Consider the following 57,671-nt stretch of genomic DNA (forward strand, 5'->3'; position numbering starts at 1 on the left):
GAGCCATGCAGCTCTGTGCGCTTATGCGGTATTAGCAGTCATTTCTGACTGTTATCCCCCTGTACAAGGCAGGTTACCCACGCGTTACTCACCCGTCCGCCACTAGAAACAATCTAAATCTGCCGAAGCTTCAATAAAAGGTTTCCCGTTCGACTTGCATGTGTTAAGCACGCCGCCAGCGTTCATCCTGAGCCAGGATCAAACTCTCTGATAAAGTGTTTGAATCTTTTACTCAAGACAACCGTTTGGCTATCTCTCGTTTTTACTGCTTTTGGTTTGTTTAAACCGTTCTTTAAATGTAAAGAAATTTTCGAGAATCGTATGTGTTTCACTGTTTAGTTATCAAGGTTTGTTGCGTCTGTCTCTCAGACAGCTCGTTTATTTTATCTCATCTCAAATCGTTTGTCAAGTACTTTTTTCAACTTTTTTCAAACTCTTTTTTTGATGAATCTCTGTCTCGCTGACAGCTTGTTTACTTTATCATGTCTGCAAGCATTTGTCAACAAGTTTTTTCATTTTTTTGAAAAATTTATTTTTTTCAAAAAAATAACGGAGAAGGAGGGATTTGAACCCTCGCGCCGCGTTAGCGACCTATACCCTTAGCAGGGGCACCTCTTCGGCCTCTTGAGTACTTCTCCAGACTCCGAACTTATAATTTCTCATTAAATTGGAACGCATTTCTTCTGTGTTTTCATCCGAAACGCATGGTTAATTATATCTGAAGGTGCTATAATTTGTCAACACCTTTTTTTATTTTTTTTACATTAATTTTATTCTACTATGATAGATATGGAATCGAAAAATGGATATACTGTAGTACTAATGGCTTTACAGCCTTTAGATCCACCCAAAAAGAAGCCGCACATCTATGCGGCCTCTCAGTATTATTGATATATTTTTTTATCAGATCATCCAGAAATTATCTGTGCAGACAATCTTTCTGTAGGTCTCAAACTTGAACCACTTATTATGGAACTCTGACTTATTATCAGTTGATTTAAACTCATCCAGGAACTGCTGGTAATCGGCATTGCTGCGGATTTCGAGGGCAAATCCTCTCTCATCCACAACAGGAAGTCCCATAAAGGCATACTTGTCTAACGGAATAATATCCAGTACCTTCTTATCACGGATCAGAACAGCCGCATTATCCTCCAGAGAAACAATATCAAAATAGCCCGGATATTCAAAGCTGTCACCCTCAACAGGCACAGTATCCCCTACATGATAAGTCTTAACCTCTTTATCCGCTTTGGAAAGCAGTGCATTCTCAAGGTTAAAATAGAACTCTTCAAAAATATAACCGCCAACCTTCACGTCATCCTTCTGGAAATAAGGCTTCTCTCCCTCAGTATCAACCGACTCCACAACACCACATGCAGAAGTCATATGGCTCACACGGTCGATCATGATCAGCTCACCAATAGTCTTATTCTTTTTAAACTCATCCAGCACAACCTTATCAGAAAGACCGATCCTGCACAAAGCGATCTCATTCTTCTCGATTGTATCTGCATGCAGATGCTCACCGGTATTTACATCCGTCTTAAACTCAATACTCTTAACCACACCTGCGATTTTTTTTGTACCAAGCTTCACAAGATACTCCTTGCCCACTTCAAGCCTGGAATCATCCATCCAGAGAAGCGTAGCCTCAAAGCCCTTTGCCACTGGAATCTCATCACTATTGGTAAGAACACAGCCACGGCTTACATCCACCTCTTTATCCAGCTGGATCGTAACAGCCTGGCCTGCAACAGCCTCTTCACGATTGTCACTGCCCACCAGAATCGTCTTAACAGCCGCTGTCTCGTTGCTTGGAAGCGTTGTGATGATATCACCTACACGAACCCGGCCACTCTCGATCTGGCCCTGGAAGCCGCGAAATTCATGATTCGGACGAGAAACACGCTGAACAGGCAGATAAAACTCACTGACATTCTCAGCCTCTGAAACATCCACAGTCTCAAGATGCTCCAGAAGAGCTTTACCCATATACCAGGGCATATTCGGAGACTTCTTCGTTACGTTATCACCCTCTGTAGCACTGACAGGAATGATCACAACATCCTGAAGCCCCAGAGTCTCAGAAAGCTCATTAATATCCTTTACAATCTCATTAAAACGGCTCTCACTGTAATCAACAAGATCCATCTTGTTAACAGCAAAGACGAAATGATGAATACCCATCAGAGCGCAGATACGTGCATGACGCCTTGTCTGCACCAGAACACCCTGCTTCGCATCCACAAGAATAATGGAAAGCTGAGCAAAGGAAGCTCCAACCGCCATGTTTCTTGTATACTCCTCATGCCCTGGAGTATCCGCAACGATAAAGCTTCTCTTATCTGTTGTAAAATAACGATACGCAACATCTATAGTGATTCCCTGCTCACGTTCTGCCATCAGACCATCCAGAAGAAGAGAATAATCAATGGCGCCTCCTCTGGAACCTACCTTGCTGTCCAGAAGAAGGGCTTTTTCCTGATCCGCATATAAAAGCTTGGAATCATAAAGAATATGACCGATTAGTGTAGATTTTCCATCATCTACACTTCCGCAAGTGATAAATTTCAGTAATCCGCTCATCCTAGAAGTACCCCTCTCTCTTTCTTTTTTCCATGCTGGCAGCTCCGCCGTCGGAATCGATAACACGTGTAGTTCTCTCAGATTCCACAGAGCTTAAAGTCTCGTCAATGATCTCGTCCAGTGTCTCCGCGTCAGACTCGATACCACCTGTCAGTGGATAGCATCCGAGTGTACGGAAACGTACCTTTTTCATCTGCGGCTCCTCACCTGGGTTCAGGCGCATTCTGTCGTCATCCACCATGATAATATTTCCGTCTCTGTATACAATCGGACGCTCTTTTGCAAAATAAAGAGGAACGATCGGGATATTTTCTCTCTTAATGTACTGCCAGATATCAGTCTCAGTCCAGTTGGAGATCGGGAAAACACGGATACTTTCACCTTTATTGATCTCAGTATTATAAAGTTTCCACATCTCCGGACGCTGATTCTTCGGGTCCCAGGCCTGCTCTGCATTACGGAAGGAAAAGATACGCTCTTTTGCACGGCTTTTCTCCTCATCACGACGACCACCGCCAAATGCAGCTGTGAAACCATATTTCTTAAGGGCCTGCTTCAGAGCCTGTGTTTTCATAATATCTGTGTATGCGGAACCACTGTCAAAAGGATTGATTCCCTGCTTCACACCATCCTGATTAATGTACTCAAGCATTTCGATTCCCAGGTCCTTCGCGGTTTTGTCACGGAACTCGATCATCTCTTTAAATTTCCATGTTGTGTTTACGTGAAGAAACGGGAATGGCGGTTTCTCCGGGTAAAAAGCTTTCATTGCAAGATGAAGCATTACAGAACTGTCTTTTCCTATAGAATAAAGCATTACCGGCTTCTCGCACTCTGCTGCAACTTCACGGATGATATAAATTGCCTCTGCTTCCAGCTCATCCAAATGTGATAATCCACTCATATCTGATCTCATCCTCCTGTTCCGGCCGCCAAAACCGGCAGCACTTATCTTCTGGTCTAATATTTATTCGAATTCCGTCGATTCACATCGATCACGGAGGTAGAACCGTCCGTTTTTGTAATGATCCAGTGAAGGATATCACCTTCGCTTTTTACATTCATGATACTTCCGTTACCGCCGATATCTGCACCAAGGAAAAAGTCGATGGCACCGGCTTTACATTCCTTTACACAGGAAACGCAGCCCCAGCAGTTTTTCGGATATTTCATCACGGCTTTTTTGTCTTCCATGACGATCAGAGTTCCCGGACATACTTCACTGCATTTTCTGCAACCAACACATTTTTTCTGATCAATTCGTATGCTCATATGTGTCCTCCTTTACAATGTCACGGAAAATCATCCTGATCTCGCCGTTTTCCAGTTTCGAATTTACATATTTATAAAATTTCTCATCTGTTTCCGGATGATCCAGATTTTCGTTGAAAGAATGCCATCTGGTCTCTTTGCGGTTTTTCAGATGAGCGATCAGTGAACGGCACACAATGAGACGCTCACGAAGTTCGTATGCAAACATCAGCTCATGCATATCTGCTGCCGCTGTTTTTTCGGCAAGAGCCTGAAGCTGAAGGATTTTTTCATCTGCAAGAGCAAGCTGCTTCTCATTAAACTGATAATTGGAAGCAATTCCTCCCGCATATTCATCCATGACCTTCTGCATAGCTTCCTCAAGCTCCTCAATGGAAAATGCCGGTGCATCTTCATTACGGAACTTTTCATACCGGGAAAGGATCTTCTCTTCCTGAACCTTGATCGCCGCCTCTGTCTGAATATCAGCCGCTTTCAGAGTTCCTGCACCAAACTGTTTCACCATATCCAATGCTGCAAGCTTTCCTTCTGCAAGAGCTCCTGTCACATATTTCTGCGGACATCCGCCTGCAACATCACCAGCAGCATACAGCCCCTTTACCGTGGTTTCACGGCCTGTATTTACCCAGTAGCCGCTGGCTGTATGACCGCCTACGATATACGGCTCTGTTCCCTGAATCTCAACATCCTGCTCGCTGGGGTCCTTTCCGCTTTCGATCCATTTCAGAGTCTGGCTCGGTGCCATGTTGAGATAAGCCTTCAGAAGATCTTCGTCCTGTTCCTTCGTGATCCCTGTAGTCTTCAGGTAACACGGTCCGTGACCAAGCTGATTTTCCCGGACTGTTCCATAAACTCTCTCGCTTGTGGTCAGTCCATATTTTGTCTCATAGATCTCGCCTGCTGCATTGATCTGTTTTGCGCCAACACCCTGTGCGATGGTTCCCGTAGGAGCAATGGTATCCTTGCAGCGAAGTGCGATAAAACGCATCTCAAAGGACGTCATCTCCGCACCTGCCAGAATTCCCATTGCGTATCCGGCGCCTGTGTTAAACGGCGGATACCACATCTTATGTCTGGAAAATCCCGGATTGTTCGGTTTATAAAGTCCAGCCGCTCCACCTGTTGCAACAAGAACTGCTTTTGCCCGGATAATGTATGCAGTTTCTTCCATAATAGAGAAACCAACTGCTCCGTAAACCTGTCCGTCTTTTACAAGAAGGTCTGTGATATTTACATAATTCAGAACGTCTACGTTCTCAGCTTTATGAACTGCATCCGCAAGAAGTGGTTTGAAATTTTCACCGTTGATCTTGATGTTACGGTTTCCTCTGGCTACATAATCGCCATTTTCATCCTTCAGGATCACAAGCCCAAGCTTTTCCATCTTTGCGGTAACTTCGTTGAAATTCTCCGCTGCTGTAAGAAGAAGGTCCTGCCTTACGATCCCGGCGGCATCCTTTGTGGCATAATCTACATAGTCCTGAGGCTTGCGGCCTTTTACAATGTAGGCATTGATGGCATTAACACCGGCTGCCAGACAACCGCTTCGTTTAATATTTGCTTTTTCTGCGATCAGTACCCTGCCGGCTTTCTGTTCTGAGAGAACCAGCGCCGCATAGCAGCCTGCGGTACCTCCACCTATGATCAGCACATCGGTTGTAATTTCCTTTATGTTTAATCTGTTTTTCATACTCATCACTCTGTTATCTGAATCTCATGTACAGTTACATTTTTTTCTTTATCTACGCCAAAGGCCTTCAACACCGGATTTTCTGCATCCATAAGGGAGAGGATCAGATATTCAATGTTCGGGTCAAATGCAAGTCGTTTATCTTCTTCGGAAGGCCTTGACGGAGACTCCGGATGAGAATGAAAGTTTCCGATCATCTGATATCCGTTCTGACGGATATCTTTGATCGCGCTCAGCTGTTCCTTCGGGTCCATGGAAAAGTGTTCGTTGCTTTCATCAATATTTGTCAGCAGATACACCTTCTCGATGGTTTTTACATCGCCCTCAATGGTCCCGCCCAGAAGGCCGCAGGACTCATTGGGAAGTCCTTTTCTGCAGTGATCTAATATTTTCTCGTAATCTTCTTTTTTTAATTTCAGCATTTCTTCGCAGCCTCCAATGGGTTTCTATACTTAATTTTCAGTGTTTCAATTCACACACAGCCTGCTCATAATCGATCAGCTCTGTGATCGTTGGATCATCGCCGCATACTGGGCAATGATGGTTCTTCGGAAGCTTCACGGTACGGAAAGTCATCTTCAGTGCATCGTAAGTGAGAAGTCTTCCTGTAAGGAGATCGCCCTGTCCGATGATATACTTGATCGCTTCCATTGCCTGAAGGCTTCCGATCACTCCGCCCATAGCTCCGATCACGCCAGCCTGCTTACAGGTCGGTACGGCATCCTTTGGCGGCGGGCTCTGAAATGCACATCTGTAGCATGGGCCCTGTCCCGGAACGTAAGTCATCAGCTGTCCCTGAAAACGGATGATCCCTGCATGTGAAAACGGCTTCTCAGCCATTACACAGGCATCGTTGATCAGGAATTTTGCCGGAAAGTTGTCCGTTCCGTCAAGAATGAAGTCGTAATCTTTGATCAAATCCATGATGTTGCTGGAATCTACAAAGGTATGATATGTATTTACGGTAACATCCGGGTTGATGGCCTTCATTGTTTCAGCCGCGGACTCTACCTTCAACTTGCCTACATCTGCAGTTGTGTGGATGACCTGTCGCTGAAGATTGGAAAGATCCACCTCATCTGCATCCGCGATCCCGATTGTTCCCACACCTGCTGCTGCAAGGTAGAGGGCTGCCGGTGCTCCAAGTCCGCCGGCTCCGATGATCAGAACCTTTGCATTCAGAAGCTTTTTCTGGCCTTTTACTCCGACCTCTTTCAGAATGATGTGGCGGGAGTAACGCTCAAGCTGCTCATTTGTAAAAGCCATTATCTTGCGCCTCCTCCCATGTAGTACAGGAACTCAACAACATCGCCGTCCTTTACCTCTGTCTCCGGAACGTCTGCCTTGCTGATGAATTCATCGTTGATAGTTACGGTTACATACTCAGGACTTTCGATATCCTCTTTCTCAATAAGCTCTGTAAGCTTCAGTCCATCTTCGTACTCTTTTTTATTTCCTGCAACTGTGATTGTCATTTCTCTGTTCTCCTATTCTTCAACTTTTCTTACGATCAGTGTATACGTTCCGTCCTCGTTGTCCTCGAGCTTCAGGATCTGATGTCCTTCTTCCTTCACGCTTCTCGGCACATTCTGTACCGGCTCTCCATCGTTCATTTTGATCGCCAGGATCTGTCCGTCATCCAGCTCCTCAAGTGCTACCTTTGCTTTTACAAAGGTTACCGGGCAGACCACATCGGTAATATCTACTGTATCATCAATCTTAATATCAGCCATTGTATGCTCCTTTCAAAACTTCCTGAAGTTTCTCAGCACCTACCCGGTCGATGGTGAATTTAAAACGTTCTCCCGGATTTGCATGATCATCAAAGAACTGGATCGCTGCGTCTGTCACTCTGAAAAGCTGCTCCTCAGAGGTGATCAGTGGAAGGAATTCCTGTCCCTTGCTGATGTGATTTCCAAACGTTCCGCCAAAGGAAACGATATATGCTTCGTTTACATCCCATGCATCTACAGGACAGGATTTTGCACATCTGCCGCAGTAGTTACATTTCTCTGTGTCGATCACCAGCTTGTCATCCTCAAAGGAGATAGCGTTTTCTCTGCAGGCCTTTTCGCAGACACCACAGTGGATACATGCGTCTTCTTTCCAGCTGACTTGGGCTGCTCCCTTGATTCCTACATCATTCTCCTCTGCCTTCAGACAGTTGTTCTGACATCCGGTAACACCGAATTTGAATTTATGAGGAAGCTCTCTTCCGAAATATCTCTCATTTAATTTCACCGCAATGTCATAGCTGTTGATATTTCCGCTTGGACAGACAGCGTTGCCCTGGCAGGCTGTAACTGTACGAACTCTCGGTCCGCAGACACCGGGCTTGCATCCGCCTTTCGCAAGATCATCCTTTACATCATCAATATCATCTAATTTAATGAACGGGATCTCAACTCCCTGTCTGGAAGTAAGATGTACATATCCGTCACCATATTTCTCAGCTACTTCTGCGATCTTCTTAAGATTCTCTGCTGTAAGCGTACCGCCTACACAGGCAAGACGAAGAGAAAAATTATTTTTCTGCTTCTGTCTCATGAAACCACCTTTTTTTAATGTAGCGTAATCTACTTTTGTCATAACGAATTCTCCATTTCTCTGCCGTGCAGCTATCGATTTTATCTGTTACTCTCTATCGCTTCTTTAAAATCTCTCTTTAAATCTTCAATATCTTCAATTCCCACACTGATACGGATCAGGTCTTCGAATACTCCGGACTGCAGCTTCTCTTCGTCGGAAATGTGTGCCGCGATGGTGGATTCAGGATGAATGACCAGTGTCTTCGTGTCTCCGATGTTGGAGATGATCAGTGGGATCTTCAATGAATTAATAATAGAAAAAGCCTTCTCCTTACTTCCGGTTCTTACGGTTACGATAGCTCCGTAGCCATTCCTGAACTGCTTTTCCGCAATTTCGTGATAAGGGCTTTCTTCCAGTCCCGGATAATTTACTTCAATGTCACCACCCAGGCCCTGTAAAAATCTCGCAAGCTCCAGTGCATTGTCACACTGTCTCTGCATTCGAAGTCCCAGGGTTTCCAGTCCCAGATTATTAAGGAAAGCATTCTGCGGAGCAAGACACGCGCCAGTGTTCCGGAAAAGTCCGTTTCTAAGCTTGGCGATGTATGCAAATGGTCCGAATTTCCGGTATGGAGCAAGTCCCGGATATCGGTCAGGGTCCCATTTCAGACCCTTACCACAGACAAGAATGCCGCTGATGGCATCGCTGCTTCCATTAATATACTTGGAAGAGGAATGAACCACGATGTCAGCTCCAAGCTTCAGTGGCTGGATCAGATACGGTGTTGCCACGGTATTGTCTACGATCAGCGGTACGTCATGCTTATGTGCCACTTCTGCAACCGCCTGGATATCGGTAACGTCCAGCTTGGGGTTTCCGATGGTCTCCGCGAAAACAAGTCTCGTCTTCTCTGTGATCTCTGCCTCAAAAGCTTCCGGCTTATTCTCTTTCACATATTTTACGAAAATCCCGAAAGGCTTCAGATCATCGAACAGCTCCACAGTTCCGCCGTACAGTCCGCAGGCTGCTACGATCTCATCTCCAGCCTGAAGAATGTTCAGAAACGCATTAGTCAGCGCTGCCATTCCGGATGCACAGGCCACACTGCCGATTCCATCCTCCAGCATAGTCACTCTCTTCTCAAAGGACTCCACCGTAGGATTGTTGATCCTTGTATAGGAGAAGCCCATTTTTTTATTGTCAAAAATTTTCTCCAGGTCTTCCGCGCTGTCATGCCGGAATGCGCTGCTCTGATAGATCGGAACCTGTGTGGCTCCCTGTGGATATTTCTCATTGGTGCCGTGGAGCAGCCCTGTATTAAAGCCGTATTCGTTCATAGCCTCTTCCCTTTCTTTTGTTGACACTTATATTAGCCTACTATTCATAGTATGTCAATAGGAAAACTGGATTAAATGTATTTTTTTGTGTACACAACTATACAGCAGCATGGTACAATTATATCAATTACGGGAATTACAGCCCCACCCTTGATTTCCGCGTCCGGCTGTTCAACATTCTCGCCTTGGGAGGCACTGTGATCAGCCTGATCTTTCTCATCGTTTTTCCGGTGATGTTTTTTACCAGCGGCGGATATCATGGCGGTATGCCGGCCTTCTTCGTGTTTGCCATTATCTTTACCGTGCTGATGCTGGAAAAAATACGGGCTCTGATCGTTTCTCTGCTGGAGATTATTTTGTAAAAATTTATGATCCGTAGACAGTAACTGAACAACTGCTGCACAATTTATCAGGAGGTGCCTATGCATAAAAAAATCTTATTTCTTTTAACAGGTGCGATCGCTCTTTCCATATCTGCAGTCCCGGTCCTCGCTTCTGACCCGCCAACCGATGACGGTCAGTACATCTGGCAGGATGAAAACGGAGATTACTGGTACCGCAAAAAATACGATCTTCTGTCCACCATCAGCCAGTACTCCGAGGATGCCTCTGACGAATGGAAGGAAATGTATGACACCTATCTGGATACCATAAACGGAATCCGTATGATGGATGGTTGTTCCCTGACCGAAGGAAGCCATACCTGATCCCCCTGCCCCTTCTGCCGTTATTTTGCAGACCGGAAGATTCATAGCTGTATCTCCGTTGCAAAAGGCACATCATATTTACACAAAAGAAGCTGCAGAACTTGAGTCTTCATTGTTCTGCAGCTCCTTTGTGTTGTTCTATCTGATCATATCTTCTATCGGTTATCCTTCATAAATCTGATCAAAAATCCCTCCATCTGAAAAATGTGTTTCCTGTGCCTTTTTCCATCCGCCGAAATCATCAATGGTGACAAGATTGATGTCCAGGTCAAACACATCTGAGTATTCCTTCAGAATATCCTGATTTGACGGACGGTAATAATTATCACCTGCGATCCGCTGTGCTTCATCGGAATAGAGATAATTCAGATATTCCTCTGCCACATCTCTGGTGCCTCTTTTGTCTACGACTTTATCGACTACTGCTACTGACGGCTGTGCAAGAATGCTGATGCTTGGTGTTACGATTTCGTAGTCGTCCGGATAATCTTTTACGGAAAGATAGGCTTCATTTTCCCAGGCAATCAGCACATCTCCCTGTCCGTTTTCTACAAATGAAGTTGTTGCACCTCTGGCTCCGGTATCAAGGACAAGTACGTTTTTGTAAAGATCTCCGATGAATTCTTTAATCTTATCTTCGTCTCCGTTATATTTATCTTTTGCATAGGCCCAGGCTGCCAGGTAATTCCATCTTGCTCCGCCGGAGGTTTTCGGGTTTGGTGTGATCACACCTACATCTTTCTTTACCAGATCATCCCAGTCCTTGATATTCTTGGGATTTCCTTTTCTCACAAGAAATACAATAGTCGAAGTGTATGGAGAGCTGTCCTCCGGAAATTTGTCCACCCACCCGTCATCGATGAGTCCTGCATCCTGGATCGCATCCACATCATACTCCAGTGCCAGTGTTACCACATCTGCTTCCAGTCCGTTGGCAACCTCAAGTGCCTGCTTGCCGGAACCACCATGGGACTGCGTGATCTCAACATCCTGGCCTGTTTTTTCTTTCCAGTGTTCCTGAAAAATCTTATTGTACTGTTCGTAAAGCTCTCTGGTCGGATCATAAGATACATTTGTAATGCTGACGCTGTCCGCCGCATAGGTTGTCACTCCTGTAAGGCTTCCAAATGCCGCTACTGCTGCAAGAGCTGCTACTGCTGATCTCCATCTTCTTTTCATAATACTTACCTCCTGTGTTTGCCTCGTGTTTTGTTGTTGGGGCTATTATAAACATGAGTAAGTCCATATGAAAACTGTTAGATTGGAAACCGTTTTCAGGAGATTTCAGAAACAGGGATCTTTTTGCTAATTTCACAGGTTTTTATACTGATTTTCAGCTGTTATCCATATATTTCTCACTCTTTTTTACATATATTTATCGCCGTTGAAAGCTTTTGTGAAAACGCAATCAGCCTTGCAAGACAGTTATCCACACCCGTCCTGAAAAATCGCTTTTTCGAGTGGATGGTTTTCCACATATTCCACAAAAATTATCCCCTGACACCTATGTAATCGTTCCAGGTTTATATTAAGCGAATGTTCAAAATCCACTTTGTCGCATACCCAAGAACATAAATTTTTTCTTTACAGATAGATATAATCATTCATCACTGGCTGCAGACCATGATCTTTCAGTGCATTAAAAACTTCATCCACAGATCTTCCGTCTGAAATCTCAAACTGGTCATCACCTTTATCCTCAATATCATCTACATGGCTTCCAATTCCTGTGCTGACACCTGCGGAAATCTTTGTTGCAGCAATATTCACCAGATTGTCACGGACACGCTCGCACTCTCTGGTAGATACGGTAATGCTTGCAAACGGCATAAACAGGCGATATGCACAAACTACCTGCAGAAGCTGCGGTTCGTGGACATCCTTCGGATTGATCCGGTCGTTGTTGATGATCGGACGAAGTCTTGGGCAGGAAAAAGCAATCTCTGCGTGTGGATATTTTCTCTGCAGAAGATATGCGTGATATCCGGTTGCAAAAGCATCCTTCCGGAAATCATCCAGTCCCAGAAGTGCCGCAAAACCAACGCCTCGCATGCCGCCTTTTAACGCACGCTCCTGAGTATTTAATCTATATGGAAAAATCCTCTTATGTCCTGCCAGATGCAGTGTCTCATACTTATCAGAATTATAGGTCTCCTGAAAAACAGTTACATAATCTGCGCCGCATTTGTGAAGATATGCGTACTCATCAGAATTCATCGGATATACCTCAAGGCCGACTACCTTGAAATATTTCCGGGCAATCTCACAGGCCTTTCCGATATATTCTAAATTGGATTTGGATTTGCTCTCACCGGTAAGGATCAGGATCTCCTGAAGTCCGGTTTCTGCAATGGCTGCCATTTCTTTTTCGATCTCATCTGCATTCAGCTGTGCACGGCGGATTTTGTTATGACAGTTAAATCCGCAGTAAATGCAGTAGTTCTCACAGTAGTTTGCAATATAGATCGGTGTAAACATGCAGATACTGTTTCCAAAATGCTTCCTTGTCTCGATCCGTGCAGCCTGTGCGATTTCTTCCAGAAGTGGAAGTGCTGCCGGTGAAAGCAGGGCTTTAAAATCCTCCGGCGTACGGTTGTCATGAGCAAGTGCCCTGCGTACATCTGCTTCTGTGTATTTATCATAATCATATGCGTTCATTGCGGTAATAACCTGATCCATTACATCAGATTCTTCCAGCTGTTCCATATCCGGAAGGTACTTCATATGATCAATACGGTTCTTTTTCATATCTTCCAGAATTTCTTCATTTACGATACTTTCATTAAAATGGCCGTCCTGCTGACTGGCCTGTACTGTTTCTGCCATTACTCTTATGTCGCTCCTCTCATATATTGCAGCAATGTTCTGTTTCTCACTGATGCATATCCATAAACTCAATTTCAATTGAAACCAGACAATACCTGCGATTCACTGCACAGGCAGCTCCTGCCCCGCTTAGTGTTCTGCGTTCAATCATTCATTTATCAATTTTACTCATGCAGAAATCCGGTCAGCGGTGAAGATGCACTTGCACCTCTCTCAAGAGTTCTTCCCATGCCGGAAAGGTATGCACTTCTTCCTGCCTCAATAGCTTTCTTAAAGGCTTCCGCCATAACACGGACATCTCCTGCTGTTGCGATAGCTGTGTTTGCCATAACTGCTGCTGCGCCCATTTCCATTGCTTCACATGCCTGTGACGGACGGCCGATTCCTGCGTCTACGATAATTGGAAGGTCGATCTCATCGATGAGGATCTGGATAAATTCTTTTGTGCAGATTCCTTTGTTGGAACCGATTGGGGAACCAAGCGGCATTACACAGGCTGCTCCTGCGTTTACCAGATCTCTGGCTGCATTCAGATCCGGATACATGTACGGCATTACTACGAAGCCCTCTTTTGCAAGGATCTCTGTTGCCTTGATGGTCTCATAGTTATCCGGAAGAAGATATTTGGAGTCATGGATAACTTCGATCTTTACAAAATCTCCGCATCCAAGCTCGCGGGAAAGTCTTGCAATGCGGACTGCCTCCTGAGCATTTCTGGCTCCTGATGTGTTCGGAAGAAGCGTAACATCCTTCGGTACATAGTCAAGAATGTTTGCAAGTCCACCCTCATTTGCACGTCGCAGGGCAAGTGTTACGATCTGAGTTCCTGCTTTTTCAATACATGCTTTTACAAGCTCCAGAGAAAATTTTCCTGAACCAAGGATAAAACGGGAAGTAAACTCATGGCCTCCCAGGATCAATTTGTCTTCATTTGTGTTTGCTGTTGTCATTTTTTATGTCCACCTTTCTGTTATTTATCTGCATTGTATTTCAGCTGCAATAACTGCTCAGCTATTCAATTTCAAGGCAGCAATTTTCTGCGATTCTGCCCATCCCACAGCCGGATATTCCTGCCCATCTTCAGACTTCTGAACAGGAATTTCTGTATCCGTTCTTATTCTTTCTGTCTCAGCAGCTTCCGCCGCCCATAAACTGCAGGATTTCCACAACGTCTCCGTCTTTCAGCACGGTCGTGTCGTAAGTCTCTCTCTTGATGATCTCTTCATTCAGCTCTACTACCACCTGCACCGGAACATAGTTACATGCTTCCAGATATTCAGTTACTGTCACCGGCTTTTCCAGTGTTCTGCTTTCACCATTTACTGTGATCATAATCGCTCCTTTCCGGAAATTTCGCCAAGTCAGAAGTAATTCTCAATCTCTTCCGGTCAATCGGATATTCGCAATCCGTAAAAAAAGAGTTCACAAAGAAATACACCCGCGGTGGTGCACCCCTTCATGAACTCTGTTCACTCTCAAAATTTCCCATGTTTAATTGTAAAATATTTCTCTGTAAATCCTGATCTTACGTATATTCAGGCGGATAAAACATCCGCATCCAATAAAAAAGGAGATACACCAAGGTATCTCCCGTAAATTCATCTTATACGTTCCTACGTTGGCATTATCCAAATCAGGTATAAGGGTCGAAGTTGAAGACTTCCTCTCAGCCTGCCATCACAAGCTCCCCTGTTATTTACACGGTTTAGTATAATTCCGATTCTGCTTCATGTCAAGAATAATAAATTTTGGTTTTATTTGGTTACTGTTCACTGGTAATATTCCGCGAGGTGTTTTTTGTGAGCGAAGGTCACAGAAAACCCGAGACATACCGCGCGGATTTATGCGATTAGCATAAATCCTGTGCATCGCGAAGCGTGTTGCTGAGAACGGAGTGAACAGTAACTTTTATTTATAAGCAGTGAATCCCAGATCATTCATTGTCAGGTTTAAATTCTTTTTCAGATAAGCATTTGCTGCTATCATTGTCGCTTTCATCATAATGTTGGAAGAATCCTGCAGATCTGTCATCGCTTTTTTTCCGTTTGTATACAGGAAAGTCAGATTCTGACCTTTATAAGCAGATGCTTTTGTGGAAGAAGTCAGCAGCACAAAGACTCCATCCGAAGACAGGGCGGACTTCACACTGACCGTATCAGATTTCACACAGTTTCCGATAATATCCAGTCCGGCAAGGACTCCATCTGAAGGCACAGAAATCAGCATTCCAATATCTATCTTATCTTCTTTCTTCAAATAGCCGATCATCAGAGTACTTTCTTCATTTACTTTGACATTTATAAACTGACTTCCGTCTTCGATATATCTGCCTTTCTGACTGATATATTTTTTCAGTTTGGCATAATTCTGCGTCAGTTTTGCGTTAGCCGATGCAGGATTTTTTACAGTAACCTTGCAGGTGAATTTTCTGCCGCCAAGGATCGCTGTGATATTCGCTGTTCCTGTTTTTACTGCGGTGACCTTTCCGGCTGAAGTTACACTGACAACCTTTGTGTTGCTACTCTTCCATGACGGTTTCAGACTGGTGCCGTTGATCTTCAGTGTATAAGTTTTTTTCGGTGTCAGTGTCAGGCTGGTCTTATTCAGGGTAAGAGAATTCAGCCCTGCAATCGCTGTCAGGCCTTTTTTATTATAGCTACTCCAGATTATATTTTTTCCGGATTTCCGGTAAGCTTTTACCGTATAAGTATAACGTGCTCCGGTGCTTACTTTTGTGTCGGTAAATGTAACATTCTTACTTCCTGTGATGGTTTTTACTACTTTCCATCCGCTGTTTCCGGACTTGCGGTATACACGGTATCCGGCTGTTCCTTTTACCTGTTTCCAGCTGAAAATGATCTTATTCTTTCCGACGATCTTAATAGAAGACATGGCCGGCGCTGCTACAGTTACTGCCGCCTGTACTTCTGCCACGCTGATCAGCTCCGGAACCGTAGCTGGTGCCGCCGTCGCAAGCATAAAACCTGTCAAAATGCCACATAAAGCTTTTTTCCAATTTCTTTTCATACGCTTTTTTCCTTTCTGCTTTGTGGTGTATCTGGATTTCCTAACAAATATAGTATACATTATGGGGAATATTCCTGCTATGATATTTTTCGCCGAATCGGGGCTTTCGGTGAAATTCGGCAGTTTTTACAATGGCAGAAAAAGGAGCTGTAAAAAAACATAGCCTACAAAAAATCTTTGAAGCCGAGCACGTCGATCTGCAGCACTTATATATAGATGAATCAAAATTTGAAGCAAATGCAAACAAGCATTCCTGGGTATGGAAAAAAGCAACTGAAAAATCCAGGTACCGTTCAGATATGGACTGTTTTATTCCTCTCATGAAAAAATTTCATGAGACCTATGGCTTTTATCCAAAATATCCTGTAGCGGATGTCCTTATGCAGAGAAATACAAAAAGGCAAAAGGAAACCGTACAGTACGGGTCAATCAGGAGTTGACGGTAATGTACCAAGAAGTGATCCGTAATCTGGAAAGTATTCAGGGAGCATTATTCAGAACGAATCGTTTCATTCAGGCAGAAGGAACTTTTGAAATCATGAAAAATGACCGGTGGTACAAAAGAATGAAAGTAAAAACAACCGCATAATTTCAAAAACAACCGAATTTATGATGAGAGGGGAAAGTATTCTCTGAATCTCTCCTCAATTCTACGATTTGGCTTAAAAGAGCATAGAAAGAAGCGTGCTCCAAAATGATTTCTCATTTTTTCACACGCCCTTTTTCAATGCCCTTGTAAAATCAAGAGTTTCTGCCACTTTATTTTTATTCAACTGTCGAAGATGGGATTAGCTTATGCTTTCCCCACGGATTTGTCAACCAGAATATATTACAATTCCGGAACCACTGTAGTCCATAGATGATTTCCTATTTTCTGGAAATCCCCCTCCAGAGACATTACAGTTACTACTGCATCCTTGTCAGGAAACGCCAGACAGAACTGACCATAATTTCCATCAGATCGATAGGAACCAGCTTCCGGATTCATTACAAACTGATATCCATATCCAAAACCGGAATATAGATTTCCCGGGCTTCCTGCCGCTGAATTGTCTACAAGATTGGAAGTCGCAACTTTCATATATTCTTCCGGCACCAACTGTTTTCCATTGTATTTTCCTTTATGAAGAATCATCTGTCCATATCTGGTGAACTCATCAATATTTACATAAAGACCATTCGCCGCATGTACATGACCTTTCGGACACAAAGTCCAGTCCGGATTTCCAATTCCCAATGGTTCAAAAAATCGATTTCTCAGATATTCCAGAAGATTGACACCCGCACGTTTTTCAATAGCACAGCTGATCATATAAGTATTGAAATTACTGTACAGCCACTGAGTTCCTGGTTTATTTACAACCTTCGCATTTTCAAAGAAATATCTGATCCAGTCCGGCGTTGTATAACGTTCCGGCCAGTCACAGAAAAACAGCGAGCTTTCCAGACCGGTAGTCATTGTCAGCATATTTTCCAGAGTCACATCACCAAGATATCCTTCTGTTTTTTCTGGAACATACTCCGGAAAAATATCAACGATCTTCTCATCCAGCTGAATCAATCCCTCATCCAGTGCAATTCCCACTGCACAGGATACCACGCCTTTGCATGCAGACCAGGTATTCAGGCGTGTTTTCACCGGCATTCTTTTATATTCTGCCGTTAACTGTCCTTCACGCCATATCTGCGCATACATAACATTGAGATTTTCTTTTAAAGTTTTGATAGCAAATTCATTGATCAGGTTCTGGTCTTTATTCATAAACATTAATCCTCCCACACACTTGTTTCCATCTTTACATCAGGACTTACACTTCTAAACCATCCGTAAGCCATGCATACTACAATGGCTATCAGACTGATGATTACTACCGGAAGTTTCAGGCTTCTGCAAGAATTGATAAAAATGCAGATATATGCAAACAGGCTCAAACAGCAGAGGAAATAATATTTTCCGTTAGAAATATGCATTGGTGATTTTTCCCATGCTTCTGCATGTTTTTTCGGAAGCTGGAAATAAGCATAAATCTGCAGAAATGCCAGTGCTGATGCCAGAAGCATAATATTATTTACAACATCACTGATAGAAAAGTCCAGTAACACAGGTAATATTCCCATAAGATAAGTAAATGTCATCAGTTTCCAGTAAGCCCCTCTTCTATTCTGAGCTGCCCATGATTTCGGAAGCCATCCATCTTTACAGGACTGTGCAACCGGAATACAGTTATTGGAAATTGTTGAATTAATGGATGAAGACAGTGCAAGTACCGGACCACCAATCATAAATACTGTGAAAAGTGCCGGATTTAAAATATTTTTTGCAACCAGGGTAAGCGGCTGTCCGGCTACCTGATCCAGAGGAAGCACACCACTTGCTACAATTGCAACACCGCCATATACAACCATCAGTGTCGGAATACAGTACAGAAGTGCCTTTGGAATATCTTTATGTGCCTCTTTTGCCTGTTTACCATAATTCATAATGCAGGAATATCCGTTTGTTGAATATACATACAGCATGATTGCGGAAAAGAATCCGGATGGACCATTGGAGAAAAAGTCTGGTGCTGTAAACTCAAACACCGGATTTTTCAGCTGGAGGCATCCCAGAACAATAAACAGACCAAGTGCAACAAACAGCAGGATAACCAGAATTTTCTGTACCTTCGCCATTACATCCACACCACACAGATTGATGGCAAAGAACACACTCAGGGCTGCAATTCCAAACCATTTCGCATTAATCTGCGACCACAGGGAATTTGCATACATACCAATTGCCACACCATAAGTCGCCAGATTGATCGTCTGTGGCAAAAATCCTACTGCATACATACCGGCAACTCGTTTGCCGGCCATATCTCCTACCAGAGAATAAAATCCTCCTCCAAGTTTCAATGTAGATGTGATCCACGGAATCGGTGCGATCATCATAAATCCCCAGATACATGCAGCTACATACGCCAGCCACGCTGACTGTCCTGTCAGCAGAATTGCCGGACCGATCAATGTCAGAACTCCTGAACCAATTGCCTGTCCTACACCGATCGTATAAAGATCACTTCGTTTCAGATAACCTGTTTTTTCTTTTACTTCCTTTGCTGTTGATGACATAAAAGCCCCCCTTGCATATAAATCGTAATATTGGTAGTGTATTTAATTCTTTTTCTGACGTCATATGAATTATTTAATGCTATATTATCATTTAAAATTCAGAATTTCTATTGACAATATCATTAAAAATCCATCTTTTTAATTGTGCATTATTTACATTTTATTTTGTTTCAGAAGAATTATTTACTCTATTATATTGTAATTAAACTTTGCGCCTGTTATAATTCATTATACAAACTACACAAAACAGGAGGTTTTTCATGAAAGTAGAACAGTTGATCCGTGAAAAAATATCTTCTCTTTCTGCTGGCCAGAAGAAAGTTGCCGAATATATATTACAACACCTTGATTCTTTCAGTTATTCCACCCTTGCGAAACTCAGCAAGGAAATTTCCGTAAGCGAAACCACTATCATACGCCTTGCTTATTCTCTGGGTTTTGAAAGTTTTTCTGAAATGCAGAGAACTGTACAGAATGACATCCTTTCCATTCCCACAACTACATCAGATGACACACTGGATAACGGAAATTTCTATCAGAACATCATTGCAAAAGAGCTCCATTCCATGGAAAACTGGGCTTCCCACCTGAATCAGGAAGATATGGATCAGATCGTTACTCATCTGACCAATGCGAAAAAACGTCTGATTGTCGGTGCCCGTTCCTCTTACAGTGCAGCACTCTGGATGGGAACTCTGCTGAATCAGCTTCTTGGAAATACCAAGGTGGTTCACGAATTTTACGATTCCAATTTCGAATATCTCACAGAAGCATCCGAGGATACAGTTGTTCTTCTGATCTCTTTTGCCCGCTATACCAAATGGTCTCTGAAATATGCACAGATTGCCAAAAACCATGGTGCAAAGATACTCGCCGTCACAGACAGCATTTCATCACCGGCATGGGCGCTGGCAGACCACGCTATCATTACAGAAATCAATCTCAATGAAATGGGATTTAACTCCTTCTCATGCCTCTATTGTCTGTTTGACAGTATTGTTGCAAAAATCCGAAAAACCAGGTGCAAATCCATCAGTACACGACTTCATGACCTGGAAGAACTTTATTCAGACTTTGATCTTTTTTACGAATAATAATTTCAGGGGGGATTATCATGCATGAAATTTTAGATATTTTCCTGGAAAAATCGAAACAGCATCATTCCAATATTATCTATGCCCAGATATACAAAAATGACGTTTTAAAAGAAGAATTCAGACTTTTTCCGGTAAAAACCCGATTAAATATATGGTCTGTCAGCAAGCCCTTTGTTGCAATGGCTGCAGGTATCGCAGAACGTGAAGGACTGATCACACTTGATGAATATATTTATCCTTGGTTTGAAAAATATTTTCCGTCAAATCCTTCCGAAAATCTTTACAAAATAAAGATTCGTGATCTTCTTACCATGTCATCCGGGCAGAACGATCCGCTCTTTTTCTGCGATGGACCGGAACGATACAGGGAAACGGACTGGGTAAGATATTTCTTTCAGAATGATTCTTTTCCCTATACACCCGGTACTCATTTTGTGTACAGCAATTTCTGTTCCTATATTTTGTCTGTTCTTCTGGAAGAGAAATCCGGAACGGGTCTGCTGAATTATCTGCGATATCGTTTCTTTGAACCGGTTGGTATTCCGAATCCTGACTGGACCCTTTGCCCTCAAGGACATTGCATGGCAGCTAACGGACTGTATCTAACAATTGATGAACTGGCTCGTTTTGGACATCTGCTTCTGCATGAGGGTTCCCTGAACGGAAAACAGATCGTCCCAAAAAAATTCGTTATTGATGCCTGTCAGAAACACATTGATTCTTACAATCCACTGACGGAACATCCAGATTACCAGAGCTATGGTTATGGATATTTCATATATATGGGACCTATGGAAGATACTCTGATCCTGTCCGGCAATTACGGCCAATACTGCATCATTGACAAAAAACATCAGATGGTATCCTGTGTCATGTCCCTGGATGGCAATGACCACAAAAAAATCCGTGATGACCTGGTGGATTCTCTTGCAGAATATTACGGTGTGAAAATTTCACATATATAAAAAAATGCCGCTTCCGCGGCCTCATCATATGATATTCGCAATCCGCTAACGCTACTTGCTCATAAAAAAATGCCGCTCCCGCGGCATTTTTTTATATAACCAACCAATCCTCAACCATAGCTGTGTTTTGCAGCAGCACTGCTTCATTCCCCTTCGTCACGAAGATTCTCTGCACAAACACATCCACAACTTCGCCTTCCCGGACGGGTTCTTCGTCCAGACTTCTTCTGGCACTTAACACAGTGTCACCTACCCGGACTTTCAGTTCCAGGCTGCTTCCACGGAAAGCAACTCGCTCTACAACACCCTCTGTTGCAGAACTCTTATATTTCTGCTCCTCATTTTTCTTCGTCACCTTCACAAATTCCGGCCGCACAATAGCTTTTTCACCACCCGGAACTTCCTCAAAGTGATTGAACACCTGGTAATCATCGATCACAGAAGTCTGACCGAAAAATCCCGCCGTAAACGCTGTATCCGGATTCTGGTAAACCTCCAGCGGTGTTCCCTTCTGCTCGATACGTCCACGGTTGGTAATGATGATCTCATCTGCTACCTCAATAGCCTCATCCTGGTCATGGGTAACAAAAATACTGGTGATTCCCAGCTTCTCGATCATATCCTTCAGCCAGCTTCGAAGCTCTGTACGAATCTTCGCATCAATCGCCGCAAAAGGCTCATCAAGAAGAAGCAACTGCGGATTCGGAGCAAGGGCTCTCGCAAAAGCAACTCGCTGTCTCTGACCACCGGACAGCTGACTTGGATATCTTTTCTCCAGCCCTTTCAGCCCGATCAGCTCTACCAGCTCCGTAACACGCTGCTTAATATATTTTTTATCTGCCTTCTGTACCTTCAGGCCGAAAGCAATGTTATCATACACCGTCATATACCGGAAAAGGGCATAGTTCTGGAACACGAATCCAATACCACGCTCACTGGCCGGAACATCATTGACCACTCTTCCGTCAATGATGATCTCCCCGCTGTCCGGCTGCTCCAGACCGGCGATCATACGGAGAATTGTAGTTTTTCCGCTTCCACTGGGGCCCAGAAGACCGATCAGCTTACCTTTTTCGATGCCAAAGCTTACATTGTCAGAAGCCTTATAATCTCCATATGTTTTATTGATATTTTTTAATTCAACGTACATCGCCTTTTTCCCCCTTTCCCTTATGCTCCAGAACATTTCTTGCGATCAGAAGGATCACCGCCAGGATCACCAGGATCGAAGAAACCGCAAAAGCCGGAACATACTGGAATTCGTTATAAAGAATCTCCACATGAAGTGGAAGTGTATTGGTTTTTCCACGGAGATGTCCGGACAGCACAGACACTGCACCAAACTCTCCCATTGCTCTCGCCGTACACAATACAACGCCGTAAAGGAACGCCCATTTAATATGCGGAAAAGTTACTTTGGTAAAAATCGTCCAGCCCTTTGCTCCCATCAGAGCTGCTGCCTCTTCCTCATCTGATCCGATAGATTCCAGCACCGGAATGATCTCTCTGGACACAAATGGAAACGTAACAAAAATCGTTGCCAGGATAATTCCCGGAACAGCAAATACAATCTGAATTCCCACTTTTTCAAGTACAGAATAAAGCGGACTCTGCTTTCCAAAAACCAGAATATAGATAAGACCTGCGATAACCGGTGATACTGTAACCGGAACATCGATCAAAGTGGTAAGGAGCTTTTTTCCCCGAAAATGAAATCTGGTCATTGCCCATGCCGCACACAGACCAAAGATCGTGTTGCATACAACAGCCGCAGCCGTCGCTCCAATGGTCAGCTTCAGCGCTTTCAGCGTGTACTCATCTGTCACCGCCTGCACGTAACACTGCCAGCCCTTGCTCAGCGCCTGGGTTACAACAACCACCAGAGGCAGTACCAGCATCACAAAAAGAAAGATCACGGAAATCCCGATAAGGATCCATTTCACCGGCCCGGAAGCCTGCTTCTTTTTTTCATCCATTATGCATCCCTCCCTCTGATACGTTTCGTATTTCTTGCCTGCACCAGATTCACGCCAAACAGGATCAGAAATGAAACTGCCAGTGTGACAAGTGCAATAGATGTTGCGCTTTCGTAATCAAACTCCTGAAGCTTTGACATGATGATCAGCGGCGTGATCTCTGTATAATAGGGTTTGTTTCCTGCGATAAAAACAACGCTTCCATATTCTCCCAGGCAGCGTCCGAAAGCAAGTCCCGCCCCGGAAAGCATTGCCGGCAGAAGCTCGGGAAAAATTACTCTTCGGAAAATGGTGAATGGTTTTGCACCCATAACACGTGCCGCCTCCTCATAGGACCCGTCCAGTTTCTCCAGTACCGGCTGAATAGCACGGACTACAAACGGAATTCCCACAAAGATCAGAGCCACCGTGATACCGATCCTGGTATACGCGATCTTAATTCCGAACTTTGCAAAAAAACTTCCCACAATTCCTTTATCGGATGTCAGTGATGTCAGTGAAATACCGGCAACTGCTGTTGGCAGCGCAAATGGCAACTCGATCATTCCATCCATGATCCTTTTTCCCGGAAAATCATACCTCACCAGCACCCACGCAAGGATCAGTCCCATAATGGCATTAACCACTGTCGCTGCAAATGCGGTAATAAAGCTTACATAAAATCCGGACAAAACTCTAGGTCTCGTGATCACCTGGATAAATTCTCCAAATCCCAGCCGCGCTGAATAAACTGCCAGAGATGCAAGGGGAATCAGAACCACAATACTCAGCATCGCCAAAGTCACTCCCATTGTCAGTCCAAAGCCTGGTATCACCCGTTTACTCTGTTGTTTCTTCATTTCTGTCTCCCCTCACTCTCACCTATTCTTCATAAATCTCATCAAACACTCCGCCATCTGCGAAATGCTTTTTCTGCACTTCATCCCAGCCGCCGAAATCTTTGATAGTTGTCAGCTTCACTTTCAGATTAAAAGTATCTGCATGTTTTTTCAAAATCTTCTGCTTTACCGGTCTGTAATAATTCTCAGCGATCAGCTCCTGTGCTTCATCGGAATACAGATATTTCAGATAAGCCTGCGCCGCAGCTTCGTTATCATGCTTTTTCACATTCTCATCTACAACTGCTACGGACGGCTGTGCCAGAATACTGATGCTCGGTGTTACGATCTCGTAATCATCCGGATTATCCCTCACAGAAAGAAATGCTTCGTTTTCCCAGGCGATCAGCACATCACCCTGACCGTTTTCCACAAAAGAAGTTGTTGCGCCTCTTGCTCCTGAATCCAAAACAAGAACATTCTGATAAAGCTTCTTTATAAAAGCTTTCATCTCTGTTTCATTTCCATTGTATTTTGCATTGGCATAAGCCCAGGCTGCCATGTAGTTCCAGCGGGCACCACCTGAAGTTTTCGGATTCGGTGTAATCACTCCCACGCCATTCTTTGTCAGATCATCCCAGTCATGGATGTTCTTTGGATTGCCTTTTCGCACCAGAAATACAATGGTTGAAGTGTACGGAGCACTGTCATCCGGATATTCATTGATCCATCCACTGTCGATCATGCCGGCATTTTGGATCGCATCAATATCATATTCCAGGGCAAGTGTTGCCACGTCTGCCGGAAGTCCGTTTGCGATCTCAAGTGCCTGCTTGCCGGAACCGCCATGAGACTGGATCACATCAACTGTCTGGCCTGTTTTTTCCTTCCAGTATTCTGAAAAGATCTTATTATATGACTCATAAAATTCTCTTGTCGGGTCATATGACACATTAATGATCTCCACGTGATTTTTATCTTTTGTATTATTACCTGATACTGCAATAGTTCCTGCAAGCACAACTGCTGCCAGTGCGATACAGACTCCTGCGATCCGTCTTCTTTTCATGATCTATGTACTCCCTTATTTGAATTGAATACATTAAACCATATTATTCCTATTATTTAAATAGGAATATCTGAAAACGTTTTCACATAATTTATCAGATGCAATAATCGCTCCACATACTGTCTTCCACACTGCTGCAGCTGTTTCGGATTACCAGTCTGCCTTCCAGCTCCATCCGAACCACGCCGGAATGTTCGCCCTTCAGCCTGTCCAGCAGCAGATACAAAGCAAATTTTCCCATATCCTCTTTCGGTAAACTTACTGTTGTGAGCATCGGCTTTGTAAACTGTGCTTCCTGGATATCATCACTTGATATAATAGAAGGCATATAATATCGGTTCCGAAATTTATTTAAACACTTCAGCATTCCAATAGCCGAAATATCATTGGCACAGTAAATTCCTGTAGGCATATCATCAGACTGGAGAAATTTTTCCATAGCCTCATAGCCCTCGGCTTCAGTCTGTTTCGTCTCGATCACATACTCCGGGATCACATCCAGATTATGCTGTTTCAAAGTCTCCAGGTATCCATTGTAGCGGTCTTCGCTGTGGCACTGTCCGACATATCCGATATTCTTATGTCCAAGCGATATAAGATATTCAACTGCTGCTGATGCAATCTTTTTTCCATCACATAGAACTTCATCCACCTCATAATTCGTAGAATTGCGGTTCACCGAAACTACACTTTTATATCTTTTATTCAGCTTCTTTAAAGCTTCCTTATTACATCTTCCGATAATAATCAGACCGTCCCTCTTCCCCTCCACTTCACCATACATTTCGTCAATCAGGCGATCCAGATTTTCTCTGCGGCACTTACGGTCATCAGAGAACACCGACATATACCACACTTTTGAAAGAATACAGTTCTTATCATGGATTTCACTCTCAATTACCCGCAGCAGCTCCGAAAAAAAAGGATCTGTCTGTGAGGAATCGGTTCTTGTCATCAGAATATTGATATACCATGTTTTCTCCTGCTTTGCAGAAACGCCCCGCTTCAGATTCCTGGCAGCCTCATTTGGCACGTAATTCATCTCAATGGCTGTTTTCCAGATCTTATCCCGAAGCCCTGAAACGGAACACTTATAATTGGGATTATTCAGAACTCTGGACACCGTAGCAGGCGAAACCCCTGCTTTCTCTGCTATTTTCTTGATCGACATGTTCCATTCCTCCCCGAAAAAATTTTCCTGCTTGCTTTCTCCTTATTTCATAGTAAATAAATATGTTTTATATGATAATGAGTATCATATAAAATGTCAATGTTATTTTGTGAAAACGTTTCACTGTCCTTTATTCTGTTTACTATCTTGTCCAGGTAATCTTATATATTGTTACTGTTACTTTACTTGCCTGAACTTTAACCGGGCATGTGAAAATACATTGAAATCATAGAACATATGCGTTATTATCATTCAAGTAGAATTGCTTTTATGAATATTTAAGATAATGATATTGGTATTGAAGCTACTGCTAAATGTTTAAGATGCCATTCAGAATTGAATAAAAAACCGTTATTCCTGCTCATAAAACATTAGCAGATTATGGAAGTTTAAGAAATCTGAATTGGAGGAATGGCTTAAAAGCGGAAGAAGCTCAACAGATTAGAGGAGGAAGCTATGATTGAATTATTTCATGATATAGATTTTGAATATCTTGAATCAGATAATTCGTTGGTTATTTACAATGATTGTATTGAATCATTAAAAAAGATGGAAGCAGATTCAGTAGATTTGATTTTTGCTGATCCCCCATACAATCTCGGTAAAGATTTTGGCAATGACAGCGATTCCTGGAAGGATAGACAAAAATACTTGGAGTGGTGTTATACTTGGATTGATGAATGTTTTAGAGTATTAAAAGATAATGGAACTTTTTATCTGATGAATTCAACCCAAAATATTCCATATATTTCAATCTATCTGCAAGAACACTATAATATTGTGAATGATATTGTATGGGCATATGATAGTTCCGGTGTTCAATCAAAAAAGAAATTTGGTTCTTTATATGAACCTATTCTTATGGCTACCAAAACTGATAAAGCTAAATATACATTTAATTATCAAGATATCCTGATTGAAGCAAAGACCGGTGCCAAGAGAGGATTAATAGACTATCGTAAAAATCCACCTCAGCCATATAATACAAAAAAAGTGCCAGGTAATGTTTGGGAATTTCCTAGAGTGAGATTCAAGATGGATGAATATGAAAATCATCCTTCTCAAAAACCAGAAATGTTATTGCAAAGAATCATCCAGGCATCAAGTAATCCTGATGAAATTGTATTGGATCCATTTGGCGGCAGCTTCTCAACAGCAGGTGTAGCTGTCAAACTTGGAAGAAGAGCAATCAGTATGGATATAAATAAAGAGTATTTCAAAATAGGTATTCGCAGAACTGGAATTTCAAAGACTTATAAAGGAGAAATTCTGCAAAAGGACAAAAGCAGAAAGACAAACAATACCTCAAAGAAAAGCCATATTAAGAATAACAATATTCAATTGTCACTTTTTGATATATAAAGCCTTAGCCTCGAACCACATATCGGAACGAGGCTAATTTTTTTCATTCAATATTATATTCAACTTTACATTGTGTGATTAATTCATCTATCATATTAGGCAGATATCCTTTAGATATATTTAATTCGAGCATTGCTTTGAGAGTAGGAATAGTAATTACTTCCTCAAAACAAGAGAGATATTGATTTAATACATTGATATCTGAATACTTCTCAAGAGCCACTTGTTTAATTCGTCTTAAAGCTTCTTCAGGAGTGATATCCTGCTTTATAACAAAGGTAATCGGATAATGAATCAATTTATCTATGTCCAAGAAATACTTATTGAAATCCAATACTTCCGTTACTTGAAAAACTCTTCCTAAAGGTTTCATTATATAATCGATACCGCCATCATTAGCATTTGTCCTTCCAACTTTAAATACTGTTAAGGGTACTTCTTGGGTTATTCCATTTAATGTGTATTTTATCGTTTGATCAATGAAATGATACTTTATGATTACATAGGATACAATTTCAAAAATACGAGCATCCGAATTTGGATTCAGTGTTTCTGATATAAAGCTGACAGATTTCTGCGGATTAGTAGAAACAGTCAATTTCAAGTCATTTAAATCATTAAAGAAACATGAAAATCTTTTCATTTTCAGCTCAACATATTTATTAATTATCTCAATACACAGTGGAGCAATATTTACTATATCTGCAGGCGATATTTGGACTTCAAGCAGCTTTTCATTAATCCAATATCTTCTAGTATCTAAATTCCGTCTAATAGGAATCTCTGCAGTTTCTGACATAAAAAATTTTTTGAATTCATCATTACATCTATTATTCAAAGCATGATTTTGAAGCTTCTCACCAAATGGAAGTTCCCTTGTACGGGCAAGTGCGTCAGTAAACATCATACCTGGATATTCAGAGTATCTTTTTGATGAATTCAAATATCCATTCTTTATGTAATCTTCAACAAGAACATAAATGGCATATAGATTTGCAAATGATCCCCTTGCTTTTGAAGATTTATCTACTGATTGAGTTTTCTTATCAAGATACTGCAATAAATAAGCATATTGATATACTCTTGCTGCCTGCATTCTATCATTATTACAATGTATGGAAATAATATCCATGATAAAATCATTCATAACGTATGCCCCTTTAGTCTTTTATCAATTATACGATTCTGCTTTTGCAAAGAGCTCTGAAACATTGGTATTTAATCCTCTGGCAATTTTCTCAATGTTGGCCAGAGAAAGATTTCTTTTTCCTGCTTCTACAGATGCCAAATATGTTCTGTCCATCTCAATTGAAAGCGCAAATTTTTCTTGGCTCAGCCCCAGATTATTTCTGAATTCTTTAATAGCAATACCTAAATTTGTTTGCAAGTTCATAAAGATCTCACCTCGAAATAATGATATATTTATGTGACTTTTAAGGCAACGGATTATAAGTAACAACTAAATATTTCCAAATACATTGAACCTATTCTCACCAGAATAGATATGAACCCATATAAAAATTATTAAATGAGAGTATTATAATCAAAAAGTTCTATTCTGCAAAAGCTGCAGGGGGCTGTTCGTTTGAACAGCCCCCTGGTCGGTATTCAGTATTTTATTTTTGAAATTCTTGGTTTGCAGATCCGGGAATCATTTTTTTACTGTTACTGTAACAACTTTCGTGATTCCGTTTCCTTTCACATAGATCTTACAGGTTCCGGCTTTCTTTGCTGTGATCTTTCCTGTGCTGGTTACGGTTGCGATCTTGTTGTTGGAGCTTCCTCCCGCCATAACATGCAAAGTCCACATTTTCCCTCTGATTTTATATAAATTGTACCAAAACAATACATTTTTTGCCAGTACAGAACTAAAATTAGACAAAAAAAACAGGCCGGATCACCCAATGGTAATCCGGTCTGTTTTTTATTGATTATTTTACGGTTACTGTTACTACATAAGATTTCTTTCCTGCTTTCACAGTGATCTTTGCAGTTCCTTTTTTCTTGCCTGTGATAACACCCTTGCTGCTTACTGTTGCAACGGATTTATTGGATGTTTTGTAAGTGATCTTATCCTTGCTTGTGATCGGGCTGAGGACTGGTTTCAGGGTCAGAGTCTTGCCTTTCTTCACAGTTACTTTTGATTTCAGGCCTGTGATCTTGGATGTCGCAACTTTGGAAGTCTGTACTTTAACTGTTACTGTTGCTTTCTTTCCACTCTTCAGTGTTACTGTGATCTTTGCAGTTCCTTTCTTTACAGCTTTGATCGTTCCTTTCTTATCGACTGTTGCGATCTTCTTGTTGCTGGAAGTCCAGGATTTCACGGAGTCACCTTTCGCCATAGTTACTTTGACTGCTTTTGTGCTCTGTTTCTGCTGCAAAGTGATGGATGTTAAGTTCAGCTTGATAGTTGCTTTCACCTTACTTCCAACATATCTGTAGTCTGGCTTCTTGCAGACAGAACAGGTTCTCTTCTGTTTCTGTTTAGCAAATACAGTTGCATCAGAGATCTTCTTCCAGCTGCTGAACTTATGTCCTGTTTTTGCAATAGCTTCTGTTTTCTTTTCACCGCAGTTGCTGCAGGTGTAAGTCTTCACTCCGTCTGCAGTACAGGTTGCTTTCTTTGTAATCACACCACTGTTCCACTTGTGGCCAAGTGCCGGTGTAACTGTCACTCTTGTATCTCCGTGTTTACGGCAGGTCTCAACCTTCTTTCCTTCTTTTGTACAGGTTGCTTTTGTATCGGATGTTACGTCCCAGATACAGTCTGCATATACAACTGTTACAGAAGGATTTTCTTTATAAGCATGTACATGGATGTAATAAATCTTGCCTTCTTTCAAATTGCAGTTGCCTGGATTGTTGCAGCTGTCATCCGGATCTTCGCCGACAACCCCTTCTACTACATAACCGCCATCTACAGTAAACCGATAATTATCTGTTTTTTCAGGAACAAATTTCAGTGTTACCATATCACCGCGAACAGCTTTTACAGTTGTAGCTTTATCGCGTTTCAGTTCCGGAACATTACTCCAGGAATCTGCTTTCAGCGGGAAACTTACCTGATATTTTCCAAGGTTCGCATATGCTATGCCAGTTCCATCGTCCAGCCATTTCACAGTTCCCTGATAAATATATCTTCCGGAGGAATCTGCATTTCCATATGTAATAGTTTCTGTGCTTCCGTCTGTGTAGAGTGCTTTTACCTGAAGTCCTTTATAGGAAACAGCATTTACATCATTTGGAAGGCATTTTACCTGTTCCGGTGCCTTCACCAGTTCCAGACCTTTTAATGTTTTCTTTACCTTCCTGATCTGGAAGCTTGCCTCGGGATCATTAACTTCACCCAATGCAGACACAAGATATTCTCTACCTGCTTCCAGCTGAACAGAATAATTGTTCTCACCTTCATAAGCCTTCTCTACAATGCAGGTTTCCCATTGATTATCGTACAGCTTTCCGTAAGTCCAGACATTTACATTATTATAATCATTATCTTCCTGTTTCAGAGATATTATGTACTGTCCTTCTGATGAAGGTGTAAAACGATAATATTGGCGATCGAAAGTGGTTATTTTATAATCATTTGCTTCTTTAAGTTCTTCCAGTGATGGAATTCCTTTTACAGTAATATTTTCTTTCTTTTCTTTCTCGTCATCTGATCCAAGATTCGTATATTTTACGGTTACTGTATAAGTAACTTCTTTTTCAGTTCCTGTCTGTTCCGGAATATTAATATCTTTATCAATGGCATTTCCATAAGCATCTTTTCGATTCCACCAGTTTGTTATTTCCGTAGTTCCATTCTCATAAGTTATTTTAACATCATAGTAACTTCTGATATTGTCTATAACTGTAAGAGCAGAGATATCTACGCCTTCTCTTGGTACGATCTCAATGTTCTTAATCGGAACAATATTTGTCTTATGGAAAGAAATGATAAAGGAACCTGTATCTTCGTTATAAGTTCTTGGCAGGTATGTATATTCTTTGCCCTTTTCAAGCTTCTTTATAAGGCAGAAGTTTCCATTTCCTGCATCCTCATCATTTTCTCCGATCTTATCTCCGTCACACATCAGATCAACATAAGTGTCCAAATATGATCCATCCAGAGATTCGGACTCCATTGTATAATATCCATCCTCTTCCGGAGTGAAAGTACAAGGAATATCTTTGCCTGTGTAAGTGATGGCTTTTCTCAGTCCGTCAGTAAGTGCAATACTGCTTACTTCTTCCGGAGTTTCTGTTGCTGCTGTATTTACAACTCTGAGTTTACACTCTGCGCTGGTATAAATAACAGCAAGGCATGTTTCGCCTTTTTTCAGATTAATGCTGTAGCCTTCATCTTTGTATCCTTTTTCACCGTCTGAATAGAATACTCCAACTCCTCTGTTGTATCTTTCCTGCTCATTACTGCATTCAAATACATATTTTCCGTCTTCCGGAGCTGTGAATGAATAATATCTGTCGGAATATCCTGTATTCTCAAACTGTTTCCAGACATCTTTTTCCAGGGATGGAAGCTTGTCCATTTCCAGTTTCTTAGCGGTGATCGTATCGGATTTAACAGGAAGCTTGGACATTTCTACAGCAATGGCACTTCCTGTCTGGATACTTGCACTGAGATAAGGTGTAACTGTCCATTCACCTACTGTCAGAGGTTCATAATAAGAATGCTCCTTACCTTCACTGTCTTTTACCTGGTAGTGGAGATAATATCCGTTTACAAGATCGGAACCTTTTACAGTTCTGGATTTGTTTTCCCCGAATCCTACGGTTGTCTGCATGTTCTCTTCTTTAAAGTATTCCACACCTGCAATATAGTTTTTCTTTAATGCAGTTGTCTCCATTTCAGCCGGTCTTGTTACGGAAGAAACTGTTATTTTCAGTTCCGGACAATATTCATCTGCATCTACATAAAGATAATATTCTGTGTCTTTCTTAAAGTCTGCATATGCTCTGTAATTCTCCAGCACACAATCAGTCGGGCCTCTATCTTTAGCAGTGCGGAACTTGATCGTGGATATCGGAACATTCGTCTCAAGCTCATAACGTCCATCTGCAGGAGCTTTATATTTCAGGACAAGCTTATCCTGATTCTTGACTTCCGTTGTTCCTGTTGTAACTTCCTGTTTCACAGATTCATCAAGAGAAACAACTTTTACAGGGATGTCTTCTGCGTAAACACCGCCAAAGTTTACTCTGAATACATAGTCACCTGCCGGAAGATTTTCATAATCATCTACAGACTCATAATAACCGCTGGCATCTTTTGCTTTGAAAAGATCGTAAGACATCCATCTGCCATATTCATCATCGTTATTTTCCGCATCCAGTTCACGGGTAGTTCCATCATCATATGTAACTTCCGCTGTCAGATCATCAAGCCATGGTCTCTGTACTCTTTCTATGAAAGTCAGATCTGTCGGGCTGTAGGATTTTATTTTTACAGAACTAATCTCCGGTACTCTCTTAACAAGAACTGTTGCATCTTCGCTGGCATTTGCATCCTCTTCCCATATCTCCCAGGAAATTAAATATTTTCCTGCTTCCACTTTTCTGTAAGAATCATCCCAGTCTGGTGAATAATCCTCAAGATCTCCGTTTTCGTTAAGCTTCTTCCAGTTCAGATCTCTGTCTACTCCATCCTGTTCCTGAATTTTAAACTGATACCTGCCTGTTTTTTCTACTTCGAAAGCATACCAGGTTGGAGAACTCTTTCCAGATACAGCAACTTTAATATGATTTTCGCCTTCTGTAATTTTAGCATAACTGTTAAAATCCGGTTTCTGTACAGTAAATGGAATTTCAGCACTGGTTACCTTATCACAGATATATGTCAGTTTGTAGGAACCTTCCGGCAATTCGATTGCAACACCATCATCATCATACCATTCTGTAATCTCGCTTCCATTACTGTCTGTAACCTTTGGAGTGATCCGGTTTCCATAACGGTCATATGCACTTTGTCCAAGATATACTTTTACCTGCTCGCTCTGTCCGTTTTTATAATTAACGGTAAGGCTTCCTGGTTGTCTGTACATATTAACATTATCCAGACCTTTTATATAAGTCATAGATTCCTCAGAAAATGCAACAGAAGAAACTTCCTGCCGTTCTTCCACTGTAAGGTTCCACTGATTTACATAATCATCTTCGTCGTCTGACCAGATTTCTCCCTGTAATCCAATATAATATGCAGTCCCTTTTTCCAATGAAACCACGCATTTTGAATTACTAACATCATATTCTATATACTCTGGTCCTTCCTGGGTTTCTTTAAATATATTACAGGTCTCTACCGGAGAGATTACATATGTAGCTGTTTCAGGAGCTACAAACTTATACCAGCTGTATTTGATCGTATTACTTTTAACTGCGTTATCACTGCCAATATGAAGTTCCTGAAGCTCACCAGGCTCCACAGCTTTTACTTTATAGGTGCTTTCTGTAGCAACTGGCTCATCATTACATAAAATTACAATATTGTAGGTTCCCGCATTTAAAGTTGAACCTGCATTATATATATCAGCACCGTTTTCTGACTCAAATCTGTAGCTTATGCGGTTTCCGTAAGCATCATCTATAATGTAGTCATTTTTAAATGTTATCGTATCTGAAGGTTTTTCATTATCATACTGCAGAGTTACTTCCAATCCATACAGCTGTCCGTAATCTAATCCGGCGATAATTTCCTGATTTACGATATTCTCAGTATTCAGCTGTACAGAAGAAGGGGTTACAAGTTTTTTCATGTTTACTGAAAAATAACCTGTCTGACTGCCTTGCTGTCCTACACGGAAGTAGTAGGTTTTTCCTTTTTCTGCCTTAAAGATAAGCTTGAAATTACACCCTATGCCACCGTCATCATCTGAAAATGTATAGTCCCATTCGCTTCCCACAGCTTTGGTATCATATCCATATACAATAGGATCTCCATCATCAGAATCTTCCGAACTGAAACTATAGTTTCCATCCTCAGCCGCAGTAAATGAAAACCATTCCCACTGATCCGCTTCCTCAATATCCACATCATAGCTCTGATCCAATTCCAGTTCCTGTACAGTTTCCGGAATAATAGATGAAGTCTCCTCGTCCTCAAAATCCTCATCATCCCCGGCACTGAACGGAAGCTCTTCCTCTGCTTCAGCTTCTTCCGGTTCCACGGTTTCAACAGGCTCCTGTGTCAGTTCCTCCTCCGGCTGAGTAAGTTCCTGTGATTCCTCTGTGCTTTCCGTTTCTGTCTCTGCTTCTGCTGTTTCATCTGTGAGAGAAGCTTCATCTGCAAAAGATTCTTCTTCCACATTCTCCTCCGCTGGTTCTGCCGCAGCTTCCTCTGGCTGTGCCTCTGCCTCATCCAGCACAGGTTCTGATGAAAAATCCGCACCGCTTACTGCAAAAGCCGTTCCATCCACACTGGTAACTGTCAATGCAGCTGCCAACAGCAATGCCAGTCTTTTTCTTTTCATACATCTTCCTCCTTATAAGTTGTATTTTTAGTCTAATTATACTATTTAGCATTATATTCTGCCACATTAAATTCATAAAAAAACAAAAAAACCTCTCACAGCGCACGGCCGTGAAAGGTTTCCATTGCGATCCCTGTTCCCAGAAGGCACCAGAATACCGGTGCCGCCGCAAGGTTGGAATCATTCATTATTCCCATTAATAAAAATCCTGTAACACTTAAGAATATCCCCAGTTCCCAGAAGCTGACCTTATCTCTTGTACTCTTCCGAAATCTTTTTACAAAAGATATCACATACCGCAGCCAGAATATTATCAGACAGATAGTAGATATCACACCTGTCTGCAATGCTGACTGCAGATACATATCGTGGGCTCTGGTCGGAAGCTGCTGGTACATACTGAGGCTCGTATTTGCTTTCATCACATAATCCGTCTGAGGAAATTCTGCCGCGAACGTATCCGGACCGCTTCCCCATAACAGATGCTTCGCGATCAGCGGAATCGTTCTTCCCCAGATATAGCCTCGCCCGGAAAAAGCTCTCTCATATCCTTTCAGAACTGCTGCTGCATTCCGGATCTCATCAGATTTTCCATACTGGTTCAGGTAGAAATATTTTTCCCCACCTGGTTCCTTAAAGAAGTTCCAAGTGATATCTCCCTGACTGACCATAATATAAGAAATCTGATCCTGACTGTAAGTGTCAAAAGCAAGATCTTCATAAACAGTATCTCTGAACCGGAAACACTGGCTGTCTGTGTCCCAGATTGCCGTGAGCTTGTCTTTTTTATTGGAAACAGCATTAAGCATCTGCCCTATTTCTGTTGTTTCCGGCATCAGTTCCAGGGTATTGCCTTTATATTTCACTGTGATTCCATTCTCACCCGGCTGGATTTCCTGCATATCGTATGTATTCTTATGTAAACTTTCTCTGATTCCATTTATGAGTCTGTGACTGCCGGCCAGATCATATCCAACGAACAGAACAACAAACAAAAGAACAGCGATTCCCGTATACGCCCATCTTTTTTTTCCGTTCTTACTGCCCGTACCTGTCTGCGTGCCTCTCTGTCTGCCACTCTGTGACTGCCGGAAATATACTGCCAATATCGCAAGAATACATCCAACTGCCAGTCCGGTTCTTGAACCGGTTCCGTATAAACAAATACATAGAATAATGCTGAGGCTGCCACCAAAAATCCTGCCAGCTTTACCGGCTGCTGTTATAGTCAGGATCACAACCACCGGCAAAGCCATCACCAGATAGACACCTGCATAATTCGGCGTATAGGATGCCATATATACAGTGGAATTTCCACTTCCGGAATACAGATAACTCATGGCGTCCTTTGCTGCGGAATCCAGCCCTGCTGAAAGGATGCCTTTGCCGGCCGATGTATAAAAGAAATCTTTTCCTGCCATCTGTGTAAGACCGATAACTACCGGAGCTACAGTTCCTGCGGCCAGTGCCCAAAGTATTTTTTTCACATCTTCTTCTGATTCTGTCACCTGAACACAGTAGAAAACTGTCACCAGATATCCCAGAAGTACCCATACAGATTCATACTGCTGCCACATTCCTTTCAACGATAATGCTTTGTCAGCAGACAAAATCGTGGAAAGAATTGTAAACCCCGCGTATACATATAATGGAATAAAATATTTCCAGTTTTTGATCCGGATCCCCCTGAGCAGACTTCGATCTATGAGAACCAGCAGCATTGCTGCCACCAGGATCAGAAAAACGATGCTTTTCCAGTACATAAAGAAATCATACTGAAAACTTCCGTCCGGGAACCAGGAATATTTTCCCAGATCTACTTCTGTTTTCTGTCCCTTCGCCACCAGCGGCAAAAGGATCATTGTAAGAATCCCGGGCAGCAGATCCGCCCGGATTCTTTTTTCAGTTTTTTTCATAGTATTTTATGCCTTTGTCTTTTCTGTCTATTTTACTGTTACTTTGCAGCTCATTTTCTTTGATCCGCTCTGAACTGTGATGGTTGCTTTTCCTTTTCGAAGGCCTTTTACAACACCTTTGGATGTTACTGTTGCGATTTTTGTGTTGGAAGATTTGTAGGTGATCTTTTCATCTGTATTCTTCGGCGATGCTGTTGCCTTGATGGTGAAGGTTTTTCCTCTGGATAAAATCTTTGTCTTCGGAACGCCGGTAAGTTTCGTTGTTTTTATCAGAGCTACACTGCCCTGAAATTTGAGTCCGTTTTTCTTCGCATAAGTCTGTGCTGTAGAACCGTTTTTTCCTACTATGACAAGAGCTCTGTTTTTTTCATTTTCCCAATTATAGCCCATCGGCTTTCCATCCAATATTGTCTTTCCGTTGAGAAATATGATCTTTTTCATGGCCCGGCAGTCATTAAAAGCTTCTGTTCCAATCCGCTTCACACTGGTTGGTATCGTAACAGCTGAAAGCTTTCTGCAGGCATAAAATGCACTGGACCCTATTTCTGTAAGTTTACCTGGAAATGTCACCTTCGCAAGATTCGGGCAGAGTGAAAAAGCCTGTGATTCAATGTCTGTCAGACTTTCCGGAAATGTCATACTCGTCAGTCCGCTGCCACAAAAAGCATTTCTTCCAATTTTTTTAACTCCCTGTTTCAAAGTAACTTTTTTTAATTTTTTATCGCCCTCGAATAAGGATTCCGGTATCTCTTTCACACTCCCCGTAACACTGACAAAAGCCAGATTATCACAGTAACTCAACGCATATTCATCGATCATTGTTACTGATTCCGGTATATTCAGACTTGTAAGCTTACATCTGTAAAAAGCATACGCACCTATACTTTTCAATCCAGAAGGAAGCTGTATACTGGTAATCGCTGTATCTGTAAATACGCTGTTTCCAATACTTTTCAGAGTTTTTGGAAGTGAAACACTTTTCAGATTTTGACATCTGTTAAAAGTATAGCTGCCAATTCCTGTGATTCCGGATGCAACTGTTACTTTTTTTATTTTTGCTGCTTTTTCTGAAAAATCGTAAGTCCTGACCTCTCCTTTTCCCTGGATTTTCAAATGCCCGTTCGAATACAGTCTGTATGTAGCATTACTTCCGCAGGAACCTTTTTCTACAAGTTTTACTGTTGTTTGTGTTGATGCTGCATTTTCAGTTTGTGCATATGTCATTACCATTGATGCACTGTTCCCTGTCAATGTCATAGCCGCTGCCATCAGCCATGCAATATACTTTTTCTTCATACAATTCCTCCCTCTTTCCTGTCACATTTATATATAAAATTATAAAGTTCCACACCATTCCGGTCAAGCTGCATTTAGAATATTCCGTTTTTATCTTCATTATTTACAGATAATTCTGAAACTGTTTTTCCACAAAAAAAGACCATCGTATCCATTTGTACAACAGTTACGATAGTCTTTTCAGTAAAGCGGATATCCGCTCTGCTATATATTTACTTTCTCAGATATTCTCCTCGATCACTTTCTCGATCCGCCGCTTCACTTCTTCAGCGATCTCTGTCGTATGCATATCTTTATATTCCTCATAATACATAGGAGGAAGGATATGCACCTGCACAGTGATATGTTCAGTGGAGCCGGTATCAAAAGCTTTAAAGGAATCGATCAATGCCACAGGAACGATCGGGCATCTGGTCTTGGTGGCTGTCTTAAAGCTACCGCCTTTAAATAGTCCGGGATGATTTCCGTTCCTGCTTCGTGTTCCTTCCGGGAAAATCAGATAATTCCGTCCTGCCTTCACCTCACGAATCACATTGACGATCACCTGCATGGACTGCTTCAGGTCTTCTCTGTCAATGATGAATGCCTTCATGCAGGCAAAAACCTGCTTCAGGAACGGGATGTCTGCTACTTCTTTCTTAGCTACCACTGAGAAAGGAACCGGGCAGGCCTTGATGATCGCAAGTACATCAAACAAGCCCTGATGATTCGGAAAAAACATGAATCCGTTTTCCCTGGGGATATTCTCCGCACCATGCACATCTATATAAATATTGCCGCCCCTGATCGCATAATCATCTACATGCTTCAGAAACGCATACTTCTTCTCTTCCGGATAATCATCTGTATGCGATGCATACCAGCAAAGCCTGATCCACCAGTAAGGAACAAAAATAAGATTTCTGAACACCATCAGCAAAATTCTCTTCATAACTTATGTCCTCCTGCCTGTTTCTTATCCGTTGAGTTTCGATGCGATCTTATCCTCATAACCCGGATTCTTTTTCAGAAAGACTTCATAAGCCTTGGTATAATCTGTATAAGTCTTCGTTGTCATAAATTTCTGATAATCGGCTGCTGCCTGCTGACTGATCTTATCTGAAATATCTGACGGTGAATACAGATAATATTTCTTATCCTGAGCCTTCACAAGATAAGTACTGATGCACGGATATTCCTGATCATTCTGCAGAACAAGATTATATCGAATGTACACATAAGAATAAGTCTTGCTCTCAGAAATCGTCTCACAACTTTCAATATTTACATCTTTCGCTCCGTGAGCCTGGAAATATTTCATCGTAGATGATATCTCTGTTTTCGCTTCATCCGATACTTTATCCGCACTGTAGCATTCCTGCATTTTTTTGTCCTTACCTGCAACAGCAGCCTTTATATATCCTTCCACAACTCCTTTAGGATTTCTGTGGCTGATGCCGCCGCAGCTCCGTGCTGCGAGGATGATCACCAGCAGGATCAAAATGATTCCTGCCAGTGTCACGATATGGACAAAATTCAGTTTTTTATTAGAGTATTTCAGTTTTTTCACAGGTTTTTTTCTGCGTTTTTTCTTTGTTGTTGTCGCCATGACTCATCCTCGATCTTATTCTTCCTCACTGCCTGCTGCAGTTTCATCTGCGGACTCTTCACTGTCTGTTCCTTCGCTGTCAGCCTTTGTATCTGCTTCCGGATCTTTATCTCTTACTTTGGCAATACTTGCAACGGTTACGCCATCTGTAAGATTGATCATCTTCACACCAGACGTAATTCTGCCGAGAATAGAGATATCTGCACACTGCAGACGGATAATGATACCCTCTGTTGTGATCATCATGATCTCGTTCTCTTCATTAACAGCCTTTGCACCAACTACATTTCCGGTCTTCTCTGTGATCTTGTAGCATTTCACACCTTTACCGCCACGGTTCTGGACAATAAACTCATTCATTGCTGTCCGTTTACCCATTCCGTTCTCAGATGCTACCAGAAGATAATCACCCTGTGTATTCAGCTGCATTGCAACAACTTCATCACCATCACCAAGATTCATACCTCTTACACCCATAGATGCACGTCCTGTACTGCGGACATCGGTCTCCTTAAATCGGATACACTGTCCATCCTTGGTAACAAGAATGATATCTTTATTATTATCTGTTGATTTAACCTCGATCAGTTCATCATCATCACGGAGAACAATCGCTGTAAGACCTGTCTTACGGACATTCTCGTAATCCTTGATCGGAGTTTTCTTTACAAGACCCTTCTTGGTTGCCATCATCAGATAATGGCCTTCTTCATACTTACGAAGAGGGATCACTGCAGTGATCTTCTCACCCGGGGCAAGCTGCAAAAGATTGATGATCGCTGTTCCTCTCGCTGTACGACCGGCTTCCGGAATCTCATATGCCTTCAGTCTGTAAACACGGCCTGTATTGGTAAAGAACATCAGATAATGATGAGTTGTTGTCATCAGAAGCTCTTCGATGTAGTCATCATCAATAGTCTGCATTCCCTTGATTCCTCTGCCGCCGCGGTTCTGGCTGCGGAAATTATCTACAGTCATACGCTTGATATAACCAAGCTTTGTCATTGTGATAACCGTATTCTCTCTCGGGATCAGATCCTCTGTGGAAATATCATATACATCGTATCCGATGGAAGTCTTTCTGTCATCGCCGTATTTCTCAGCAATAGCCAAGATTTCCTCACGGATAACGCGGAGAAGAAGCTTACGGTCAGCAAGGATTGCCTGGAACTTACGGATTTTCTCCATAAGCTCTGCATACTCAGCTTCCAGCTTCTCTCTTTCCAGACCTGTCAGTGCACGGAGACGCATATCCACGATTGCCTGAGCCTGAACATCTGTCAGCTCAAAACGATCGATCAGTTCCTGTTTCGCGATCTGTACGTTGCGGGAACCACGGATAATCCGGATTACCTCATCGATATTATCCAGTGCTTTCAGCAGACCCTCCAAAATATGAGCTCTCTCCTGAGCTTTATTCAGATCATACTGTGTCCTTCTGCGAACTACGTTCTCCTGATGCTCAAGATAATACTCCAGCATCTCTTTCAGATTCAGAACCTTTGGTTCCATGCTTCCATGATTCGGAACAAGCGAAAGCATGATCACACCAAAAGTATCCTGCAGCTGTGTATGTTTATAAAGCAGATTCAGGACCACGTTGGCATTGGCATCCTTACGGAGATCAATACAGATGCGCATCCCTTCACGGCTGGAATGGTCATTCAGGTCTGTGATTCCATCGATCTTTTTGTCCCGGACAAGATCTGCAATCTTCTCGATCAGACGTGCCTTGTTTACAAGATACGGAAGCTCTGTAACTACGATACGTGATTTACCATTCGGTAAAGTCTCGATATTTGTCACTGCACGGACACGGATCTTGCCACGTCCTGTACGGTATGCTTCCTCGATTCCTCTTGTTCCAAGGATAGTTGCTCCTGTCGGGAAGTCCGGTCCCTTGACTATATCAAGAAGTTCCTCGATAGCTGTCTCTCTGTCCTCTTCCACAATATTGTCGATAATTTTTACAACGGCATTAACTGTCTCACGAAGATTATGCGGCGGAATATTGGTTGCCATACCTACGGCGATACCTGTTGTACCGTTTACAAGCAGATTCGGAAAACGTGCCGGAAGTACAACCGGTTCACGTTCTGTCTCATCAAAGTTCGGCTGAAAATCAACAGTGTCTTTGTTAATGTCAGCAAGCATCTCCATGGAAATCTTGCTGAGACGTGCCTCTGTGTATCGCATGGCAGCTGCACCGTCACCATCTACAGAACCGAAGTTTCCATGTCCGTCAACAAGCGGATATCTTGTTGACCATTCCTGCGCCATATTTACAAGTGCACCATAGATGGAGCTGTCACCATGCGGATGATATTTACCCATTGTATCACCGACAATACGCGCACATTTTCTGTGGGGCTTGTCAGGACCATTATTCAGCTCGATCATGGAATACAGCACTCGGCGCTGTACCGGCTTTAAGCCGTCTCTTACATCAGGCAGAGCTCGTGAAGCGATAACACTCATGGCATAGTCGATGTAAGATTCTTTCATAGTTTTTTCCAAATCCACTTCGTGGACTTTGTCAAAAATATTATCTTCCATTCTTCTTTATTCTCCTAGATATCAAGGTTCTTAACAAATCTTGCATTTTCTTCGATAAATTCACGTCTTGGCTCTACCTTGTCTCCCATAAGAGTGGTAAATGTCAGATCGATCTCGGATGTGGCAGCTTCGTCCATGGTCACACGAAGAAGTATTCTCTTCTCAGGATCCATAGTAGTCTCCCAAAGCTGATCTGCATCCATCTCACCCAGACCTTTATAACGCTGTATCTTGTTGTTTCCGTCACGTCCGATCTCGGTAAGTATATTGTTCAGTTCATCATCATCGTACGCATACCATACTTTCTTGTTCTTCTCCACTTTATAGAGTGGCGGCTGAGCAAGATATACATATCCCTGTTTGATCAGTTCCGGCATGAAACGATACAGGAATGTAAGGAGCAGTGTCGCAATATGCGCACCGTCAACATCGGCATCAGTCATGATGATGATCTTATGATAACGAAGTTTGGAGATATCAAAATCTTCGTGAATTCCGGTTCCGAAAGCAGTGATCATGGCTTTGATCTCTTTGTTTCCGTAAATCTTATCCAGACGTGCTTTCTCAACATTCAGGATCTTACCTCGAAGGGGAAGGATTGCCTGTGTGGCACGGTTTCTCGCTGTCTTGGCGGAACCGCCCGCGGAATCTCCCTCTACGATATAGATCTCGCAATTCTCCGGATTCTTGTCAGAGCAGTCTGCAAGTTTTCCCGGAAGAGACATGCTGTCCAGTGCAGATTTTCTTCTTGTAAGGTCACGTGCTTTTCTGGCTGCTTCTCTGGCTCTCTGTGCAAGAACAGATTTCTCAACGGTAGCTTTGGCAACTGTCGGGTTCTGCTCCAGGAAAATCTCCAGCTGTTTGCTCACAACGCTGTCTACTGCACCTCTGGCTTCGCTGTTTCCGAGCTTCTGCTTGGTCTGGCCCTCGAACTGCGGATTTCCGATCTTGACACTTATGATTGCTGTAAGACCCTCTCGGATATCATCACCGCTGAGGTTCGGCTCACTGTCCTTAAGAAGCTTGTTCTTACGTGCATAGTCATTAAATGTGTTGGTGATCGCATTACGGAAACCGGTGATATGTGTACCGCCCTCCGGTGTATTGATATTATTTACAAAACCGTAAGTGTTCTCTGTGTATGAGTCATTGTGCTGCATGGCAACTTCTACAGCTACGCCATCCTTCTCTCCCTCACAGTAAATGATCTCAGGATAGAGAGCTTCTTTACTTCTGTTCAGATAGCTTACGAATTCGCGGATACCACCTTCATAGTGGAATATCTTTTCCCGCTCCTGTCCTTCTCGCTTATCCTCAAGCACAATACGAAGTCCCTTGGTAAGGAAAGCCATCTCACGAAGCCTCTGTTTCAGGATATCGTAATCGTAAATGGTGTCTTCAAAGATTTCCTTATCCGGAAGAAAATCCACCTTTGTTCCGGAAGCATTCGGATCACAATCCCCTGTAACTTTCAGCGGATACATGGTCTTGCCACGCTCATATCTCTGTTTATATTCTTTTCCATCACGGTGGATCGTAACCTCAAGCCACTCAGAAAGTGCATTTACTACAGATGCACCTACACCGTGAAGTCCACCGGATACCTTATATCCTCCACCGCCGAACTTGCCACCTGCGTGAAGAATAGTAAATACAACCTCAACTGCCGGAATACCTGCCTTGTGATTGATACCTACCGGAATTCCACGACCATTATCTGTAACTGTAATGGAGTTATCCGGATTGATATCTACATGGATCTCCGTACAAAAACCAGCCAGTGCTTCATCGACTGCATTGTCCACGATCTCATATACGAGATGATGAAGTCCACGGCTGGAGGTACTTCCGATATACATTCCAGGCCTCTTACGTACGGCTTCCAGTCCCTCCAGAATCTGGATCTGATCCGCGCCGTATTCTGTATTCTCTGCGCCCATGTCATTCCTCCTGTTCTTATCTGTCCAGGCGTGTTTGAAAATTCGTTTCTGCAGAACCTCTCTCTGCAGAATCATTTTGCAGAAAGCAATTCTCAAACTCGCTCCGGAACTGTCATTTATACCTGTAAAATAAATATTTTTTTACATACGAATACTAAGTAATTATAGCACAAAAAAGCCCGTATTTCCACGCAAAATCACTGGAAATACAGGCAAAAAAGTATCTTATTAAATGCAATTTCAAAGTGCAGGCACAATATGTTCTTTACTCAGCAGAATCTTCCTCCAGCAACGCCTTATAAATATCCCGCTTGGAAACACCTCTGTCTTTCGCTGCAAGCTTCATGGCGTCTTTTCTGGAATTCCCCTGCTGCTCATACATGGCCACATGCTCCGGAATGGAAATCTCTTCCCAGGAAGCACGTTTCTCCGCTTCCATTTCACTGCGGCTCCTGCCCTCGATCACAAGAACACACTCTCCCAGCGGCTTCTCATCTTTATAAAAATCAATGAGATCATCAATGGTTGTACGAAACGCTGTTTCGTGTTTTTTTGTCAGTTCCCTGCAAAGAGTCATACGGCGGTTGCCAAGTGCCTCCCTGAGCTCGCCAAGCGTCCGTACAAGCCTGTGAGGAGCTTCATAGAGGATTATAGTTCTCGTTTCATTGGAAAGCTCCTCCAGGATGATTTTTCTCTCTTTCTTATCTGCCGGAAGAAAAGCTTCGAAAGCGAACCTTCTGGTGTGCAGACCTGATAATGTCAGAGCTGTGATACAGGCTGCCGGACCCGGAAGAGATGTTACTTCGATTCCAGCTTCATAACACATAGCTGCCAGCTCTTCACCAGGGTCTGAAATGCCGGGAGTACCGGCATCTGTAATCAGAGCGATATCAGTACCCGCGAGCATTTTTTCCACAAGGACGTGACCCTTATCGATCTTATTGTATTCGTGGTAGCTTGTCATTGGAGTTTTTATGTCAAAATGGTTCAGAAGTTTGATACTGTTTCGGGTATCCTCCGCAGCGATCAAGTCCACTTCCTTAAGTGTTCTTAAAACTCTTAAAGTGATATCTTCCAGATTGCCTATCGGAGTTGCACATAAGTAGAGTTTTCCTGTTTTATTCATAATCTTCCTCTTTTTTCTATTTCATCATCTGCCTGACTGGCGGATTATTCCACCATGCACTCACACCATCTGATACAGTTCCAGAATATCCTTCGTATAAACCCCGGGCTTCTCATAAACCACCAGTGGACGTTCAATCTGGATCCTGGAATTTCCGCCTTTGCAGGCTTCGATCAGCACCATATTTGGTTCTTTGTCAATATAAGGATACACCAGCTGCATCCTCTTAGGCTCCAGCTTATACTTAGTCAGTGCAGCCATTAATTCCACCAGCCGGAACGGCCTGTGCACCAGATAAAATCTTCCTCTGTCTTTCAGAACTCTTGCAGCCTGATTCGCTACATCATCAAAAGTACAAAGGATCTCATGTCTCGCGATCGCCTTGGGCATATGCGGATTCGTCAGTCCATGCTGGCCGATCATATACGGCGGATTGCATGTCACCACATCAAAAGAAGCTGCCCCAAAAATCCCGGCAGCCTCTTTAATATCACCTTCAACGATCTGTATTCTGTCCTCAAGACAGTTATATTTCACACTGCGGTCAGCCATCTCAGCACACTCTGCCTGAATCTCCAGGCCGGTAAAATGCTTCCCTTCAGTCCTCTGGGAAAGCAGGATTGGAATGATTCCCGTGCCGGTTCCCATATCCAGCGCAGTCTCTCCCTTCTTCACCCGGGCAAAACCGGAAAGCAGCACAGCATCCATACCAAAGCAGAATTTCTTCGGATCCTGGATCACAAAATAACCATTCTGAAGATCATCCACCCGCTCACCGCACTTAACCAGATCATTTTTCATTTGGTTTTGTATCTCCCTTTTTCTCTTCGTGGTCGCCGCCTTTTCCCTTTTTCTTCTTAGGACGGAATTTCAGGTCTCGAACCGGATATTCCTGAATCTCCTTCTCATCATTGACATCAACCACGATCTTCACCATCTGACGCAGAACATTCACGCTCTGAACTGTACCCTGAATACCCTGCGGTGTTATAACTATATCTCCGATACCAGGAAGATTCCTGTTCAGCTCTTCGTAAGTCTCCTGCTCATTCTTCAGACAGCACATCAGCCTTCCGCATACACCGGAGATCTTCGTCTGGTTCAGGGAAAGATTCTGCTCCTTCGCCATCTTGATAGAAACCGGTGCAAACTCAGAAAGATAAGTATGACAGCAAAGTGTCCTTCCGCAGATACCAATACCACCAAGGATTTTGGTCTCATCACGTACACCGATCTGGCGAAGCTCGATCCTGGTCTTAAATACGGACGCCAGATCCTTTACAAGCTGGCGAAAGTCAATACGTCCGTCAGCTGTAAAATAAAACAGCACTTTATTATTATCAAAAGTATACTCTGCATCAATAAGCTTCATCTCAAGACCATGCTCACGGATCTTCTTCTTGCAGATCTTAAAAGCATCTTTTTCCTTAAGACGGTTCTCAGCCTCATGCTCCTCATCTTCCTTAGTTGCAACACGAAGAACCTCTTTCAGCGGATGAACCACCTCGTCTTCTTTCACAGCACGCGGTTCCAGAACAACACGTCCGTACTCCACGCCTCTGGCAGTCTCCACGATAACGTGATCGCCTACCTTAACCTTGTAGTCCTTAGGATTAAAATAATATATTTTTCCTACATTTCGAAATCTTACTCCAACTACCATTTCCATTCTATTTCTCCCTAATTGTCAGGAACAGGAGCTCCAGGGCAAGTTCGAGATTAACATTGGCACGGAGACGAACCTTAGTCTTCTCCAATGCTTCAAGGATTTTTTCGATATTCTCATAAGAACGCTCACTGGCCTGCTCTCTGATAAAATTAATTTCCTGTTTAAATACCAGGTTGTCAATTTCCCTTGTTGCCTTAAACATCAGAACATCGCGGAACCAGAACTGAAAAATATCCAGATAATCATTAATGTTATTCTTATCCATGGTCAGAGTCTTGATCGCTTCTGTAAGCTCATAAACTTCCATGGTATTGGCATATTTCAGAATCTTCAGTGCGTTGGCAGTCATATCTGCAAACTCCTGAGAAGTTGCAGCTTCTTTCGCCTTGCCGATACTTCCCTGGGCATAAGATGCGTCAATCTCAGCCTGGTAATCCGGCACCTGAAGATGCTCCATCAGATACTTCTTTACAAGACCGTCATCCACTACTTTCAGATCCAGGCGTACACATCTGGAACGGATCGTAGGAAGAAGACTGTCGATATTACTTGTCAGCAACAGGATCACCGCATATTCCGGCGGCTCCTCAATAGTTTTCAAAATAGCATTCTGAGCCTGTACTGTCATCATCTCCGCATCCGGAATGATATAAATCTTATATGGACTGCAGTACGGCTTGATATCCACATCATGGATCACCTGCTCTCTCACCTCATCAATACTGATGCTGCCAGGTTTCTCATGAGTCACTGTGATGATATCCGGATGATTCTTGCCGATCACCTTCTTACAGGAATCACAGGTCATACATGGTTCAGATTCTCCCGATTCACACTGCAGTGCTGCCGCAAAAGTCCCTGCAAGAAGCTTCTTGCCAGAACCTGGTTCCCCTGTAAAAATATAAGAGTGGGACACCTTCCCTGTCTCTATCGCATTCTTTAAATGCCTGATTATATCGTCATGGCCGATGATGTCATGAAATCCTGCCATAAGAATCACCTCTTTCTGCCTTTTGTGCCCTCCTCCATGTCCGGAAGACATCTTTCATCTAATTATAACATAATCTTCTGTATAAAAAAAACTATTTTTCCCTATTGTACAGATTTTATATAATTTCCAATTTCCTTCACACATTCATCCAGATTATGATTCCGGAAACGCCTGCCTATACCTGCTTTCAGAATATTTTCTTCAGAAAAATCCATCTGGTCTGCCAGAAAACGTCTGCACATCTCCTCGTATTTCGGATTCTCCTGAGTCTTTTCTCTGGCAAGTGCACGCTCCAGACGTTCACCATCCTCCACCTGAATATACACCGGATACATCACATCGTCACCATAATACTCACGAAGCTGCATATAAGATTCCAAGGTTCCTATTCCCAGATAACTTTTATTTCCGGCAGCAACCTGACCGTCATCTGCTGTAAAATACGTCCACGGTCCGTAAACCGTTTCATAAGTCCTGGACTCGATCAATTTTCCATTCTTTTTGAACTCTTCCAGCTTCTTTTCATCTGTAAAATAATATTCTCTTCCTTCTTTTTCTCCGTCACGGACCGGGCGTGTAGTATAAATTACAAGTCTCTCCAGACCAAGCTCCTCATCCGCTTCCAGTTTTCTGTAAATACTGTCCTTTCCGGAAGAGCTTTTTCCCATAATATAAAAAATCTTCCCCACTTTATTCCCTCTGTCTCTATTTTTCACTGCTCACTCTGTAATCAGACTCGTACAAATCATCACTGTGGTCATATAACCGATGCACACTTATACATCATTTGAGACTACACATATCGTCTCACTTGTCTGATCACTCAGGCCCTGAACCTCAAAGCCCTGTTCCAGGTATCTTCTCACATTTTTTACAAAATGTCCAGAAATCTGCTCTCCGGGAACGATCAACGGAATTCCCGGTGGATAAAGATACGCAAACTCCGTAGAAATCCTTCCGATACACTCCTCCAGCTGATATCGTTCACTATCTGCATCCATAGCCTGGGAAATCCGCATTATCTGTTTCATTTTTCCATTTTTGACAGATTCTGTTTCTGCAATTTCTTTTCTGTATTTTAACGATTCCCGCCGGTCAATTTCTTCAACAGCTTCGCAAAGTCTTCGAAATCCTTCTTCTGTATCACCAACCGCAGCCAGTGCAAGCACATAATTCTCTGCCTCCATCTCCATTTCCAGATGAAACTCTTCCCTCAAGATCCGATGGAGCTGTCTCCCATTCAGCGAACTGTTTACTGTGGAAAGCAGGATCTTGGATCTGTCGAAATCAAAAACTCTCCGGTATTCACACACTTCCGGCGTAACCAGACGGATATACTTGCACTTTCCAAGACGAACGCGTGCTTTTTCCAGATTCTCCGTAAATACACGGAACATCTCATCACCTTCACGCTCCAGCTTATCCATACACGCATCAATACTGCTCATCAGAATATACGACGGACTGCTGCTCTGGTAAATTCCAAGAAATCGCTTCAGTTTTTCCCTGCTAACCCTGTTGCTGCACAGATGGATCACTCCCGTCTGAGTCAGACAAGGCAACGTCTTATGTACACTGTTGATCACCACATCCGCGCCAAGCTGCGCGGCAGACATCGGAAAATAATCCGAAAAGCAAAAATGTGCACCATGGGCTTCATCTACGATCAATGGTACTCCATGATTATGTGCAGCCTCCGCGATCCGCGCCACATCTGACACGATTCCGTCATAGGTTGGCGATGTGATCAGCACAGCTTCAATATCCGGGTTCTCTGCCAGATACATTTCCACACGGCTTGGTGAAATTCCACCGTTTATCCCCAGTCTGGAATCTTCATGTGGATAAATATATGTGGCTTCCAAATCACGCAGGTAAATTCCATGGTATACCGCCTTATGGCAATTTCTTGCCACCAGAATATGGCCGCCCTTCTTCACAGCAGCAGACACAGCCGCCAGGATTGCCCCTGAGCTTCCATTAATGCTGAAAAAGCTCTCCTGCACACCATAGATCCGGGCAACATTCTCCTGAGCCCTTTTCAGAATATCTTCCGCATGATGCAGGTTATCAAATCCGTTAATCTCCGTAATATCCCTCTCCACCGGAAAATCACCGTCTACGGTCAGCGGATTCCTCTTATGTCCGGGCATATGAAACGGGTAAAAATCACTCTTACCGTACGCTTCCAGTTTCTTATATAATCTGTCTTCCATAGTTCTCCTTTCCCCATTCCAGTTTCCCTTTTCTCATATCTATATCACAGTTTGTCTAATTATACCCGAAACTTACCGGTCTGTCACTGTCAATTGTGATTGATCATGAAGCTCCATTCATGTTCTGCACAGCTGAATCTGATGCAATAATTTCCAGGAGTGCCATAAAAGGGAGAATATCCTTACTGCGACATTCTCCCTCCCACGTATCATATGACATATGCAAAGCAGCAATTCACATTCCGCTTTGCGTCCAAATATTTATTTTACAAGCTCAGGCTGCCCGACATCACACCTTAAACCGATACCCAACGCCCCATATCGTCTCAATATACTGAGGCTTGGCCGTATTAAACTCGATCTTCTCACGGATTTTCTTGATATGCACCGTAACTGTGGCAATATCACCCACTGACTCCATATCCCAGATCTCCCGGAAAAGTTCCTCTTTGGTAAATACTCTGTTCGGATTCTCTGCCAGGAAAGTCAGAAGGTCAAATTCCTTGGTTGTAAAAGTTGTCTCCTCACCATTTACCCACACACGGCGGGCAGTTTTATCGATCTTGATTCCACGGATCTCGATTACATCATTCTTATGCACGTTAGAGCCAACCAGACGATTATAACGCTCCATGTGTGCCTTTACACGGGCTACAAGCTCACTTGGACTGAATGGCTTGGTCATATAATCATCTGCACCAAGTCCCAGGCCCCTGATCTTATCAATATCATCCTTCTTCGCGGAAACCATAATGATCGGAGTATTCTTTTCCTCACGGACCTGTCTGCAGATATCGAAGCCATCCACCTCCGGAAGCATCAGATCCAGAATGATCAGATCAAAATCCTCTTTCATTGCACGCACAAGGCCTGTGTCTCCCCGATTCTCAATCTCCACCTCAAAACCGGAAAGCTCCAGGTAATCTTTCTCAAGATCCGCGATTGCTTCCTCATCCTCTATGATCAAAATTTTACTCATTTACGGGTACCTCCTGATATTTTCTAAGTACAAAATACATAATCGTTCCGATTCCAAGACGGCTTGTAGCCCAGACCTTTCCTCCATGATCCTCCATGATCTTCTTCACAATGGAAAGACCGATTCCGCTTCCTCCCTTGGAAGAATTTCTGGAAACATCTGTCCTGTAAAAACGATCAAAAATATATGGCAGATCCTTGGCTGCAATTCCCTTGCCGTTATCCTCGATCTCCACCTGGATAAAATCTCCCACATCCTTTACGCGAATCTGGATGATTCCCCTTGGTTTCTCCATATATTTAATGGCATTACTTACAATATTGTGGATCACACGGCGAATCTGCTCGCCATCTGCGATGACCTGAACATCCTTCTCCACATAATTGGCATACACAAGTTCAATTCCCCGGGTCTCCATCTCGAGTCCCAGTTCCTCCGCACAGTCAGAAAAATAGTCCTCAACATTCAATTTACTGAATGTATAAGGAATACGGTTGGTATCGATTTTGGAGTAAAAAGTCAGCTCATTGATCAGATGATCCATCTCATTGGTCTTGTTATAAATAGTGCGTACATACCTGTCCATCTTCTCCGGTGTGTCCGCAACACCATCCATGATACCTTCCACATAACCCTTAACTGCTGTAATCGGAGTCTTCAGATCATGGGAAATATTGCTGATCAGTTCCTTGTTCTCTTTGTCCATCAGGATCTTCTCTTCTGTGGATTCCTTAAGACGTTTCCTCATCTCCTCAAAATCCTGGCAAAGCTGGGAAAATTCATCGTTTCCTTCTACCTCCAGTACGAAATCCAGATTACCTTCTTTAATATTCCGGGTTGCCTTACGAAGCTTCACCAATGGTACTGCAATACTTCTGTAGATCCATAACCCTACAGACAATGCTGTAAAAACAAGAATGATCGTTGCCGTCAGAATCATATCCTTGGCCATCAGCCGTACCTGACTGCTGGATGACTGAGCCAGAGAGATATCATAGACCATTTCATCGGAATCCGATGTCTGGCTGCTGCTCTCCTGCATATGCCTGGCCTGTGTCTGGCTGAAGCCATAAAGACTTGCAGAAAAAAGGATCAGCGGAACCAAGATAACCGCAACAAAGCCCACTATAATACGTGTTTTTAACTTCATGTTATATCTCCGTCCTTTGTCACAAAAACCGGACAACCGGTTTCATATTTACTCATATAACGATATTATAACATAAAGTATTTTTCCTATCTCTAAATTTTCTATAAAAAAGGGCAGCAAGAAGCCCCCGGTATGGCACTACCGGGGGCTTCTTGCTCTTTGTTCTCCTGGAACTATTATTATCTTTTTTACCTGTTTATTTTTTATTCATAGCTGTTGCAAAGATATTTTTTCAGTGCATCAACCTTATCCAGATGCTCCCATGGAAGATCTACATCTGTACGGCCAAAGTGACCATAAGCTGCTGTCTGTTTGTAGATCGGACGGCGAAGGTCAAGCATCTTGATGATACCAGCCGGACGAAGATCAAAGTTCTCACGAACGATCTCAACAAGCTTAGCCTCAGAAAGCTTACCTGTTCCGAAAGTATTAACACTGACAGAAGTAGGATGAGCAACACCGATCGCATAGGAAAGCTGGATCTCGCACTTGTCAGCAAGACCTGCTGCAACGATGTTCTTGGCAACATAACGAGCTGCATAAGCTGCAGAACGGTCAACCTTTGTGCAGTCCTTACCTGAAAAAGCACCGCCGCCATGACGTCCAGTTCCACCATAAGTATCAACGATGATCTTACGTCCTGTCAGACCACTGTCACCGTGAGGTCCGCCGATTACGAAACGACCTGTCGGGTTAATGAAATATTTAGTATCAGCGTCAACCATATCAGCCGGGATGATCGCATCAAAAACATATTTTCTGATATCCTCATGGATCTGCTCCTGGGTAACATCCGGATCATGCTGTGTAGAGCATACAACAGCATCGATTCTTTTCGGTTTTCCATCCTCATCATACTCAACTGTAACCTGAGTTTTTCCATCCGGTCTTAAGTATTTCAGAGTACCGTCTTTACGAACCTTTGTCAGCTGCTGTGCAAGCTTGTGAGCCATGTTGATCGCATATGGCATATACTCCTCAGTTTCATTGGAAGCATAACCAAACTGAAGTCCCTGGTCACCGGCACCGATGGAATCCAGCTCATCCTCATTCATGCTGTCCTCTTTCTGCTCAAGAGCCTTGTCAACACCCATAGCGATATCTGCGGACTGTTTATCAAGAGCTGTAATAACAGCACATGTATCAGCATCAAAACCATAATCAGCATTGTCATATCCGATCTCACGGATAGTATCACGAACGATCTTCTGGATATCAACGTTAGCCTTAGTTGTGATCTCACCCATAACAAGTACAAGACCTGTAGTAGTAGCAGTCTCACATGCAACACGGCTCATCGGATCCTGCTCCATCATAGCGTCAAGGATCGCATCAGAAACAGAGTCGCAGACTTTATCAGGATGTCCTTCAGTTACAGATTCAGATGTAAATAAAATTTTTTCCATTTTTTTCTCCTTTTGTAGTCAGTCAACGATTATAAACATAAAAAACAGCCCGTACAAGCGGACTGTTTAAATTCTGTAAACAATCCTCTTATTGTTCGATTACTCGCTCAGGTTGGCACCTTCCTGGATTTCCCGGGGTTGCCGTGGCTTCGCAGATCCTTTGTATCTCCACCACTCTGAATAAAAGGCCATCTTTTATGAAATTACTGCAACACATACAATATACTTCTCTTTACCAAATGTCAAGAATATTTTTTTATTTCTTCCTTCTTCTCACTGCAAAGCCTGCTGCCCCACCAATTACAATTGCTGCTGCCAGAATACCTGCCCATACACCAACCGGTGTCTCATCACCAGTCTTTACAGGATTCCCTGAAGTACCACCGGAAGGAGTACTTCTACCCGGTGTATGATGATTTCCTGGAACAGGTGTCTCACTGCTGCGTGGTATCGGAGTTGCCGATGGATTCGGTGTCGGAGTAACTGTCTGTTCCGGAACTATACTGTTGGTAATCGTGATCGTCCCGTTATACTGTCCCTCATCTGTGAGAACAACATCACCCTCACCGCTTACTATATATGGAAAAGCATCCTTTATAACCGGCTTTCCATCTTTGTCTGTCTCAAGAACTGTGTAAGTAAACTCAGCATCTTTTTCATGATTCGGCAATGCAAACTCAGCTGTAACAACACCATTCTGCTTCAGCTTCATATTCTTCAGCAATACCAGTTCGTCATTTTCATCCTTCTCAAAAATTCCTGCATAGAAAGTATTATCTGCTGTTGTCTCCTTTCCGTCAGCCATAACTTTTTTTATAATACTGATATGTCCATAACTGTAGAAATCATCCGGAAGCTCCAGATAATAATTATTCACATAAGATATCGATTCCACCGCACTGTTTTCGCTGCCGATCACTGTCTGATCTGTCTCCTCTTCATTTGCACCTGTAACATTATAGTAGAATGTTTTTTTCTCATCTGCATCAGATATATCAATCCTGTTATTCTGCTGAAGCGGCTTCTGATTTTCATCCAGCTCAAATACATAATAAGTTCCATCCGGTACATCCATCCATACGGCAGTTCCGCTTGAAGCACCTTTTATCCGGATATCTTTGCTGTAATCATCCCTGAATGGAATGGTTCCCTCTTTATCAAGAAAAATACCGATCTTATAAGCTGCATCTGTTTCAACCATTGGCTGCGGATCCATATTTTCATCTATATAGTAAACTCTTTTTGTTACCTGTATCTTTTTTTCATCCCTTACAGCTACTTTGGGATAAACCTGCACCTCATAAAGCCAGCCCTGTTCACTATCTGCAAAAGGAATCGAGATCAGCATCGGAGAAACTGTGACCTTACTGCTGTTATCACTCTGCACAACCAGATACATTCCCTCTTCCAGCCCTGTGAAGGTCATTTTCCCCTGTTCATTGGAAAAATCCTGTACTCCGCTGACTCCGGACTCTTCAATAATACCGGCAAGTTTTTCCGCTGCCGCAAACCAGTCATCCGCTGTGCTGAGTGCATTGAAATCAATACCTTTTTCTCCCAGAGCATCATCAATCACAAAATGTACATTTCCGTCAAAATCAATACTTCCCACTTTATAAAGTGTCAGCCCCACCTCTGCCACCGGTGTATGATTTCCCTCTTCATCCGTTTCCCGGAGTATCAGCGTCAGATCGCCCTTTTTTCCTGCCTCATAGTTCTGTGCAAAAACCGGCTGCAAAACACTGATGGCCAGCATTACCATCAGTATCAGAACAGCCAGAAGACTCTGAAATTTATTCCCCTGCTTTCTTTTATTTTTCATCGCTCTCTGCCTCATCCTTCCTTTCTGAAAGCTGCCTTAATCTGCGTTTTTTGTCCCTGTAACGAACACTCAGATAAATCAGCAGAATCAGAACAATAAGTACTGCAAAGCCGCCAGCCAGAACTTTCCTCGGATCTGTCACAGCAAGCCTGTGAGATATGGTTTCATCATTTCTAATTTCCCCCTCTGCATATTTTGTCCGTATTCCCCGTACAAGAAGTCTGTGTGTGTTCACACCATATGGCGTACATGTAACAAGCGTCACATGATCCTCGCCTTCCACAATATCCAGTTCGCCGGTTTCTTCAGGAAGAACTGTCCTGATCTGATCAACTTTATAGGCCAGATTTTTTCCCAGAATATGCAGGATAAAAATATCTCCTTTTTTCATCTGATCCAGATCAGTAAAAAGTTTTGCACTGGGAAGTCCTCTGTGTGCTGCCAGAACTGCATGTGTACTTTTTCCTCCGACAGGAAGACTGGTTCCTTCCACATGCCCTACACCTTTCTCAAGAACTGTTTTGCTCAAGCCATGATAGATTGCAAGTTTTGCATTGATCTTCGGAATCTCAATACTTCCCATAAGGCCTTCTCCATTTGGATCAAGTACCTGGTCATAAGGCTGGGTCAGCACATAATCATCCTTTTCCCCAAAAGCATCTACAATAGAATTCACCGGATGTTCTGCATTATACTCTTTCGCCTCATTCCACAGTTTTTCGTATTCATTATCCGAAAGATCTGTTACTGCTTCATCATATCTGCTGACTAACCTTACATTTCTGTACTGGTTCCACATATCGCTGACTGTCGGATACAGAAATACTCCCGCTCCCGCCAGAAATACCAGTGCAAAAAAGATATTCCATACAAAATTCTTCTTTTTCTTCATATCCCATCATTCCATCTCCATTCAGGTTCAGAAAAGATTCGTATGTACTGTCCCTGTATTCATTCCCGGCCTCCGAAGAGGCCAGGCGATAACTTGAGCACTTATTTATACTATTTTGTATTTCACTGCAAATTCTGATTATCAGACTCTTTTCTGCGGCTGATAAAGAAAGCACCAGCTGCACCAGCCATAACTACAACACCGATAATAGTGAAGAGATATGTTCCCATGCCACCTGTAGATGGAAGTTCGCCCATTCTGGTATTCCGGATATATGTTACAGAAGATGTTCCATCAATTTTTGTAATAGTACCGTTATCATAAGTTGCTGTATATGTTGATCCGGGATTCTCATCAATTGTAATTGTGTAGCTTGCCAGAGTTCCGTCAGCATTATAGCTTGCGCTGATAAGTACGTCATGTGGATTTGTATCAAGTGTAAATCCTTCAGGAGCTACTGTCTCGACAAGGGTGTATTCTCCGGCATCAAGTCCTTTAAAGTACATGTAACCATTCTCATCTGTTATAGCTGTATATACTTTGTCAGGATCAGTTTTACTTGTAAGAGTAAAGGTTGCACCAACACCTGCATGTGTTTCCTTTGATTCGTCAATTTCAGTTTCACTCCTGGTAGAAATAACTTTTCCATTTTCATCAACTTTTACAAGTTCTGTTGTTTTTCTGTTATTTGTTGTACTTGTTCCATTGATATTTCCATCAATTGCAAATGTATAATGATATGTTTTCTTTTCCTCTGTTTTTGCATTTGCAGTACCTGATGGAGAATTGGTATATTCTACATATACAGTATTGGTATGCGGATCAAAATTTACTTTTGCATCATCCGTTAAAATTGCTTTGTAATTTACTTCTACAGTTTTTCCGCCATTAGCAAGGATATACCCCTTCTTAAAAGCAATCTGCAAATTCTGCCCCTGTGCAGTTACTGTAAATTTATCTTCATTTTCTGCTACTGCCGTACCATCAATTTTTACTTCAACAGTGCCGGCTTTTATGGAAAGTCCGTCTAATGTATCGTGAATTATATACTCTACCTTAGATGTATCTGTATTGTATTCTGCGCTGTATTCCGGAATTGCTGCAGT

49 protein-coding genes, 1 tRNA gene, 1 rRNA gene, 1 pseudogene and 2 riboswitches (1 of these 54 running past the window's edge) are annotated in these 57,671 nt (G+C 42.7%); of the genes and pseudogenes, 6 read left to right on the plus strand and 46 right to left on the minus strand.

Features of this window, described 5'->3' with window-relative positions:
- From HFM85_RS09455 to HFM85_RS09510, 12 genes are all read right to left on the minus strand, one after another.
- Window positions 1–214 (minus strand): 16S ribosomal RNA (locus tag HFM85_RS09455); the annotation flags it as partial.
- Between the two features lie 336 nt (window positions 215–550).
- Window positions 551–638 (minus strand) — tRNA-Ser (locus HFM85_RS09460).
- 265 nt (window positions 639–903) lie between these two features.
- The gene (locus HFM85_RS09465) at window positions 904–2,589 is read right to left on the minus strand and encodes a sulfate adenylyltransferase subunit 1 (protein ID WP_173738053.1); all 1,686 of its coding nucleotides are present in this window, start codon (window positions 2,587–2,589) and stop codon (window positions 904–906) included.
- 1 nt (window position 2,590) lies between these two features.
- Entirely contained in the window at window positions 2,591–3,493 is a 903-nt protein-coding gene (gene cysD / locus HFM85_RS09470) for a sulfate adenylyltransferase subunit CysD (protein ID WP_173738052.1), read from the minus strand.
- A gap of 56 nt (window positions 3,494–3,549) precedes the next feature.
- Window positions 3,550–3,861, minus strand: coding sequence for a 4Fe-4S dicluster domain-containing protein (locus tag HFM85_RS09475; protein ID WP_119240734.1), 312 nt, complete (start codon window positions 3,859–3,861; stop codon window positions 3,550–3,552).
- Window positions 3,845–5,551, minus strand: coding sequence for an adenylyl-sulfate reductase subunit alpha (locus HFM85_RS09480; protein ID WP_173738051.1), 1,707 nt, complete (start codon window positions 5,549–5,551; stop codon window positions 3,845–3,847). The genes HFM85_RS09475 and HFM85_RS09480 overlap by 17 nt, the downstream gene beginning before the upstream one ends.
- 5 nt (window positions 5,552–5,556) lie before the next feature.
- Window positions 5,557–5,973: a M67 family metallopeptidase gene (locus HFM85_RS09485; protein ID WP_021976043.1), complete on the minus strand. Its 417-nt coding sequence runs from the start codon at window positions 5,971–5,973 to the stop codon at window positions 5,557–5,559.
- A 37-nt stretch (window positions 5,974–6,010) separates the two neighbouring features.
- Window positions 6,011–6,817, minus strand: coding sequence for a thiazole biosynthesis adenylyltransferase ThiF (gene thiF, locus HFM85_RS09490; RefSeq protein ID WP_015526615.1), 807 nt, complete (start codon window positions 6,815–6,817; stop codon window positions 6,011–6,013).
- Window positions 6,817–7,026 (minus strand): sulfur carrier protein ThiS, encoded by a 210-nt coding sequence (gene thiS, locus HFM85_RS09495; RefSeq protein ID WP_021650460.1) that lies wholly within the window; start codon window positions 7,024–7,026, stop codon window positions 6,817–6,819. Before thiS (HFM85_RS09495) ends, thiF begins: the two co-directional genes overlap by 1 nt.
- Before the next feature lie 12 nt (window positions 7,027–7,038).
- Window positions 7,039–7,284 (minus strand): sulfurtransferase TusA family protein, encoded by a 246-nt coding sequence (locus HFM85_RS09500; RefSeq protein WP_015526613.1) that lies wholly within the window; start codon window positions 7,282–7,284, stop codon window positions 7,039–7,041.
- On the minus strand, window positions 7,277–8,140 hold the full coding sequence (locus HFM85_RS09505; protein ID WP_173738050.1) for a 4Fe-4S binding protein: 864 nt from the start codon (window positions 8,138–8,140) through the stop codon (window positions 7,277–7,279). The genes HFM85_RS09500 and HFM85_RS09505 overlap by 8 nt, the downstream gene beginning before the upstream one ends.
- 38 nt (window positions 8,141–8,178) lie before the next feature.
- Entirely contained in the window at window positions 8,179–9,417 is a 1,239-nt protein-coding gene (locus HFM85_RS09510) for an O-acetylhomoserine aminocarboxypropyltransferase/cysteine synthase family protein (protein ID WP_173738057.1), read from the minus strand.
- Window positions 9,418–9,614: 197 nt separating this feature from the next.
- Between HFM85_RS09510 and HFM85_RS09515 the strand changes: the two genes are divergently transcribed.
- Both HFM85_RS09515 and HFM85_RS09520 read left to right on the plus strand, forming a co-directional pair.
- Window positions 9,615–9,779, plus strand: a complete 165-nt coding sequence (locus HFM85_RS09515) for a hypothetical protein (RefSeq protein ID WP_243251517.1) — start codon at window positions 9,615–9,617, stop codon at window positions 9,777–9,779.
- Between the two features lie 60 nt (window positions 9,780–9,839).
- The gene (locus HFM85_RS09520; RefSeq protein ID WP_173737979.1) at window positions 9,840–10,124 is read left to right on the plus strand and encodes a hypothetical protein; all 285 of its coding nucleotides are present in this window, start codon (window positions 9,840–9,842) and stop codon (window positions 10,122–10,124) included.
- A 162-nt stretch (window positions 10,125–10,286) separates the two neighbouring features.
- On the opposite strand, the gene HFM85_RS09525 is transcribed toward HFM85_RS09520, so the two are convergent.
- The 5 genes from HFM85_RS09525 to HFM85_RS09545 all read right to left on the minus strand — a co-directional run bounded on the left by HFM85_RS09525 (window position 10,287) and on the right by HFM85_RS09545 (window position 15,977).
- On the minus strand, window positions 10,287–11,303 hold the full coding sequence (locus HFM85_RS09525; RefSeq protein ID WP_173738049.1) for a sulfate ABC transporter substrate-binding protein: 1,017 nt from the start codon (window positions 11,301–11,303) through the stop codon (window positions 10,287–10,289).
- A 405-nt stretch (window positions 11,304–11,708) separates the two neighbouring features.
- A complete protein-coding gene (gene thiH, locus HFM85_RS09530) occupies window positions 11,709–12,950 on the minus strand; it encodes a 2-iminoacetate synthase ThiH (protein ID WP_173738048.1) in 1,242 nt (413 codons plus the stop codon).
- A gap of 164 nt (window positions 12,951–13,114) precedes the next feature.
- On the minus strand, window positions 13,115–13,900 hold the full coding sequence (locus HFM85_RS09535) for a thiazole synthase (RefSeq protein WP_118170203.1): 786 nt from the start codon (window positions 13,898–13,900) through the stop codon (window positions 13,115–13,117).
- Window positions 13,901–14,078: 178 nt separating this feature from the next.
- Entirely contained in the window at window positions 14,079–14,282 is a 204-nt protein-coding gene (gene thiS, locus HFM85_RS09540; protein ID WP_144092642.1) for a sulfur carrier protein ThiS, read from the minus strand.
- Window positions 14,283–14,543: 261 nt separating this feature from the next.
- Window positions 14,544–14,651: riboswitch (TPP riboswitch) on the minus strand.
- Window positions 14,652–14,858: 207 nt separating this feature from the next.
- Window positions 14,859–15,977: an Ig-like domain-containing protein gene (locus HFM85_RS09545; RefSeq protein ID WP_173738047.1), complete on the minus strand. Its 1,119-nt coding sequence runs from the start codon at window positions 15,975–15,977 to the stop codon at window positions 14,859–14,861.
- A gap of 173 nt (window positions 15,978–16,150) precedes the next feature.
- Between HFM85_RS09545 and HFM85_RS09550 the strand changes: the two are divergent.
- Window positions 16,151–16,545 (plus strand): annotated as a pseudogene (locus HFM85_RS09550) (transposase); the annotation flags it as partial.
- A 261-nt stretch (window positions 16,546–16,806) separates the two neighbouring features.
- Here HFM85_RS09550 and HFM85_RS09555 read toward each other — a convergent pair.
- The gene (locus tag HFM85_RS09555) at window positions 16,807–17,739 is read right to left on the minus strand and encodes a serine hydrolase domain-containing protein (protein WP_173738046.1); all 933 of its coding nucleotides are present in this window, start codon (window positions 17,737–17,739) and stop codon (window positions 16,807–16,809) included.
- Window positions 17,740–17,744: 5 nt separating this feature from the next.
- The gene (locus HFM85_RS09560; RefSeq protein ID WP_173738045.1) at window positions 17,745–19,091 is read right to left on the minus strand and encodes an APC family permease; all 1,347 of its coding nucleotides are present in this window, start codon (window positions 19,089–19,091) and stop codon (window positions 17,745–17,747) included.
- Between the two features lie 260 nt (window positions 19,092–19,351).
- Between HFM85_RS09560 and HFM85_RS09565 the strand changes: the two genes are divergently transcribed.
- Both HFM85_RS09565 and HFM85_RS09570 read left to right on the plus strand, forming a co-directional pair.
- A complete protein-coding gene (locus HFM85_RS09565) occupies window positions 19,352–20,185 on the plus strand; it encodes a MurR/RpiR family transcriptional regulator (protein ID WP_173738044.1) in 834 nt (277 codons plus the stop codon).
- 20 nt (window positions 20,186–20,205) lie between these two features.
- Complete coding sequence (locus tag HFM85_RS09570) at window positions 20,206–21,153, plus strand: serine hydrolase domain-containing protein (protein ID WP_173738043.1); 948 nt, start codon at window positions 20,206–20,208, stop codon at window positions 21,151–21,153.
- Between the two features lie 91 nt (window positions 21,154–21,244).
- Here HFM85_RS09570 and HFM85_RS09575 read toward each other — a convergent pair whose 3' ends face one another.
- From HFM85_RS09575 to HFM85_RS09595, 5 genes are all read right to left on the minus strand, one after another.
- Window positions 21,245–22,303: a sulfate/molybdate ABC transporter ATP-binding protein gene (locus tag HFM85_RS09575; RefSeq protein ID WP_173738042.1), complete on the minus strand. Its 1,059-nt coding sequence runs from the start codon at window positions 22,301–22,303 to the stop codon at window positions 21,245–21,247.
- Window positions 22,293–23,129: a sulfate ABC transporter permease subunit CysW gene (gene cysW / locus HFM85_RS09580; RefSeq protein ID WP_173738041.1), complete on the minus strand. Its 837-nt coding sequence runs from the start codon at window positions 23,127–23,129 to the stop codon at window positions 22,293–22,295. Before cysW ends, HFM85_RS09575 begins: the two co-directional genes overlap by 11 nt.
- On the minus strand, window positions 23,129–23,968 hold the full coding sequence (cysT, locus tag HFM85_RS09585; protein WP_173738040.1) for a sulfate ABC transporter permease subunit CysT: 840 nt from the start codon (window positions 23,966–23,968) through the stop codon (window positions 23,129–23,131). The genes cysW and cysT overlap by 1 nt, the downstream gene beginning before the upstream one ends.
- 22 nt (window positions 23,969–23,990) lie before the next feature.
- Window positions 23,991–25,016 carry a sulfate ABC transporter substrate-binding protein gene (locus HFM85_RS09590; RefSeq protein ID WP_173738039.1) on the minus strand — a complete coding sequence of 342 codons (1,026 nt, stop codon included), beginning with the start codon at window positions 25,014–25,016 and terminating at the stop codon, window positions 23,991–23,993.
- A 94-nt stretch (window positions 25,017–25,110) separates the two neighbouring features.
- Complete coding sequence (locus HFM85_RS09595) at window positions 25,111–26,187, minus strand: LacI family DNA-binding transcriptional regulator (RefSeq protein ID WP_173738038.1); 1,077 nt, start codon at window positions 26,185–26,187, stop codon at window positions 25,111–25,113.
- Window positions 26,188–26,643: 456 nt separating this feature from the next.
- Here HFM85_RS09595 and yhdJ point away from each other — a divergent pair, with 456 nt between their 5' ends.
- Window positions 26,644–27,549: an adenine-specific DNA-methyltransferase gene (yhdJ, locus tag HFM85_RS09600; RefSeq protein ID WP_173738037.1), complete on the plus strand. Its 906-nt coding sequence runs from the start codon at window positions 26,644–26,646 to the stop codon at window positions 27,547–27,549.
- Window positions 27,550–27,592: 43 nt separating this feature from the next.
- Here the strand turns inward: yhdJ and HFM85_RS09605 are convergent, their stop codons facing one another.
- The 22 genes from HFM85_RS09605 to HFM85_RS09710 form a co-directional block, all read right to left on the minus strand.
- Window positions 27,593–28,696, minus strand: a complete 1,104-nt coding sequence (locus tag HFM85_RS09605; protein WP_173738036.1) for a restriction endonuclease — start codon at window positions 28,694–28,696, stop codon at window positions 27,593–27,595.
- A 24-nt stretch (window positions 28,697–28,720) separates the two neighbouring features.
- Window positions 28,721–28,942, minus strand: coding sequence for a helix-turn-helix domain-containing protein (locus HFM85_RS09610; RefSeq protein WP_173738035.1), 222 nt, complete (start codon window positions 28,940–28,942; stop codon window positions 28,721–28,723).
- Between the two features lie 258 nt (window positions 28,943–29,200).
- Window positions 29,201–29,359 carry a hypothetical protein gene (locus HFM85_RS09615; protein WP_173738034.1) on the minus strand — a complete coding sequence of 53 codons (159 nt, stop codon included), beginning with the start codon at window positions 29,357–29,359 and terminating at the stop codon, window positions 29,201–29,203.
- A 121-nt stretch (window positions 29,360–29,480) separates the two neighbouring features.
- Entirely contained in the window at window positions 29,481–35,018 is a 5,538-nt protein-coding gene (locus HFM85_RS09620) for an Ig-like domain-containing protein (protein WP_173738033.1), read from the minus strand.
- Between the two features lie 95 nt (window positions 35,019–35,113).
- Entirely contained in the window at window positions 35,114–36,934 is a 1,821-nt protein-coding gene (locus HFM85_RS09625; protein ID WP_173738032.1) for an O-antigen ligase family protein, read from the minus strand.
- A 27-nt stretch (window positions 36,935–36,961) separates the two neighbouring features.
- Complete coding sequence (locus HFM85_RS16430) at window positions 36,962–38,230, minus strand: leucine-rich repeat protein (RefSeq protein WP_173738031.1); 1,269 nt, start codon at window positions 38,228–38,230, stop codon at window positions 36,962–36,964.
- A 220-nt stretch (window positions 38,231–38,450) separates the two neighbouring features.
- Complete coding sequence (locus HFM85_RS09635; RefSeq protein ID WP_173738030.1) at window positions 38,451–39,161, minus strand: lysophospholipid acyltransferase family protein; 711 nt, start codon at window positions 39,159–39,161, stop codon at window positions 38,451–38,453.
- 24 nt (window positions 39,162–39,185) lie between these two features.
- Entirely contained in the window at window positions 39,186–39,818 is a 633-nt protein-coding gene (locus tag HFM85_RS09640) for a hypothetical protein (RefSeq protein ID WP_243873855.1), read from the minus strand.
- A gap of 15 nt (window positions 39,819–39,833) precedes the next feature.
- Window positions 39,834–42,374 carry a DNA gyrase subunit A gene (gene gyrA / locus HFM85_RS09645; protein ID WP_173738029.1) on the minus strand — a complete coding sequence of 847 codons (2,541 nt, stop codon included), beginning with the start codon at window positions 42,372–42,374 and terminating at the stop codon, window positions 39,834–39,836.
- A gap of 14 nt (window positions 42,375–42,388) precedes the next feature.
- A complete protein-coding gene (gene gyrB, locus HFM85_RS09650; RefSeq protein ID WP_173738028.1) occupies window positions 42,389–44,314 on the minus strand; it encodes a DNA topoisomerase (ATP-hydrolyzing) subunit B in 1,926 nt (641 codons plus the stop codon).
- Between the two features lie 265 nt (window positions 44,315–44,579).
- A complete protein-coding gene (gene rsmI / locus HFM85_RS09655) occupies window positions 44,580–45,440 on the minus strand; it encodes a 16S rRNA (cytidine(1402)-2'-O)-methyltransferase (protein ID WP_173738027.1) in 861 nt (286 codons plus the stop codon).
- A gap of 60 nt (window positions 45,441–45,500) precedes the next feature.
- Window positions 45,501–46,241: a tRNA1(Val) (adenine(37)-N6)-methyltransferase gene (locus HFM85_RS09660; RefSeq protein ID WP_173738026.1), complete on the minus strand. Its 741-nt coding sequence runs from the start codon at window positions 46,239–46,241 to the stop codon at window positions 45,501–45,503.
- On the minus strand, window positions 46,231–47,109 hold the full coding sequence (locus HFM85_RS09665; RefSeq protein WP_173738025.1) for a PSP1 domain-containing protein: 879 nt from the start codon (window positions 47,107–47,109) through the stop codon (window positions 46,231–46,233). Before HFM85_RS09665 ends, HFM85_RS09660 begins: the two co-directional genes overlap by 11 nt.
- A gap of 1 nt (window position 47,110) precedes the next feature.
- The gene (gene holB / locus HFM85_RS09670) at window positions 47,111–48,100 is read right to left on the minus strand and encodes a DNA polymerase III subunit delta' (RefSeq protein WP_173738024.1); all 990 of its coding nucleotides are present in this window, start codon (window positions 48,098–48,100) and stop codon (window positions 47,111–47,113) included.
- Between the two features lie 101 nt (window positions 48,101–48,201).
- On the minus strand, window positions 48,202–48,789 hold the full coding sequence (locus HFM85_RS09675) for a guanylate kinase (RefSeq protein WP_173738023.1): 588 nt from the start codon (window positions 48,787–48,789) through the stop codon (window positions 48,202–48,204).
- Window positions 48,790–48,876: 87 nt separating this feature from the next.
- Complete coding sequence (locus HFM85_RS09680) at window positions 48,877–50,316, minus strand: aminotransferase class I/II-fold pyridoxal phosphate-dependent enzyme (protein WP_173738022.1); 1,440 nt, start codon at window positions 50,314–50,316, stop codon at window positions 48,877–48,879.
- Between the two features lie 289 nt (window positions 50,317–50,605).
- The gene (locus HFM85_RS09685; RefSeq protein ID WP_173738021.1) at window positions 50,606–51,295 is read right to left on the minus strand and encodes a response regulator transcription factor; all 690 of its coding nucleotides are present in this window, start codon (window positions 51,293–51,295) and stop codon (window positions 50,606–50,608) included.
- The gene (locus HFM85_RS09690; protein WP_173738020.1) at window positions 51,288–52,445 is read right to left on the minus strand and encodes a sensor histidine kinase; all 1,158 of its coding nucleotides are present in this window, start codon (window positions 52,443–52,445) and stop codon (window positions 51,288–51,290) included. Before HFM85_RS09690 ends, HFM85_RS09685 begins: the two co-directional genes overlap by 8 nt.
- A gap of 203 nt (window positions 52,446–52,648) precedes the next feature.
- Entirely contained in the window at window positions 52,649–53,851 is a 1,203-nt protein-coding gene (metK, locus tag HFM85_RS09695; protein ID WP_173738019.1) for a methionine adenosyltransferase, read from the minus strand.
- A gap of 85 nt (window positions 53,852–53,936) precedes the next feature.
- A riboswitch (SAM riboswitch) is annotated at window positions 53,937–54,038 on the minus strand.
- A 69-nt stretch (window positions 54,039–54,107) separates the two neighbouring features.
- A complete protein-coding gene (locus tag HFM85_RS09700; RefSeq protein WP_173738018.1) occupies window positions 54,108–55,673 on the minus strand; it encodes a pilin N-terminal domain-containing protein in 1,566 nt (521 codons plus the stop codon).
- A complete protein-coding gene (locus HFM85_RS09705) occupies window positions 55,663–56,565 on the minus strand; it encodes a class C sortase (protein ID WP_173738017.1) in 903 nt (300 codons plus the stop codon). Before HFM85_RS09705 ends, HFM85_RS09700 begins: the two co-directional genes overlap by 11 nt.
- 122 nt (window positions 56,566–56,687) lie before the next feature.
- Window positions 56,688–57,671, minus strand: partial view of an isopeptide-forming domain-containing fimbrial protein gene (locus HFM85_RS09710; protein ID WP_173738016.1) — the 3' portion only. Its footprint extends 630 nt past the window's final position; only the last 984 of its 1,614 coding nucleotides appear in the window; the start codon falls outside the window, past its right edge; it ends in the stop codon at window positions 56,688–56,690.

The organism is Blautia schinkii (assembly GCF_013304825.1).
In the GTDB taxonomy this organism is placed as follows: domain Bacteria; phylum Bacillota; class Clostridia; order Lachnospirales; family Lachnospiraceae; genus Blautia_A; species Blautia_A schinkii_B.

Bases quoted from the DNA above. Each gene is read 5' to 3' on its own strand.
- HFM85_RS09465 (WP_173738053.1), bottom strand. From the start codon at position 2,589: ATGAGCGGATTACTGAAATTTATCACTTGCGGAAGTGTAGATGATGGA.
- cysD (WP_173738052.1), bottom strand. From the start codon at position 3,493: ATGAGTGGATTATCACATTTGGATGAGCTGGAAGCAGAGGCAATTTAT.
- HFM85_RS09475 (WP_119240734.1), bottom strand. From the start codon at position 3,861: ATGAGCATACGAATTGATCAGAAAAAATGTGTTGGTTGCAGAAAATGC.
- HFM85_RS09480 (WP_173738051.1), bottom strand. From the start codon at position 5,551: ATGAAAAACAGATTAAACATAAAGGAAATTACAACCGATGTGCTGATC.
- HFM85_RS09485 (WP_021976043.1), bottom strand. From the start codon at position 5,973: ATGCTGAAATTAAAAAAAGAAGATTACGAGAAAATATTAGATCACTGC.
- thiF (WP_015526615.1), bottom strand. From the start codon at position 6,817: ATGGCTTTTACAAATGAGCAGCTTGAGCGTTACTCCCGCCACATCATT.
- thiS (WP_021650460.1), bottom strand. From the start codon at position 7,026: ATGACAATCACAGTTGCAGGAAATAAAAAAGAGTACGAAGATGGACTG.
- HFM85_RS09500 (WP_015526613.1), bottom strand. From the start codon at position 7,284: ATGGCTGATATTAAGATTGATGATACAGTAGATATTACCGATGTGGTC.
- HFM85_RS09505 (WP_173738050.1), bottom strand. From the start codon at position 8,140: ATGACAAAAGTAGATTACGCTACATTAAAAAAAGGTGGTTTCATGAGA.
- HFM85_RS09510 (WP_173738057.1), bottom strand. From the start codon at position 9,417: ATGAACGAATACGGCTTTAATACAGGGCTGCTCCACGGCACCAATGAG.
- HFM85_RS09520 (WP_173737979.1), top strand. From the start codon at position 9,840: ATGCATAAAAAAATCTTATTTCTTTTAACAGGTGCGATCGCTCTTTCC.
- HFM85_RS09525 (WP_173738049.1), bottom strand. From the start codon at position 11,303: ATGAAAAGAAGATGGAGATCAGCAGTAGCAGCTCTTGCAGCAGTAGCG.
- thiH (WP_173738048.1), bottom strand. From the start codon at position 12,950: ATGGCAGAAACAGTACAGGCCAGTCAGCAGGACGGCCATTTTAATGAA.
- HFM85_RS09535 (WP_118170203.1), bottom strand. From the start codon at position 13,900: ATGACAACAGCAAACACAAATGAAGACAAATTGATCCTGGGAGGCCAT.
- thiS (WP_144092642.1), bottom strand. From the start codon at position 14,282: ATGATCACAGTAAATGGTGAAAGCAGAACACTGGAAAAGCCGGTGACA.
- HFM85_RS09545 (WP_173738047.1), bottom strand. From the start codon at position 15,977: ATGAAAAGAAATTGGAAAAAAGCTTTATGTGGCATTTTGACAGGTTTT.
- HFM85_RS09555 (WP_173738046.1), bottom strand. From the start codon at position 17,739: ATGAATAAAGACCAGAACCTGATCAATGAATTTGCTATCAAAACTTTA.
- HFM85_RS09560 (WP_173738045.1), bottom strand. From the start codon at position 19,091: ATGTCATCAACAGCAAAGGAAGTAAAAGAAAAAACAGGTTATCTGAAA.
- HFM85_RS09565 (WP_173738044.1), top strand. From the start codon at position 19,352: ATGAAAGTAGAACAGTTGATCCGTGAAAAAATATCTTCTCTTTCTGCT.
- HFM85_RS09570 (WP_173738043.1), top strand. From the start codon at position 20,206: ATGCATGAAATTTTAGATATTTTCCTGGAAAAATCGAAACAGCATCAT.
- HFM85_RS09575 (WP_173738042.1), bottom strand. From the start codon at position 22,303: ATGTACGTTGAATTAAAAAATATCAATAAAACATATGGAGATTATAAG.
- cysW (WP_173738041.1), bottom strand. From the start codon at position 23,129: ATGGATGAAAAAAAGAAGCAGGCTTCCGGGCCGGTGAAATGGATCCTT.
- cysT (WP_173738040.1), bottom strand. From the start codon at position 23,968: ATGAAGAAACAACAGAGTAAACGGGTGATACCAGGCTTTGGACTGACA.
- HFM85_RS09590 (WP_173738039.1), bottom strand. From the start codon at position 25,016: ATGAAAAGAAGACGGATCGCAGGAGTCTGTATCGCACTGGCAGCAGTT.
- HFM85_RS09595 (WP_173738038.1), bottom strand. From the start codon at position 26,187: ATGTCGATCAAGAAAATAGCAGAGAAAGCAGGGGTTTCGCCTGCTACG.
- yhdJ (WP_173738037.1), top strand. From the start codon at position 26,644: ATGATTGAATTATTTCATGATATAGATTTTGAATATCTTGAATCAGAT.
- HFM85_RS09605 (WP_173738036.1), bottom strand. From the start codon at position 28,696: ATGAATGATTTTATCATGGATATTATTTCCATACATTGTAATAATGAT.
- HFM85_RS09610 (WP_173738035.1), bottom strand. From the start codon at position 28,942: ATGAACTTGCAAACAAATTTAGGTATTGCTATTAAAGAATTCAGAAAT.
- HFM85_RS09615 (WP_173738034.1), bottom strand. From the start codon at position 29,359: ATGTGGACTTTGCATGTTATGGCGGGAGGAAGCTCCAACAACAAGATC.
- HFM85_RS09620 (WP_173738033.1), bottom strand. From the start codon at position 35,018: ATGAAAAGAAAAAGACTGGCATTGCTGTTGGCAGCTGCATTGACAGTT.
- HFM85_RS09625 (WP_173738032.1), bottom strand. From the start codon at position 36,934: ATGAAAAAAACTGAAAAAAGAATCCGGGCGGATCTGCTGCCCGGGATT.
- HFM85_RS16430 (WP_173738031.1), bottom strand. From the start codon at position 38,230: ATGAAGAAAAAGTATATTGCATGGCTGATGGCAGCGGCTATGACATTG.
- HFM85_RS09635 (WP_173738030.1), bottom strand. From the start codon at position 39,161: ATGAAGAGAATTTTGCTGATGGTGTTCAGAAATCTTATTTTTGTTCCT.
- HFM85_RS09640 (WP_243873855.1), bottom strand. From the start codon at position 39,818: ATGGCGACAACAACAAAGAAAAAACGCAGAAAAAAACCTGTGAAAAAA.
- gyrA (WP_173738029.1), bottom strand. From the start codon at position 42,374: ATGGAAGATAATATTTTTGACAAAGTCCACGAAGTGGATTTGGAAAAA.
- gyrB (WP_173738028.1), bottom strand. From the start codon at position 44,314: ATGGGCGCAGAGAATACAGAATACGGCGCGGATCAGATCCAGATTCTG.
- rsmI (WP_173738027.1), bottom strand. From the start codon at position 45,440: ATGAATAAAACAGGAAAACTCTACTTATGTGCAACTCCGATAGGCAAT.
- HFM85_RS09660 (WP_173738026.1), bottom strand. From the start codon at position 46,241: ATGAAAAATGATCTGGTTAAGTGCGGTGAGCGGGTGGATGATCTTCAG.
- HFM85_RS09665 (WP_173738025.1), bottom strand. From the start codon at position 47,109: ATGGAAATGGTAGTTGGAGTAAGATTTCGAAATGTAGGAAAAATATAT.
- holB (WP_173738024.1), bottom strand. From the start codon at position 48,100: ATGGCAGGATTTCATGACATCATCGGCCATGACGATATAATCAGGCAT.
- HFM85_RS09680 (WP_173738022.1), bottom strand. From the start codon at position 50,316: ATGGAAGACAGATTATATAAGAAACTGGAAGCGTACGGTAAGAGTGAT.
- HFM85_RS09685 (WP_173738021.1), bottom strand. From the start codon at position 51,295: ATGAGTAAAATTTTGATCATAGAGGATGAGGAAGCAATCGCGGATCTT.
- HFM85_RS09690 (WP_173738020.1), bottom strand. From the start codon at position 52,445: ATGAAGTTAAAAACACGTATTATAGTGGGCTTTGTTGCGGTTATCTTG.
- metK (WP_173738019.1), bottom strand. From the start codon at position 53,851: ATGGAAAAAATTTTATTTACATCTGAATCTGTAACTGAAGGACATCCT.
- HFM85_RS09700 (WP_173738018.1), bottom strand. From the start codon at position 55,673: ATGAAAAATAAAAGAAAGCAGGGGAATAAATTTCAGAGTCTTCTGGCT.
- HFM85_RS09705 (WP_173738017.1), bottom strand. From the start codon at position 56,565: ATGAAGAAAAAGAAGAATTTTGTATGGAATATCTTTTTTGCACTGGTA.